44 protein-coding genes and 1 pseudogene (1 of these 45 running past the window's edge) are annotated in these 57,671 nt (G+C 57.5%); 38 read left to right on the top strand and 7 right to left on the bottom strand.

Annotated features, from left to right (window positions below):
* From B880_RS0103335 to B880_RS0103310, 6 genes are all read left to right on the top strand, one after another.
* A protein-coding gene (locus tag B880_RS0103335; RefSeq protein ID WP_237760981.1) for an MFS transporter crosses the window boundary here: on the top strand, positions 1–1,081 show its 3' portion. 149 nt of this gene lie to the left of the window's left edge; the window shows 1,081 of its 1,230 coding nt (coding positions 150–1,230); the start codon falls outside the window, past its left edge; the stop codon is at positions 1,079–1,081.
* An 85-nt stretch (positions 1,082–1,166) separates the two neighbouring features.
* The gene (locus B880_RS0103330; protein ID WP_017345952.1) at positions 1,167–2,072 is read left to right on the top strand and encodes a LysR family transcriptional regulator; all 906 of its coding nucleotides are present in this window, start codon (positions 1,167–1,169) and stop codon (positions 2,070–2,072) included.
* A 102-nt stretch (positions 2,073–2,174) separates the two neighbouring features.
* Positions 2,175–3,704, top strand: a complete 1,530-nt coding sequence (locus B880_RS0103325; RefSeq protein ID WP_017345951.1) for an amidase — start codon at positions 2,175–2,177, stop codon at positions 3,702–3,704.
* Between the two features lie 19 nt (positions 3,705–3,723).
* Positions 3,724–5,040 (top strand): D-serine ammonia-lyase, encoded by a 1,317-nt coding sequence (locus B880_RS0103320; protein ID WP_017345950.1) that lies wholly within the window; start codon positions 3,724–3,726, stop codon positions 5,038–5,040.
* Positions 5,041–5,235: 195 nt separating this feature from the next.
* Complete coding sequence (locus B880_RS0103315; protein WP_017345949.1) at positions 5,236–6,720, top strand: MFS transporter; 1,485 nt, start codon at positions 5,236–5,238, stop codon at positions 6,718–6,720.
* A gap of 20 nt (positions 6,721–6,740) precedes the next feature.
* On the top strand, positions 6,741–7,844 hold the full coding sequence (locus B880_RS0103310; RefSeq protein ID WP_017345948.1) for an oxidoreductase: 1,104 nt from the start codon (positions 6,741–6,743) through the stop codon (positions 7,842–7,844).
* Positions 7,845–7,923: 79 nt separating this feature from the next.
* Here B880_RS0103310 and B880_RS0103305 read toward each other — a convergent pair whose 3' ends face one another.
* Together B880_RS0103305 and B880_RS24630 are read right to left on the bottom strand one after the other, a co-directional pair.
* Complete coding sequence (locus tag B880_RS0103305) at positions 7,924–9,711, bottom strand: tannase/feruloyl esterase family alpha/beta hydrolase (RefSeq protein WP_017345947.1); 1,788 nt, start codon at positions 9,709–9,711, stop codon at positions 7,924–7,926.
* Between the two features lie 88 nt (positions 9,712–9,799).
* A complete protein-coding gene (locus tag B880_RS24630; protein WP_017345946.1) occupies positions 9,800–11,047 on the bottom strand; it encodes a LysR family transcriptional regulator in 1,248 nt (415 codons plus the stop codon).
* A gap of 376 nt (positions 11,048–11,423) precedes the next feature.
* On the opposite strand from B880_RS24630, the gene B880_RS0103290 reads away from it, so the two are divergent.
* From B880_RS0103290 to B880_RS0103270, 5 genes are all read left to right on the top strand, one after another.
* The gene (locus B880_RS0103290; RefSeq protein ID WP_017345944.1) at positions 11,424–12,296 is read left to right on the top strand and encodes a transporter substrate-binding domain-containing protein; all 873 of its coding nucleotides are present in this window, start codon (positions 11,424–11,426) and stop codon (positions 12,294–12,296) included.
* A 107-nt stretch (positions 12,297–12,403) separates the two neighbouring features.
* Positions 12,404–13,102 (top strand): amino acid ABC transporter permease, encoded by a 699-nt coding sequence (locus B880_RS0103285; protein WP_017345943.1) that lies wholly within the window; start codon positions 12,404–12,406, stop codon positions 13,100–13,102.
* On the top strand, positions 13,099–13,800 hold the full coding sequence (locus B880_RS0103280; protein ID WP_017345942.1) for an amino acid ABC transporter permease: 702 nt from the start codon (positions 13,099–13,101) through the stop codon (positions 13,798–13,800). Before B880_RS0103285 ends, B880_RS0103280 begins: the two co-directional genes overlap by 4 nt.
* 9 nt (positions 13,801–13,809) lie before the next feature.
* Positions 13,810–14,535, top strand: a complete 726-nt coding sequence (locus B880_RS0103275; protein ID WP_017345941.1) for an amino acid ABC transporter ATP-binding protein — start codon at positions 13,810–13,812, stop codon at positions 14,533–14,535.
* A gap of 13 nt (positions 14,536–14,548) precedes the next feature.
* On the top strand, positions 14,549–15,751 hold the full coding sequence (locus B880_RS0103270; protein ID WP_017345940.1) for a pyridoxal phosphate-dependent aminotransferase: 1,203 nt from the start codon (positions 14,549–14,551) through the stop codon (positions 15,749–15,751).
* Here B880_RS0103270 and B880_RS0103265 read toward each other — a convergent pair.
* Positions 15,738–16,763, bottom strand: a complete 1,026-nt coding sequence (locus tag B880_RS0103265) for a hemin-degrading factor (protein ID WP_017345939.1) — start codon at positions 16,761–16,763, stop codon at positions 15,738–15,740. The genes B880_RS0103270 and B880_RS0103265 overlap by 14 nt on opposite strands.
* A 522-nt stretch (positions 16,764–17,285) precedes the next feature.
* On the opposite strand from B880_RS0103265, the gene B880_RS0103260 reads away from it, so the two are divergent.
* The 20 genes from B880_RS0103260 to B880_RS0103165 all read left to right on the top strand — a co-directional run bounded on the left by B880_RS0103260 (position 17,286) and on the right by B880_RS0103165 (position 44,783).
* On the top strand, positions 17,286–17,969 hold the full coding sequence (locus B880_RS0103260; protein WP_017345938.1) for a response regulator transcription factor: 684 nt from the start codon (positions 17,286–17,288) through the stop codon (positions 17,967–17,969).
* A 3-nt stretch (positions 17,970–17,972) separates the two neighbouring features.
* Entirely contained in the window at positions 17,973–19,412 is a 1,440-nt protein-coding gene (locus B880_RS0103255; protein WP_017345937.1) for a sensor histidine kinase, read from the top strand.
* A gap of 241 nt (positions 19,413–19,653) precedes the next feature.
* Complete coding sequence (locus B880_RS0103250; protein ID WP_017345936.1) at positions 19,654–19,866, top strand: Flp family type IVb pilin; 213 nt, start codon at positions 19,654–19,656, stop codon at positions 19,864–19,866.
* Positions 19,866–20,423: an A24 family peptidase gene (locus B880_RS0103245; protein ID WP_017345935.1), complete on the top strand. Its 558-nt coding sequence runs from the start codon at positions 19,866–19,868 to the stop codon at positions 20,421–20,423. The genes B880_RS0103250 and B880_RS0103245 overlap by 1 nt, the downstream gene beginning before the upstream one ends.
* A 36-nt stretch (positions 20,424–20,459) precedes the next feature.
* Positions 20,460–21,362 (top strand): Flp pilus assembly protein CpaB, encoded by a 903-nt coding sequence (cpaB, locus tag B880_RS0103240; protein WP_026042393.1) that lies wholly within the window; start codon positions 20,460–20,462, stop codon positions 21,360–21,362.
* 65 nt (positions 21,363–21,427) lie between these two features.
* Positions 21,428–22,855 carry a type II and III secretion system protein family protein gene (locus B880_RS0103235; RefSeq protein WP_017345933.1) on the top strand — a complete coding sequence of 476 codons (1,428 nt, stop codon included), beginning with the start codon at positions 21,428–21,430 and terminating at the stop codon, positions 22,853–22,855.
* Positions 22,856–22,868: 13 nt separating this feature from the next.
* Positions 22,869–23,579 carry a CpaD family pilus assembly lipoprotein gene (locus B880_RS0103230; RefSeq protein ID WP_017345932.1) on the top strand — a complete coding sequence of 237 codons (711 nt, stop codon included), beginning with the start codon at positions 22,869–22,871 and terminating at the stop codon, positions 23,577–23,579.
* Positions 23,576–24,778: an AAA family ATPase gene (locus B880_RS0103225; RefSeq protein WP_017345931.1), complete on the top strand. Its 1,203-nt coding sequence runs from the start codon at positions 23,576–23,578 to the stop codon at positions 24,776–24,778. The genes B880_RS0103230 and B880_RS0103225 overlap by 4 nt, the downstream gene beginning before the upstream one ends.
* A gap of 11 nt (positions 24,779–24,789) precedes the next feature.
* Entirely contained in the window at positions 24,790–26,148 is a 1,359-nt protein-coding gene (locus B880_RS0103220) for a CpaF family protein (protein WP_017345930.1), read from the top strand.
* 10 nt (positions 26,149–26,158) lie between these two features.
* Entirely contained in the window at positions 26,159–27,136 is a 978-nt protein-coding gene (locus tag B880_RS0103215) for a type II secretion system F family protein (RefSeq protein ID WP_017345929.1), read from the top strand.
* 12 nt (positions 27,137–27,148) lie between these two features.
* Positions 27,149–28,111: a type II secretion system F family protein gene (locus B880_RS0103210; RefSeq protein ID WP_017345928.1), complete on the top strand. Its 963-nt coding sequence runs from the start codon at positions 27,149–27,151 to the stop codon at positions 28,109–28,111.
* A gap of 35 nt (positions 28,112–28,146) precedes the next feature.
* Entirely contained in the window at positions 28,147–28,980 is an 834-nt protein-coding gene (locus tag B880_RS0103205) for a tetratricopeptide repeat protein (RefSeq protein WP_017345927.1), read from the top strand.
* Positions 28,980–29,477 carry a hypothetical protein gene (locus tag B880_RS0103200; protein WP_017345926.1) on the top strand — a complete coding sequence of 166 codons (498 nt, stop codon included), beginning with the start codon at positions 28,980–28,982 and terminating at the stop codon, positions 29,475–29,477. The genes B880_RS0103205 and B880_RS0103200 overlap by 1 nt, the downstream gene beginning before the upstream one ends.
* Entirely contained in the window at positions 29,467–30,066 is a 600-nt protein-coding gene (locus tag B880_RS0103195; RefSeq protein ID WP_017345925.1) for a TadE/TadG family type IV pilus assembly protein, read from the top strand. Before B880_RS0103200 ends, B880_RS0103195 begins: the two co-directional genes overlap by 11 nt.
* Positions 30,047–31,624 (top strand): TadE/TadG family type IV pilus assembly protein, encoded by a 1,578-nt coding sequence (locus B880_RS0103190; RefSeq protein ID WP_017345924.1) that lies wholly within the window; start codon positions 30,047–30,049, stop codon positions 31,622–31,624. The genes B880_RS0103195 and B880_RS0103190 overlap by 20 nt, the downstream gene beginning before the upstream one ends.
* Before the next feature lie 18 nt (positions 31,625–31,642).
* Positions 31,643–38,854 (top strand): putative Ig domain-containing protein, encoded by a 7,212-nt coding sequence (locus tag B880_RS0103185; RefSeq protein ID WP_017345923.1) that lies wholly within the window; start codon positions 31,643–31,645, stop codon positions 38,852–38,854.
* A 44-nt stretch (positions 38,855–38,898) separates the two neighbouring features.
* Complete coding sequence (locus tag B880_RS0103180; protein ID WP_237760980.1) at positions 38,899–40,602, top strand: TolC family protein; 1,704 nt, start codon at positions 38,899–38,901, stop codon at positions 40,600–40,602.
* Positions 40,603–40,631: 29 nt separating this feature from the next.
* Positions 40,632–41,363, top strand: a complete 732-nt coding sequence (locus B880_RS0103175; protein WP_036645277.1) for an efflux RND transporter periplasmic adaptor subunit — start codon at positions 40,632–40,634, stop codon at positions 41,361–41,363.
* Positions 41,353–42,669, top strand: a complete 1,317-nt coding sequence (locus B880_RS0103170; protein ID WP_017345920.1) for an efflux RND transporter periplasmic adaptor subunit — start codon at positions 41,353–41,355, stop codon at positions 42,667–42,669. The genes B880_RS0103175 and B880_RS0103170 overlap by 11 nt, the downstream gene beginning before the upstream one ends.
* Positions 42,669–44,783, top strand: coding sequence for an HlyD family efflux transporter periplasmic adaptor subunit (locus tag B880_RS0103165; RefSeq protein WP_017345919.1), 2,115 nt, complete (start codon positions 42,669–42,671; stop codon positions 44,781–44,783). Before B880_RS0103170 ends, B880_RS0103165 begins: the two co-directional genes overlap by 1 nt.
* Before the next feature lie 71 nt (positions 44,784–44,854).
* On the opposite strand, the gene B880_RS0103160 is transcribed toward B880_RS0103165, so the two are convergent.
* Positions 44,855–46,375, bottom strand: coding sequence for a Fic family protein (locus B880_RS0103160; RefSeq protein ID WP_017345918.1), 1,521 nt, complete (start codon positions 46,373–46,375; stop codon positions 44,855–44,857).
* Between the two features lie 363 nt (positions 46,376–46,738).
* Here B880_RS0103160 and B880_RS0103155 point away from each other — a divergent pair, with 363 nt between their 5' ends.
* The 3 genes from B880_RS0103155 to B880_RS0103145 all read left to right on the top strand — a co-directional run bounded on the left by B880_RS0103155 (position 46,739) and on the right by B880_RS0103145 (position 50,001).
* On the top strand, positions 46,739–47,614 hold the full coding sequence (locus tag B880_RS0103155; RefSeq protein ID WP_017345917.1) for a transporter substrate-binding domain-containing protein: 876 nt from the start codon (positions 46,739–46,741) through the stop codon (positions 47,612–47,614).
* Between the two features lie 91 nt (positions 47,615–47,705).
* Positions 47,706–48,779, top strand: coding sequence for an iron-containing alcohol dehydrogenase family protein (locus B880_RS0103150; RefSeq protein WP_017345916.1), 1,074 nt, complete (start codon positions 47,706–47,708; stop codon positions 48,777–48,779).
* A gap of 22 nt (positions 48,780–48,801) precedes the next feature.
* Complete coding sequence (locus B880_RS0103145) at positions 48,802–50,001, top strand: aminotransferase class I/II-fold pyridoxal phosphate-dependent enzyme (RefSeq protein ID WP_017345915.1); 1,200 nt, start codon at positions 48,802–48,804, stop codon at positions 49,999–50,001.
* A 92-nt stretch (positions 50,002–50,093) separates the two neighbouring features.
* Here B880_RS0103145 and B880_RS24625 read toward each other — a convergent pair.
* Positions 50,094–50,509, bottom strand: a pseudogene (locus B880_RS24625) (helix-turn-helix domain-containing protein).
* On the bottom strand, positions 50,509–50,652 hold the full coding sequence (locus B880_RS25860) for a type II toxin-antitoxin system HigB family toxin (protein WP_017345913.1): 144 nt from the start codon (positions 50,650–50,652) through the stop codon (positions 50,509–50,511). The pseudogene B880_RS24625 and the gene B880_RS25860 overlap by 1 nt, the downstream one beginning before the upstream one ends.
* 263 nt (positions 50,653–50,915) lie before the next feature.
* Between B880_RS25860 and B880_RS0103130 the strand changes: the two genes are divergently transcribed.
* The 4 genes from B880_RS0103130 to B880_RS0103115 are packed head-to-tail and all read left to right on the top strand — an operon-like array spanning position 50,916 to position 57,239.
* Positions 50,916–52,052, top strand: coding sequence for an efflux RND transporter periplasmic adaptor subunit (locus B880_RS0103130; protein WP_017345912.1), 1,137 nt, complete (start codon positions 50,916–50,918; stop codon positions 52,050–52,052).
* An 11-nt stretch (positions 52,053–52,063) separates the two neighbouring features.
* Positions 52,064–55,201 (top strand): efflux RND transporter permease subunit, encoded by a 3,138-nt coding sequence (locus tag B880_RS0103125; RefSeq protein WP_017345911.1) that lies wholly within the window; start codon positions 52,064–52,066, stop codon positions 55,199–55,201.
* Complete coding sequence (locus tag B880_RS0103120; RefSeq protein WP_017345910.1) at positions 55,194–56,606, top strand: efflux transporter outer membrane subunit; 1,413 nt, start codon at positions 55,194–55,196, stop codon at positions 56,604–56,606. Before B880_RS0103125 ends, B880_RS0103120 begins: the two co-directional genes overlap by 8 nt.
* 36 nt (positions 56,607–56,642) lie before the next feature.
* Positions 56,643–57,239, top strand: coding sequence for a TetR/AcrR family transcriptional regulator (locus tag B880_RS0103115; protein ID WP_017345909.1), 597 nt, complete (start codon positions 56,643–56,645; stop codon positions 57,237–57,239).
* A gap of 85 nt (positions 57,240–57,324) precedes the next feature.
* Here the strand turns inward: B880_RS0103115 and B880_RS0103110 are convergent, their stop codons facing one another.
* Positions 57,325–57,642: a dihydrodipicolinate synthase family protein gene (locus B880_RS0103110; RefSeq protein WP_083482055.1), complete on the bottom strand. Its 318-nt coding sequence runs from the start codon at positions 57,640–57,642 to the stop codon at positions 57,325–57,327.
* Positions 57,643–57,671: the final 29 nt, after the last annotated feature.

Raw genomic sequence — 57,671 nt, 5'->3', positions numbered from 1 at the left:
GGTGGTACTCAGCGCCTTCTACCTTGGCTATGCCGCGATGCAGATCCCCGGCGGATGGCTGGCCGATCGCTTTGGCAGCAAAAAGGTTGTGGTGGTGTCCATCGGCTTATGGTCGCTGTTCACCGTACTCACGGGTATGGCGGGTTCACTCGCGTCGTTACTTCTGATCCGTTTCCTGTTTGGCATCGGTGAGGGAAGTTATCCCTCCTCGGCGGTGAAAGGCGTGGCAGAACTCTACCCACGGGAAGCACGCCCGAAAATGGCGGGGCTGATGATCTCTTCCAACTATGTTGGCAGCTTTGTGGCTCCGCTGATTGTCGCACCGTTGATTATCTGGCTGGGCTGGCGCGATGTGTTTCTCGCCATCGGCGTGGCCGGTATCGCGTTTGCTGCCGTCTACGCATTTAGCGTACCGCAAAGCAAAGTCACCCCTGACCTGCCGGTGCAGGGAAGCAAAGAGAAAGTCAGCGTGCGCGAACTGCTGCGTATGCCGCTGCTGTGGAAAATTGTTGTGGTCTGGTTCTGCCTCAGCATGGTGAATAAAGGCCTTGATGCCTGGATGCCGATGTATCTGCTGACCGCGCGCGGCCTGGATTTAAAAACCGTCGGGATGCTCGTGCCGTTACCTTTTATTGCCGCCAGTATTGCTACCGCGCTGGGGGGTTGGGTGATGACGCGCTATTTTGATGGCAAAGAGAAGTTTCTGATGATGGGAAGCTGCATCCTGACCGCGCTGTTCGTCTACGGCATGTATAAAGGGCAGACCACCACCCAGGTGATTCTGTGTCAGACCGTGGCCTACTTCTTTAAATCGTTTGTGTTTGCCGCCGCCTTTGCGCTGCCGACGAAAATTCTGGCGCAGCGTCTGGTGGGCACCGGGATCGGCATGGTGAACTTTGGCGGTCAGGCTGCCGGGTTTATCTCGCCGATGGTGATTGGTTTTCTGGTATCTTACTACCACAGTTATGACTCCGCGTTTCTGTTCCTGCTGGCAGCCGTAGCCATTTCAGCCCTGGTCAGTATGACCATCAGCGCCAGTAAAATTCGTGATGTGCAGTTAGCCAATGCCCATGAGTCCTGAGATCTCCTCGGCGCTGAATAAAGGGAATGTTCAAACAGCGGTCCGGCTAAAGGGTAGCCGGCCGCATCAGGAGAACCAGACCCCCATGAGCGCGCGTATTCTCAGTGAAACTGCGGTCCTCTATTTTTTGCAGGTGGTGAACAGCGGCTCAATCAGTGAAGCCGCTGCCCGGCTCCATGTCGTGCCTTCTGCTATCAGTCGACAGATTGCCCGACTGGAGAGCGAGCTGGACGTGTCGCTGTTTGAACGTCAGGCGCGTGGCATGACGCTAACCCCGGCAGGTGAACTGTTAGCGGGTTATGCCCGCCGCACGTTGCTGGATGCTGAGAACGTCACCAATGAAATCAAAGCACGGAAGCAGGAGTCGGCTGAGCTGATCAAAATTGCCTGCACCCAGGGATTCGCCTCCCACTGCCTGCCCGATGCTATCGCCCGGTTTATTGCCCAGGGCGTCGCGGGCAATTTTCAGCTGGTGGTGGCAGATGCCAGCGAGGTGACGCGGCTGGTGCGGGAAGCTCAGGTGGATATCGGCTTCTGTTTTAGCCTCGGCCCTGAGAAAGACATTAATGTGGTCTGGAGCCAGCCCGCGCCGCTACTGGCGTTGCTCGCCCCGAGCCATCCTCTGGCAAGTAAAGAACAGGTGGCCCTGCATGAGTTAGTGGGGTATCCCCTGGCGTTGCCCGGCCCCAATTCTACGCTGCGGCAACTGCTGGATATCTATTGCAGCCGGGAAGGGGTGACCTGCAACAGCATTCTGGCGACTGACAGCCTGGAAACGCTAGTGCAGTTTGCCGCATCGGGCAACGCTATCACCTTTACCGGAGAGCTGTTTGTGCGTCATCGGCTCGCCACCGGCGAGCTCAAAGTCCTCAACGTGCCTGAACTCGCCACCAGCAACCGTAATATCGAAATCCAGACTCTGGCTCGTCGGCAATTATCGCCGCTGATGCTGCATTTTATCGCCCATATGCAGGACGTTTTGGCCCTGTAACCCCTTCACTTTTCAGCACAGCGGCGTTCTGAATATGTTAGTTGTGCCGTCTGGCGGTCTCTTTTTATAGTGAGTTAACCGCCCTGTACGAGAACCTTGTGTATGTCTGACATCGCCAGTCTTGCTGATAAAAGTGCCGTAGCGTTAAAGAAACTGATTGATACGCGAGAGGTCTCCCCGGTGGAGGTGCTCGCGGCCTGCGTAGATCGTATCGAAACCCTGAATCCCAAAATAAACGCCTTTTGTGCCACCGCGTTTGAGCGTGCTCATGACGAGGCGCTGCGCTGTGAACAAGCCATCTTGCGCGGTGAGCCGCGTGGCATTCTCAGTGGCCTGCCCATCGGGATTAAAGATCTGGAAGAGACCGCCGGTATTCTCACCACCTATGGTTCGCCGCTGTTTCACGGCAACGTTCCGGCGCAGGATAACCGGCTGGTGGCGCGTCTGCGCTCGGCGGGCGCGATTGTGGTGGGAAAAACTAACGTGCCAGAAATGGGCGCTGGGGCTAACACCTTTAACCCCGTGTGGGGCGCAACGGGCAATCCATTTAACCCACAGCTGAATGCGGGAGGCTCATCCGGTGGCGCAGCGGCGGCGCTGGCGGCCAATATGGTGCCGTTATGCAGTGGTTCCGACACCGGCGGGTCGCTACGTATTCCAGCGGCTAAATGCGGGATCGTCGGGCTGCGGACTTCCCCAGGCCTGGTGCCCAGCGAGCGTAAATTACTCGGCTGGACACCGATTGCGGTGGTAGGGCCAATGGGCCGCGACGTGGCGGACACCTGGTTACAGCTGGCCGCCACGGCGGGTCAGTCTGCTGGCGATCCGCTCAGCTATCCCTTCACCATGGCTGCGAGCATAGACAGCCAGCCGCACACCGACCTGTCACGGTTACGCGTGGGCTACACCGAAGATTTTGGCGTCTGCGAGGTGGATGATGACATTCGCCAGGTCTTCCGCCAGAAAATCGCCCGGCTGCGCGGCCAGTTCGCCTGCTGCGAAGAACTGGATCTGGAGATGGATCAGGCGCACCGCTGTTTTGATGTGCTGCGGGCAGAAGCCTTTGTGGGTAGCTTGCAAAAAGCCTACGAAGAAAACCCGGATTCGCTGGGACCCAATCCGCGCGCCAACTATGAGATGGGCGCGCAGATGTCGCTGAAAGAGTGCGTCTGGGCCAGCGCCGAACAGACGCGCATCTTCCGTCGCTTCCAGCAGCTGTTCGATCGTTTCGACATTATCCTGTCGCCGACCACCCCGGTCTCAGCGTTTCCGTGGGAACAGCCGTACCTCACCAGTGTGAACGGTGTTGCGCTGGAGAACTACTATCGCTGGCTGGCGCTGACCTATGTGGTCACTCTCACCACCAACCCGGCACTTTCAATGCCCATGGGGCGCGATCACCTCAATATGCCGTTTGGCATGCAGGTGATTGGCAGATTCCGTGGCGACCTGGAACTCCTGCTGGCGGCACGCTCGCTGGAAACCTACTGTGAGGCCACGCCCGACCTCTGCCGACCGCGTCCGGACCTGGCGGCGCTGAGCTACAGCCAGGTTGATCTGTGGTCGCCGGTTACGCATCCACCGCTGCTGGCAGGCGGGGTGGTCAGCACTGCCGGACAACCTGCGGTATAACCTTCAACAATCAGGAGAGATGCCCGTGATCGCATCCGTTTATGGTCAAAGCCTTACCGAATGGCAGCAACGTTTTCCCCTGTTGACGCCGATCCTGGCCGGTGAAGACGTCAGCTGGTTTAACCCGAATATCGTCCCTGTGGCAGAGGCGATGCAGGACATCGCCTTAACGGCGGAAGATGTTCGTCAGGCGGCGGCACGTTTGCAGCGTTTTGCCCCTTATCTCGCCGAGGTTTTCCCGGAAGTGGCCGCCAGCGGCGGGATTATCGAATCCGAACTGGTTGCCGTGCCGAACTTTGCAGAACAACTGCGCCAGCGCTATGACGTGTCGTCTGAGGTACGCCTGCTGTTGAAGAAAGACAGCCACCTGCCGATTTCCGGATCGGTGAAGGCGCGGGGAGGCATCTATGAAGTGTTGTTCCATGCCGAGCAGTTGGCGATCAAACAGGGGCTGCTGACGCAAGCGGATGACTATCGTCGCCTGGCCCAAGCCGATTGCCGGAAGTTGTTCAGCGAACACCAGATTGCGGTAGGCAGTACCGGCAACCTGGGGATGTCGATCGGCATCGCGGCTGCCGGTCTGGGGTTCAACACCACTGTGCATATGTCTTCGGACGCGCGACAGTGGAAGAAAGATAAACTGCGCGCTCATGGCGTCACGGTGATCGAATACGCGGGCGATTATGGCGAGGCCGTGGCCGAGGGGCGGCGGCAAGCCGAGGCCGATCCGCGCTGCCACTTTGTGGATGATGAAAACTCGACCACCCTGTTTCTTGGCTATGCGGTGGCAGGGGAACGCATCAAAGCCCAGTTCCAGCAGCAAAATGTCCGCGTGGATGCCGAACATCCACTCTACGTTTATCTGCCTTGCGGCGTTGGCGGTGGGCCAGGGGGTATCGCCTTTGGACTGAAACTGGCCTTTGGCGATCATGTTCACTGCTATTTCGCCGAACCCGTGGCCTCACCCTGTATGCTGATGGGGATGTATACCGGGCTGCATGAAGATCTGGCGGTCCAGGATTTCGGGCTGAGCAACAAAACTGCGGCGGACGGTTTGGCGGTCGGCAGACCTTCCGGGTTTGTTGGACGCGCAATGCAGCGCATGATCGAAGGGATCTACACGGTGAACGACAGTGAACTTTTTGCCCTGCTGCGCATGCTGGACAGCAGCGAGCAGCTGCAGCTGGAACCGTCAGCGCTGGCTGGCGCACCGGGCTTTGCACGCGTGATTCAGGGTCAGGCCTGTCTGCCAGGCGCGACCCATCTGATCTGGGCAACGGGCGGTGGCATGGTGCCTGCCGCAGAGATGGCACAGTATCTCAATCCTCAGCGTTAATCCCTCCCTGTGCGTGATGGCAGCGTCTGTTGCGCACATTCTCCGCTTTATTGTTATGTTTTTGTTTCCTGCCGGTTTTTTTTCAGGCATTTTCTGACTGTTTTCGCTAAAAAGGTTGCGCGTGACGAGGACGTGTGGAAATCTGGCTGTCTGGACATCCAAATAGCCATATGGCAATAAGTACGACACGCAAACATGACACAACTTACTTTAGATAATGTATCAGGGCAGGGAACAGCATCGTCTTCGACGGTTCATACCATCCGCAATGCCGCTGACGTCAGTCAGCTGGTCAACAACTCCACCCACGGTCGAAGCAATGCACGAATTATCGTTGCGATTGCCTTGGGCGGGATCTTCCTCGACGCCTATGATTTAGGCGCACTGGCGTTTGGCGTTAAAGACATCACGCGGGAATTTGGCCTCGGGCCACAGGGTATTGGCCTGGTGGTGTCTGCCATCACTATGGGTGCCATTGTGGGTGCGCTGTTTGGCGGCTATCTGACCGACAAAATTGGCCGCTACCGCGTCTTTATGGCAGACATGTTTTTCTTCGTTTTTGCCGCCATTTTAGGGGCGCTTGCACCGAATGCCGAAGTGCTGGGCATTAGCCGCTTCATTATGGGGCTGGGCATTGGTATCGATCTGCCGGTGGCCATGGCCTTCCTCGCAGAGTTCTCTAAGTTGAAAGGGCGGGGGAATAAAGCTTCCAGCATTGCGATGTGGTGCCCGACCTGGTACGCCGCTATCTCGATCTCTTATGTGCTGGTTCTGGCCTTCTTTTACTGGCTGCCAGAGAGCCAGACCGCCTCACTCTGGCGCTACATTGTCGGCTTTGGTGCCGTTCCGGCACTGGTGATCCTGACAATTCGTAAACGTTACATGACCGAGTCCCCGGTGTGGGCCGCTAACCAGGGCAATCTGGAACAGGCGGCGCAGATCCTGCGCGACTCCTACAATATTTCGGCTCAGGCCGCACCGCAGGCGGAAGTGGCGAGCGCGCCCAAAAGCGCTACCCATAAAGCCAGCTGGAAGAACTACGGGTTATTGCTGCGCGGTCACTACCTGCGCCGTACCGTGCTGAGCAGCGTGATGTCGTTTGTCTCGCCGTTTGCCTATGCGGCCATCGCATTTGGACTGCCGATCATCATTTCCACGCTGTTCGAACAATCCTTGCTGACCACGATTCTGGTCTCTCTGGCGTTGAATCTGTTATTTGCTTTTACCGGCGGATTGCTGGCGGTGCGCCTGGTTCCGCGCTTCGGCGCGCGGGCGATGACTGTGGCTGGCTACGCCTGTCAGCTGGTGGCCTTGGTCGGTCTGGCGGTCACAGGCCGACCGGCAGACGAACTGCACGCGGCGCTGTGCTGTGGTTTCCTGGCGCTGTTCCTGTTGGGGCAAGGCTTTGGTCCGGGAGCACATACCATGGTTTACGCCACCCTTAGCTATCCCGCCTCAATTCGCGGCGTGGGTGTCGGGCTGAACCAGATGGTGACGCGCTTTGCCACCACCATTTCACTGTTCCTGTTCCCGATCCTGACCGCAACGCTGGATACCAATCTCTTCTGGGTGATCGCGCTGGCCCCGGTTCTGGGTCTGCTGGTGCTGTTTACCCTCGGTTGGGAACCCGCCAACTACGACATTGATGCTGAAGATTACCGCCAGCAGCCACAGCGCTAATTTGAGACCAGGAACGAAAAATGTCTTTTACTGAAATACAAGTTGTACCCGGCCCGGCCAATTACTACTGCTTCCCAGGCGCAATCCGTGAGCTGACAAACTTCTACAGCGAGTCCGATCTGCAACAGGCGATGTGGGTGTACGGTGAGCGCGCCCTTGAGGCTGCGCAGGCGCATCTTCCTGCGGTGTTTCACGCCGAGAGCGCAGGCAAAGGCTGTATTCGCGAACACTGTAATGAACCGATGATTGCCCGGTTTGCGGAGCAAGCCGGTCCACAGTGCAAAGTGATTATCGGCCTTGGCGGTGGCACGGTTATGGACAGCGCCAAGGCGCTGGCAGCACGGATGCAACTGCCGGTGGTGCTGATCCCGACCATTGCAGCCACCTGCGCGGCATGGACCCCGCTCTCGGTCTGGTATAACCCCGAAGGCGAGAATATCGGCTATGAGATCTTCAAACAGGCTAACCATCTGGTGTTGGTCGAACCCGAAATCATTCTGCAAGCGCCCGCACCCTATTTGTTAGCCGGGATCGCCGATACGCTGGCAAAGTGGTACGAGGCCAGCGTGTTAGTGGGCAACCCGGATTCGCCAGTTGTGCCTTACCTGGCGCGCACCGCCCTTAATATCGCCCAGGGTCTGAAAGATCTGTTGCTGAGCGACAGTGCCGATGTGCTGGCGGAACAGCGTCAGGGCGTATTAACGGCGAAATTCATTGCCGTCGTGGATGCGATCATTGCCGGGGGTGGCTTGATTGGTGGCCTGGGTGAGCGCTTCACGCGTGTGGCGGCGGCGCACTCGGTACACAACGGCATGACCGTGTTGCCGCAGACCCATGAGATTCTGCACGGGATTAAAGTGGCTTACGGCATTCTGGTGCAGGTGGCGTTGCAGAAGGACCAGGCGGAGTTTGAGCTGCTGCTGCGTTTCTACCGTGAGCTGCAATTGCCGACCAGCCTGCGCGATCTGAACATCGATATCGCCAACCGTGGGCAGATTGACGCGATGATTGCGCATACCCTGCGTGCCAAAGAGACCATTCACCTGATGCCGATGGAGGTCACTCCCGAGGTGCTGTTCCGCGCGATGGAAACCATCGAACAGGCCGCAGGCCATCAGGCGTAATCGCCTTTCACTAAAAAAATGCCGGCTGAAAGTCATTCAGTCGGCATCTCATCCTGGTTATCGCCTTACTTCACGTTGATCACTCGCTTTGCAGCTTGCCATTCACCACGTGATACCAACGCTGGTTATCCGGTTTAAGCATCTCACTCACCGGCTGACTCAACTTGATATTGTCATAGGCCGTTGATTTTACGGCATGGTAACTGGCTGCATCGTTGACGTCGCCTTTACCGTTGTAATGCGCAATATACGGGAAGGGATAGACCGGGCGCGTCATCGTGACCTTTTCAGGCTGTGCGGCAACCGGAATGCTCGGTTTGGCAACGCCATGGAATGCGGCCGCCGCATCCTTGGACCCGCTGGTTTGATTAGCTGGCGCAGGGGCAGGTGGGGCATCCGCCGCGACTCGCTTACCGGCAAACAGCACTTTCGGTGCCGCACCGTCTTCAGTCCAGCTCATCAGCGCGCTGAGCAAATCAATCTGATCCGGTCCTTCACCATTGCCACAGTGCCCGACGCCCGGCAGCAGGAACAGGCGCGCAAAGGCATCCACCTGTTTTGCCCCCATAAACTGTTGCACCGCGCGGAAGTACGCCACGGTACTGGCCGGGGTGATGGAGTCGTCAGCCAAACCGTGCCACAGGATGAGTTTACCGCCGGTAGCCTTATACGCATTCAGGTTGGTATTGGTGGCGTTATACAGCGGAGCAAGCTCAGCAATTCTGTCGAAGTTGGCACGGTTAAAGGCAAAATCAGAGACTTTGGTGATGGGTTGTTTGCCGCCCGGCAGCAGCACCGATTGCAGGGCAGGCAGTGCCATCTGAACAGCCATGGAGGTGCCATCAGAGGTTGCCGGGGCAGGCCAGCGTAATTCAGACCCCACAGGCAGTCCGGCAGGGACAAACTGATGGCCCTGACTGTCACGAGCACCGGTATAGAGTTTTTCTACCACATCCAGTTCTTCTGCGGTTAAGCAGTGGCTTTTATCCGCTTGTCCGGCTTTGCATTGCGGGATCCAACTGCGTGAGAAGTGACAGGCAAACGGATTCGCCAACAGGCCATCATTAACCCCGGACAGGGTAGGACAATGGGCTAACGCAGCCTGGTGGATCAACGGCAGACGGCTTTGCAGCAAGATGTAGGAGCCATCCGCGCGCTGGTTAGCGGTGACATCCCAGCCGTGATAAAACGAGTTTTGCGTCGTGAACCACGCGGCGGGCGCACCGGCAGAGATGCCGTTGAAGTCATGCGGGTAGCGCTGTGCTTCCACCAGCGCTTCACGTCCGCCATCGGAACATCCCATAAAATAAGCGAATTTCTGCTGTTGGCCGTAATAGGCTTTGATCAACGCTTTTGCGAATTCCGTCGTGACGTGGTTGGCGCGATAGGCGAAATCGATGCGCCGTTGGGGATCTTCCGCCCAGGACGCATCCATCATACTGCCGGAATGGCCCATATCGGTGGTGGCAACGGCAAATTCCCCGTTCATGGCAGGTACACAACCGCTGGCATTAGAGAGGCTCAGATTTATTTTGCCGCACAACCCGCCGCAGCCCACCTGCAACAGACGTTGTGCCCAGTTGGTTTGGGGCAGGGCCACTTCAACCCCGATACTGGGGGACAGCGTGGCGCTGACTTTACAAAACGTTCCTTGCGGGGTTTTCAGTTCGCCGGTAGCGGTGATTTTGACGTCAGCATCGATATTGTCATGGCTAAAATCCAGCGTACTGATAGCGGCACAGGACATGACCGGTTGAACCTTCGGCAGGTTCTGGGCGGCCTGTGTGGGCAATGTGATACCCAATCCGATTAATGACACCATCATCAGAGCCTGAGCACGCCATTTCCGCAGCGTAATTAACAGCATATTTTTTGTCTCCAGAGATACGAAATAAAAGTATAGGGTGGAGGCAATCGTGACATTTTGAAGATCGCGTTAAGGAAATGAAAAAAGATCAACGAGATGCCGTTAGAGGGCTGAATTTACTTAACCGTGTAGCCTCGGCGCAGAGTGTTTTTAATGTTTGGTAAAACAGCGATTGAAAAGGGGTTGGGCGAAAATCTTTACGCTGAATCAGCCAGAGGGATTGAGACTCACCAAAAGTCAGGCCTTGTAGATAGACCATCCCGGCGGGAGGAAAGTGTTGACTGTTCGCCGTGGTGCGGCAAAGCAGCAAATAATCGCTGCCCATCACCAGTTCATGTGTCCACTCGGTCGAATAGGTTTCAATGGTAAAGTCCGGCGGGGTGATATTTTCCCCGGCAAATAACGCTCTGAAGGAGGAGGCCGCGGCGGTCTCTTTAGGCGGCCCCACCCAGGGATAACGCACCAGATCGGCGAGCTGTACCTGTTTACCCACCAGCGGATGGTTGGCAGCACACAAGGCGCGAAGTTGGGTATGAACCAGCACCTCTGCGGTTAAACCGGATGAGAGTTTCGCCGGGCGAAGCACCGAACAGACATAGTCGATCCTGGCGGCTTCTAGCGCATCCAGCATTACATCGTAACTTTCACGGATCACACTGAATTTACCCTGAGGATGATGCTTGTTGAGCGTTAAGATCACCTCGGGCAGGAGCTGTGCGGCAGCGGCCCAGACGCTGCCAATGATGACACTGCCCTCACTCTTGCTGTCCATTTGGTCGATTTCTGTTTTAATCGCGCGCAGTTCAGACACTGCCAGCGCCACGAGCTGACCGACCTTTTTGCCCTTTTCTGTCAGCCTGAGGGGAATCTCATCATGCATCACCAGCGTAAAACCTAACCAGCCTTCGAGAGCAAGCAGTGTCCTGCGTAACGACGGGGGCTTCATGCCCAGTTCTGATGCGGCGGCGGTAAAGTTGCGCGCGCCTCGCAGGGCAGCCATCGCTAATAATTGGGACGTGGTAAGGCCTGCCAGTTTGTGGGTGAGAAAAGCTTCACTACTCTCTTTTCCGTAGGCGGTGGTCATGGCTTGCATAAGCAGGAGCAAAGCCCGATTGCCCCGGATCTGGACGGCTTCGGCGTAGGGTGTGGGCTGCAAGCCGCGCGGCGAACGTTCGAACAGCATCACGCCAAACATCTCCTCCAGGGTATTAATGGCCAGTGAGGCGGCAGGTTGCGTCATGTTGCAGGTCCGTGCAGCGCTGCGCAGACTTTCTCCGGCAATAATGATCAGTGCCAGTTGAATGTGGCGCACATTGGGAAAAGCGGCTTTATGCATACGCGGGGTCTCCATGTCGTGACTGGCGTTGTTCAATCAACGGAAAAAACAATGCAAATATCGGTCCACGCTGTGGTCTTACTCTCGCTTCTCAGCCTGTTTTATATCCCCAAAATGGGGCAAGTCTCCCATTTTAAGTGCATGTTTTTTAAACTATTAAATCTCCTCGTGCAAAAAACTTATCACGGTTAATTTGCGATGTAGTGTGGTGGGGCAAATAAAATAAAGCTTTATTTTCATCGTGTTAAATAGGCTTCTGCACGGTATTTCTAAAAACTGGCATCGTTGGTGCATTAAGACATTCAGCCTTCAGGCGCTATAACCGACAAGTCACTGTAATCATTCGTCATGCTGATATCACTATTGAGGAATCACTATGCCAGGACGTCAATTTGCAGCAAAAAAGGTCATACCCCACCCGGCTAAGCGGCTCATTAAAGCTTCGGTTCTGTTTATGGCGTTGGCGGGCATTGGGCAAGCACAAGCCAATGAATTGCAGGATGTGAAAGCAAAGGGAAGCCTGGTCTGCGGCACGCTGGCGACCAGTGATCCCATGGGGTTCACCGATCCAAAGACGCGAAAAGTGGTGGGTTTTGATGTGGATATCTGTGCGGCGGTGGCCAAACACCTCGGGGTGAAAATGGAACAAAAAACCCTGACGGTTGACGCTCGAATTCCCGAGTTACAGGTGGGCCGGGTGAATATTCTTTCGGCTGCACTGGGTTATACCCACGATCGCGCCAAACAGATCGACTTCACCTCATCCCATTTTCAAAACCCGATTACTGTGCTGACCTTAGCCACCAGCGCACACAGTAAAATGGACGACTTAGCGGGCAAGCGCATCGGCATGACATCCGGATCAACCGCAGAATACTGGCTGAGAAAAAAATATCCGAATATCACGATCAGCACCTTCCAGGATATGCCTTCTGCCTTTATGGCTTTTCAACAAAATAAAGTCAGTGGATTGGCAGGATCGCAAACGTCCGAGCAGCGTTATTTACAGGCCGGGAAAGGGAAGTTTGTGATTGTCGATGAGCCAATAAACTGGGAGCCACAAGCGCTCGGGATCAAAAAGGGCGAGCCGCAATTTTTGGCAGCCGTGAATAATGCACTGGCAGATATGGAAAAAGATGGCGAAACCGATGCTATCTGGAATAAATGGCTGGGTGAAGAGAGCATATATAAAATGCCACGCGTGAAAAAACTGGTTTCTATTGAGGTGGTTGATAAAAGCATGAATTAGCAGACGGTATGTCTGCCTGTGGTCACCTTTACCCAGCGCGCAGTTTAATTCTGTCTGTATAACAGAAGTGGCTTTGCTACGCCGTTAACAAGGAGCCTGCGAAATATATGACATTTCAACCTCTCACCTTACTGCAGGGCCAGTATCTTGACTGGTTACTCCGGGGGATGGAAACCACAGTAAAGTTATTTGGCTTCTGTCTAATCAGTGGCTTTATTCTGGCGCTTATATTGACTGCCTTACGGTTATCCAACAGTCGTTTCTTGCAAGCCGTGGTGGCTATTTACGTGGAGTACCATCGTAATGTGCCCGCACTGGTGCAGTTACTGTTGTGGTATTTCGGCATCTCTTCGGCTTTGCCACTGCTGATGTCTGACTGGATTAACCAGCACAGCAGTGAATTTCTTTTTGCCTATATTGCGCTGACGCTGAATGCGGCGGCATTTATGTCAGAAGACTTACGCAGTGGTGTGCGGGCGATCTCTGCCGGGCAGATGGAAGCGTGCCGTGCGATGGGCCTGACCTTCACGCAATCCATGCGTGATGTGATCTTACCCCAGGCGGTGCGCGTTTCCATCCCGCCTCTGATCAGCCAGGCACTGGCACTGTTTAAGTCTACCAGTCTGGCGATGGCCATCAGTGTGACGGAGCTGACCTATGCCGCGAAAGAGATTGATAACGAGACGTTCAGAACTTTTGAGTCTTACGCCATCGTGTCGGTGATCTACTTAATAGGGTCGGCGGTTATTGTCGGGCTGGGTATGACGTATGAGCATATAAATTCACGTCGCGGAGGTGTGCGATGAGTGAAATATATACCCTTTTTATCACCTACCGTGATCTGATCTTAGTCGGCAGTTATCCAGATGGCCCCATAGGAGGCTTGCTGTTAACCTTATTTATTGCGGCAGTAGGGCTGGTGCTGGCATTTCCATTATCGGTTCTCATCGGTATTGCACGGACCAGCAAATGGAAGATATTTTTTATCCCAGCATCCCTGTTTTCTGCGATTATTCGTGGGCTACCGGTACTTATGCTGGTCTTTTGGTCCTACTTCGCCGTGCCGCTTATTTCTGGTCACGCCATTTCAGGAACCAAAACCCTGATTGTGGCACTGGTGATTTATGAAATGGCCTTTCTCGGTGAAGTGATCCGCGCTGGCATATTATCAGTCTCAAAAGGGCAGGTGGAAGCAGCACGTACGTTGGGGCTAAGCTATCCCCGTACCCTGATGGAAATTATTCTGCCGCAGGCTATTTTTACGATGCTGCCCAGTATTCTCAATCAGTTTATTAACCTCATTAAAAATACTTCGCTTGGCTATGTTATCGGTGTAGCGGAATTAACCTTCTCCATGTATCAGATCAATACCATTGAATTAACTCGCCCGCTGCAAGTGTTTGGCCTGCTGGCCATCATCTACTTTGTCGTCTGTTTCTCGCTCACCCGGCTGGTGGGGATGCTTGAGTCCGCCCTGCACCGTAAGCGACAAATCAAGATCTAGGAGCTGCATATGTTGACGCTGGAAAGTGTTCAGAAGTGGTATGGCCCAAATAAAGTCCTTAATGATGTGAATGAGCATATCGAAAAAGGGGAGGTTGTGGTGGTTTGCGGTCCTTCGGGATCGGGCAAATCAACACTTATCCGCACGATTAATCGCCTGGAAGAGATCCAGGGAGGGCGAATTCTGGTTGATGGCCAGGACAGCCGCCATGCGCAGACTGACATCAATCAGTACCGGAGCAACATCGGCTTCGTGTTCCAGCAGTTTAACCTGTTCGCCAACCTGAATGTGCTGCAAAACGTTTCTCTGGCGCAGCGTCGTGTCAAAGGGCTAGCGCGCCAGGAAGCCGATAACATCTCAACGGCGCTGCTGGAGAAGGTGGGACTTGCGCACAAACTCAATGCCTATCCGCACCAGCTTTCTGGCGGCCAGCAGCAACGTGTTGCCATTGCGCGAGCGCTCGCCATGAAACCGCCGGTGATGTTGTTCGATGAACCCACCAGCGCCCTCGATCCTGAAATGGTTGGGGAGGTTCTGAACGTGATGAAGCAGCTAGGCAGTGAAGGGATGACGATGGTCTGCGTAACCCACGAGATGGGCTTTGCCCGCGAGGTGGCTGACCGGGTCATCTTTATGGATAAAGGCGAGATCCTTGAACGCGCCACGCCCGCAGAGTTCTTCACGATGCCACAGCATCCCCGCGCGCAAAAATTCGTCGCCGATATTCGCCATTAAGGAACCGATCATCATGGATATTTTGTCAGATGCTGTTAAACGTATTCACCCTTCCGCCAGCAATACGGCCAGCCAGCTAGCGCGGGAACTGAGAGAGCAGGGCAAAGATGTGATCGCCCTGAGTGCCGGTGAACCCGATTTTGATACCCCTGAGCATATTAAGCAGGCGGCCATCGTGGCAATGCAGCAAGGCCAGACAAAATACCCGCCGGTAGCGGGGATCCCGGCTTTGCGAGAGGCGATTAAGACCCGGCTGCTGCGTGACTATCAACTGCACTATGAGTCGAATGAGATCATTGTGTCCAACGGTGCCAAACAGGTCATCGCGAATGCATTACTGGCCTCACTGAATCCAGGGGATGAAGTGATCATTCCTGCGCCGTACTGGGTCTCCTACCCGGATATGGTTGCCATGTGCGGTGGCACGCCCGTGACGGTGCAGGGCCAGGAAAGTGACGGGTTTAAGCTGACCGCCGCCGTACTTGAGCGGGCGATCACGCCACGGACAAAATGGCTGATGTTTAATTCACCCTCGAATCCCACTGGGGCGGTGTATACCCAGGACGAGTTGCAGGCGTTGACGGCGGTCCTTCATCGGCATCCGCAGGTGTGGATCATCACCGACGATATTTATGACAACCTGATTTATGACGACGGTATCGCGGTGACACTGCCGCAGGTGGATGCTGCTCTGAAATCGCGGATCTTGCTGGTTAATGGTGTCTCTAAGTCCTATGCCATGACGGGATGGCGTGTAGGCTATGGTGCCGGGCCTGCGGTATTGATCAATGCGATGTTGAAACTTCAGGGGCAAACCACTTCGGGCGTATGCTCCATCGCACAGTGGGCCGCCGTGGCCGCGTTGAGTGGCCAGCAGGCGTTCCTCAATGACTGGCGTGAAAGCTTCCGAACGCGGCGCAACTTTGTCGCAGACCAGTTGAATGCCGCGCCGGGATTACGTTGTCTGGTGCCGCAAGGGGCATTTTATGTCTACTGCTGCTGTGAGGGGTTGATCGGGAAATCAACGCCGGACGGCCAGATGATCCGCAAAGACAAAGACTTCACCGATGCGTTATTGCACGCGGAAGGTGTGGCCGTGGTACACGGTGAAGCCTTTGGTCTGGCACCCTATTTCCGGGTCTCTTACGCGGCATCCATGGCGGAACTGGCCGAAGCCTGTGCGCGTATTCAACGTTTTTGTGTCAGCCTGTCGTAGTTAACTGCGACAGCTGTTCGCGCCAGATGGGCTGCTCCGGTTCGCCTTCCTGGCGCTGTCCGAACAGCTGGGCTATCTGCGTGCCGTCGGCGGCAAACAGTTCCAGGCTGGTCACGATGCCATCCACCGTTGGCTTGCGGGTGATCCAGCTCTCGGCGATCTCCTCAGCCTTGAGATGCAGGGTAAAGTTCGGGTTGAAAATGTTCAGCCAGCCGCGCAGTGGGCTGACTTCCTGTACCCGGCCAGTAAAAATCTGCACGCATCCGCTGTTAGCCACAAAAATCATGATCGGATTGGCCTGCTGCTGAAGCTGCTCCAGCAGGCGAGGAAGCGCCTGGTTATCGACACGCTGTGCCAGCTCATCGCTGACGTGATTAAACGCCTGCTGACGTGACAGGCGATGACGATGCAGCAGCAGATAAAACTGGTGTACATCGGTCATGGCGCGCCACTCCTGTTCCAGCCGGACAGTGTCGACTTCGTTTGCATACTGCGTAGGTGTGGCAGGAGAGAGGGCCAGCGGGGCTGTCTCCGAGGATTGAAAATCGGCCAGCAGCTGTTGCCAGACGGCCATATTGGTCTGTGCAGTGGCATAGATTTTATGTACCGCTTCGCCGTGGCGGTTAAAAAATTGCAGGCTGTGACGCGGACCGCGCGGCGTCTCTTCACACAGGGCAAAGGCACTGTGCCACTGGCTGAAGAACAGCCGCAAATCCACCCCGCCAGGATTGAGCAACAGCCCGACATGTCCGTCAAGTTGTTGCTCCAGATACGCCCCCGTCACTTCATGGACTGCCTGCGCATTGCGGGTGATGGCTTTTAGCTCCCCGGCGTCGGCCAGTGCCGCGAGGATCGCTTTGGGATTATCGGCCAGACGCACCGCATCATGGCCAACGCGTGCGGCGGTCAACCCGGCCTCACTCACACCCAACATCGTTGCCAGGTCGCGCGCATAGCTGTGTGTCTGTTGCTGTTTTTCAAGGAGGTAACGATGGTAAAGATTTAATGACATATCTGAGCCTCGAACTATTTTAACAATTTCTGCCAGACAGCAGAAATCAGGCCCGAAAAACGGGCTTATAGTGATGGTTATTATTAACACTTGCGTAAAATAAGTATGGTTCGAGTGCTGAGCAATAAACAAGGTATTTGCGTAAACCTAAAATAAACTTAATGTTTGATGCCCCGTTAATCCGCTAGATTAAGTGAATCAGCGCCGGATGACCGGGCGTCTCAGGTCCGCTTCTGCATTAAGATTTTTTAACATATCTCGGCCATAAAATGGCTGTTAATCCCCACAGGCCGCATGTGGCAAGGGTTTGCTTAATCACATTTTTTCACTCTTTTCAGGGTTGGTTTGCGAAAACGCTTGTAAAGAAATGATAATGATTGTTATTATCTTTTGACTTTAGTGGTTGGTTTCTCGCCACTTTTCACCTTCCCGATATATCCGAAGCTGTGACTGAGTAATATTTGGCGAAACCTGCATTCTACAAATAACAGTACAAAGGATGCATTTTGTTCAGGACAGAATATGCGTGTTTTAGTTGTGGATGATGATTCCACCTTGTGTCACTGGCTAGGGGATAAATTACACTCTCATGGCCACTCTTTTCGTCTGATTCATGATGGAACTGAAGCCTTACAGGCGATAGAGCAAGAGGTCTATGATGTGGTGCTGCTGGACCGCATGTTACCCGGTATGGACGGGTTCAGCGTGCTGCGTGCGCTGCACGATCGTCCGCATCCGCCGGTGATGCTGCTCTCTGCGCTGGATCGCGATGTGGATCGGGTGATGGGGCTGGAACTGGGGGCGGAAGACTATCTCGGTAAGCCCTTCAACATGAGCGAACTCTGCCTGCGGCTGGAAATTATTGTCGGGCGGGATAAGCGTCTGCACAAGCAGAGCCAGGTGCTGACCTTTGCCGATTTAACCGTCGACTGCATTCAGCGCTCGGCCTGGCGTGGCGGCAAACGCATTGAACTCACCGACAAAGAGATCAAAGTGCTGATGCTGTTAATGGAACATCCCGGCAAAATCATCAGCCGTACGCTGCTGCTGGAACGCGTCTGGGGCTATCAGTTCGATCCGCAAACCAACCTGATTGATGTGCATCTCTCTAAGCTGCGCGCCAAAATTGATAAAGGTTTTTCCCTTCCCTTAATCAAAACGCTGCGCTCGGTAGGTTACTGCCTGGGTGACGTCAAAAAGGGGTAGTCGGTGTCAGCAACAGCGGCAAACGGCCTGTGGCGTCGGCTACAGACCAAGGTCCAGCAGTGGCAGGCGGTATGCGCCAGCCGCGATCCGGATTTCTTATCGACCAGCAATTTCCGTCAGGCGATCTCCATCGTCTACTTATTTATGCTGATGATGCTCGGCTGCATCATCGGTTTTAGTGTGCTGAGCGAATCTCTGCTGCGCAGCCACGTGCACGATATCATCATGAACGATATCTACACCTATTCGGCTAAATCACGGCTAAAAGACAGCAGTACTCTGGTGGATCAGCTGCGCAATGAATATCACCAGCCAGGCGATGAGCTGCCGATAGCATTGTTTATCGGGCCTGATGGACAACTGATTTATCACAATATGCCGTATGCGCCGGGGCCGGTGCATTGCCAGATGAATGTGGATTGCCTCAAACGCAACATGGGCGCGGAGAGTGGTAGCAATGTCATTGGCCTTGCGGTGCGCCTGCGTGATGGCAGCATTTTCTTTCGTGCCTATAACGCGGTGCCGATGCTGGAGCGGGTCCGCACCATTCCGCTGGTGGCGGGGGCAGGGGTATTTATCCTGCTGATGTTCTTCTTGCTGGTAAGCCGTCACTTCAGCCTGCGCAATCTGCAAAGCGTGCGCCAAATCCGTGATGCGCTGCGCCGCTACAGTACCGGGGAAAAACACGTGCGCATGCCCGTCTCGCCGTGGGGCAACGATCTGGACGGGCTAAGTAGCGACATCAACCAAAATCTGGAGCGCATTGACCGGCTGATGGATCAGGTGCGCAGTACCGCAGGCCATGTTGCCCATGAGTTGCGCACCCCACTGACCCATTTGCAAAACCGTCTCTACAACCTGTCAGAACGGGACGATCTCAGTGACAGCGCCCGGCTGGAGATTGATAAAGCCTCCAGTGAGGTGCAGTCGGTGCTGAACCTGTTTCGCACGGTATTGCGCATTGGTGAAATTGAAAGCGGCCGCTGCGTGCACCAGTTCGCGCAATTTTCCGTACAGGAACTCCTGCACGATCTGGCGGAATATTATCAGCCACTGGCCGAAGCCCAGCAGTGCCGGTTAGTGGTGGAACTCAGCACCGGTATCCAACTGTTTGGCGATCGGGCGCTGGTGTTTCAGGCCATGGCGAATCTGATTGAAAATGCCCTGAAGTATGCCGCAGGGCAGGGGCGCATTGGCTTGGGCATCCAACTCTATCGTGGCTGGCTGTCACTGTGCGTCAAAGATGCCGGGCCGGGGATTTCGCCTGCGCTTTACGGCGCGGCCACCGAGCGTTTTGAGCGTCTCGGCCAGCAGGATGCCCAAAAAGGCTATGGTCTTGGATTATCGCTGGTCAAAGCGATTGCAGAACTGCACGGTGGAAAAATTGCATTTGCCTCGGCACAACCCGGATTAATTGTTTATTTGTGTCTTAACCGGAATTAAATAGAGGGTAAACAGGGTGAATATATTACGCTGTTTTAACCCTGCGGATTATGCAGCATAAATATAACCGTAATCTGCGCGCGGTTATTGATTTTCAAAACAGCAAAAAAACGTGAAAATTAACGGATCTTAATCTTCGGTGTATTGCTGTTCTTGATAATAAGTCTCATTATTGTCCTATCCATTATCCGGTCTGATAGCCGGTAATGACCTTGCTAACCCGACTGAGAGAGAACGGAATATGAATCAGCTTACAGCAAAATTACAGGCGTTCTGGCGTGACGAAAGCGGCGTAACGGCGATTGAATATGGCATTTTAGCGGCGGCGATGGCAGCAGCCATTGGTGCCATCTTTGGTGACAACGGCGTGTTCGTGAAGGCGCTGAATGAGAAGTTCACCGAGATCGCCAATCAGATCAGCGGTACGGGTACGACCACGACCACAGGGAAATAATGGCCGCCTCACTGTGCATTCAGTGGGCAGCTAACGTATTGTTAATTTTATGTTTGTCCTGGTGTGTGGTCAGCGATCTTCTGCTCAGGAAGATCCCCAATCGGGCGGTGCTGGCACTGTTATTCGGTTGGCTGGCGGTCGGCGGGTTGGTGACAGCCGGTGTGGTTGCCGCACCGCCGCACCTCTCGGTTGCGCTGCTTCAGGCGTTGCCCGGTACGGGCATCGTTTTCCTGTTGGGATTTTTACTGTTTCTCACCGGCAGGCTGGGGGCAGGCGACGTAAAATTAATGAGCGTACTCTGTTTATGGGTCGGTTATGGTCATCAGCTCAGTTTTATTATGATGACGGCCATTGCCGGTGGCGTGCTGGCGTTGGCGCTGCCGTTATTAAACAGCATTCCCGCTGCCGTGGCCCTGTTAATTAACCGAATAAATCATCAGCTGCGTACGCAAATTGCAACGCCGCCCGTATTATCGTCTGATTTATCGCAGGGAATTCCGTACGGTATAGCCATTGCATTCGGTGCGGCTTATACCCTTATCTGGCCATTATTCTGAAGAAATAAACAGAAACTGGCCTGGCAGAAAATAAAAATGAAAATAAACTCGACAATGCTGTTGTCCGGGGCGCTTATTGTCGCCGGCGTGGTGGCGATTATTGTCCGCAGCCAGCTCTCCGCCCCGGTTCCCGTGGTGCAGCAAGCAGTGGCTCCGGTCAAGAAAACCGAAGTGCTGGTGGCTAACCGCGATTTACTTCCAGGGGAATTTATTGAGGGTTCAGCGCTGCGTTGGCAGACGTTGAATGACAGCATGACCAGCGGTTTCTTCTACGTACGCGGTCAGGCCAGTGAAAGCCAACTGGCTGGCGCCACGCTGCGCCATAACGTCCAGGCGGGTCAGCCGTTAAGCCGTGACGAAGTGGTAAAACCCGGCGACCCGGGCTTTATCTCTGCCGTATTGCAGCCGGGGATGCTGGCGATCTCCGTACCGACCGATGCCGTCGCCAGCAATGCCGGACTGGTCGCACCGGGCGACCGCATTGATATCATTCTGAGCCTGCGCCGCGATGATCAATCCAGCGTGACGGGCAGTACCACCGGGCCTGCTGCACCCGTGGTGGCCGCCCAGACAATTGCCCGCAATTTGCGCGTACTGGCGATGGATAACGAAACCTTCGATCCGCCCGCCAGTGACGTTCAGCCGGGCGAGAAAAGCAAAACTGACGCCAACAGCGCACTGCGTCGTCGCCCTTATCGTACCGTGACGGTGGAAGTCACGCCCGCACAGGCGCAGTCACTGGCGGTCGCGAAAGAAGTGGGCATGCTACACCTCGCCCAGCGCAGCCTGACGGCAGACAGCGGGACGGAAATACCGCCGCCACAGGTCACCACCCTCAATGACACCACGCAGATTTATCGTCAACTCACCCAAACCGGGCAGCAGGTAAAGCTGTTCCGTGGTGACAAAACCGATATTCAGCAATTCCCGAACCGATAACCGCCGTATTGCCTGCCGCTGGCGGGCAACACCGGGCCTTAACACCTGACTCTAGTGAGATGAAGATGCGTTTTATTTCTGACGACGGCCGTCGTCTGGCCGTTAAACACGGGCTTTCAATGCTGCTGTGGTTGCTGATTGCCGTGACGTTACCCGCCAGGGCGGTAGAACAAGTAAACCCCAGCAGTGAAATTGACCTCAACCTGCACCAGGGCCGGATGCTGAAAATTGATGGCGAGCCGGAGAGCGTGTTAATTGCCGACCCGGATATCGCCAGCTTTGAACTGCCTTCCCCTGGCAACGTGTTTATTTTCGGTAAAGGCGTGGGTTCGACCACGCTGTACGCCATGGACAGCAACGGCAATGTGCTGACGGCGATCCGCCTGGTGGTACAGCACGATCTCGGTGCGTTGAAAGAGCGCCTGCGCCGCCAGTTCCCGTCTGCCGAGATTCAGCTTGAGGCGGCGATCCCGGATGGGGTGATTGTGCGCGGCAGCGTCGATACGCCGCAGGATGCAAAAAACGTCATCGACAGCGTGCAGGCGTGGATCAGCGGGTCGATGTCCTCGGCGCAAGGCGGTGGTGCAAGTGGCGGCGGCGGTGCCGGTGGCAATGCTCAGCCAGCCTCCAGCAGCAGTTCACCGAGCGTGGTCAATCAACTGCGCATCCGTACCCCTTCACAAATCAACATTCGGGTCCGCGTGGTGGAAGTCTCCCGCAAGCTGACCCATGAGCTGGGCTTTAACTGGGATGCATCGCTGAATCGCGGTGGCAATACCTGGGGCTTCGGCAGCGGCGCGCTGACCAGCTTCTTTAGCTCCTCCACTAACACCTTCAGCCGTGATTCCGGCGCGATGTCTCTGGGGTACAACACCAGCGGCAGCGATGGCTCACTGAGTTCGCTGCTCTCCGCGATGAATTCACAAGGTATGGCCTCGGTGCTGGCCGAACCGAACCTGACGGCAATGTCCGGTCAGACCGCCGCGTTTGCGGCCGGGGGCGAGGTGCCGGTGGTGCTGATCACCGATAACAACGTCAGCATCAACTACAAATCCTACGGCGTGATCTTGCGTATGACGCCAACGCTGCTCTCCGCGAACCGCATCAGCCTGCACATTGCGCCAGAAGTGAGTGAACTGACCGATGTGGGGTCCGTCACCCTGAGCAGTGGATCAACCATTCCGGCCCTGACCGTACGCCGTGCGGATACCACGGTCGAACTGGCCAGCGGACAGAGCTTTGCACTGGCGGGCATGCTGCGCAGTACCGCCAGCCAGACCGTTTCTGGTGTGCCTGGGCTCTCCAGCATTCCCCTGCTAGGTCGTGCTTTTGAGAAAGAGTCCACCAGTCAGGAAGACACCGAGCTGGTGATCATTGCCACCGCGTATGTGGTTGAACCGGTCAATGCCGGTGAGCTTCAGACGCCAGGCAAAGGCGCGAAGATGGTTGATGCGGTCACGCCGCAATTTGGTGCCGCTGGCTACCTCTACTGACAGGGCAAACACGATGAAAACCTATAGCCATACCCGACTTTCCTTGCTGGCGCTCTCGCTTCTGACGCTGGTGGGCTGTGACAGCACCATGAACCAGATCCGTCTGTCACGTATCGACCAGCCTTCGCTCCAGCCGGTGCAGGTGAAACCGCGCGCGCTGGCGGTGAACTTACAGCTCACGCCGGGCGGACAGGGACTGAATGACGATTCCCTGGCGCTGCTCAACAAACTGCTGTCTCAACAGGGCCGTCTGGCAAAACAGACGTTGACCATTACGCCGTGGAGCGTGCGGGGTGAACAACTCGCCCCTCGCCTGGCGAACGCGCTGGCCAATGCCGGTGCCGACAAGCGTTTGATCCGCATCCAACCGCGCATCCCTGCTGCGGGTCGCAGCGGCGATCTGCAAGTGCAGTCTCAGGCGCTGGCGGTGATCACCCCTGACTGCCAAATCAACAATCCCGATGAGCTGATGGTGAAGCCGTTTGAAGCGGTGGGCTATCTCGGTTGCGCGAACCAGAGCAATCTGGCCCGCATGGTGGCTGAGCCACGCGACCTGATTCAGGCCCGTGCGCTGGATGAAGCCGATGGCGTGTATGTGGTCAACAGCGTCGAGCGTTATCAAAACGATAAAGCCAAAGATCTGATTAATTTCAACCTCAACTCCGGCGGCGGCAGTGGCGGCGGCGGTGGTGGCAGCAGCAGCGGCGGAGGATTAGGCCAGTGAGTGATGCAACCCTCTCCGCAGCCCAGGATAACGAACAGTGGGGCGCAGGCCTGGTGGCGTTTGTTCAGCACGATGCCAACACGCTGCGTGACAACCTGACCCGTTTAAGACGTCAGGATGTGCAGGTTCACAGCGGGGGCATTCAGGCTGCCAGCCGCTGGTGCGAGCTGAATTTACCGCCGCAGGTGCTGTTGGTGGATCTGGATGACGAAGCGCTGCCGCTGCCAGAAATGGAAACGCTGTTAGCGATCTGCGGCCCGACCACGCGCGTGATTGCGCTGGGCCAGGCTCAGGACATCACGCTGTACCGTGCGCTGCTTCAGTTAGGGGTGACCGATTACCTGGTCAAGCCCTGCACGCTGGATTTGATTTCTGCCACCCTGGCCAAGTGTGAAGGCGGATTAACCGGCCCGGAGTATGCCCGTATGGGACGCACGGTGGCGGTATTAGGGGCCAGTGGCGGCGTCGGTACCAGCACGGTCGCCATGGGGCTGGCGCGCCTGATGTCCCGCGAGCGCCATCTGCCTACCGCGCTGGTGGATTTTGACCGCCGCCAGGGCGATCAGCTGCTGCTGTTAGGTATGAATGATGACGCCGGGCTCAACGCGGTGCTGAGCAGCGCCCAACTGGATGCGCGCTTGCTGCACCGCGCCATGTTGCAGGTGGATAACCGCCTGCACCTGTTAGCGCAAAAACCCGATTTACAGCCGCAGTCAGCGGTGGAGAGCGAAACCGTTCTCAACCTCGGTGGGGCGCTGTGCCGCATGTTCAACCAGGTGTGCTGGGATCTGCCCGCCTACTTCCCGGAAGGCGTGCTGGACGTGGCGCGTCATGCCGACCTGCGCATTCTGGTCACCGGCTTAACCCTACAGGATGCGCGCAATGTGAAGCGCATCATGGAGGCGATTGGTGATGAGAGCGAAGGGCAGCGCCTGCTGCTGGTGCACAACCAGAGCCGCTTCAGTGGCCCATCGCCGTTAAGCCGCAGCCAGTTCGAAGCCCTTGCCGGGCACCGCATTGATCTGGAACTCCCGCACGCGGGCCACAGCCTGACGCAAAGCCTGTCCATGGGACCGCTGGAGTTAGCGGCCAGTGCGCCTTTCCAGCAGCAGATGCGACAGTTGGTGGATCTCGCCTGTGGTAGCCGTCCGCAACCTGAAAAGAAACCGTGGTTGCGCGGTTTGCTTAAACGTGCCTGAAGGAGAGCGTTATGTTGAGGCGTAAAACCCCAGTACGAGCCCCGGAAGCCCCGCGCCGCACGGCGGAACCTGCCGTAGCCGAGCAGACCGTGGACGTTCCTCAGCCGGAACCTCGCCCGGCTGTACGACAGCCCACTGAGAGCCTGAACAGCCATCGTAAGCTGATCCGCACCCAGCTGTATGATCTGATTGATGCAGGCCGTGCGGCGGTGATGTCCCGTGAGCGCCTGCTCCAGCAGATCCAGTCGGCGATCCGCCAGCTGTGTGATGAGCAGCGCTTGCAGCTGTCGCGTCAGGAAGAAGAGGGCATCGCCAGTGAAATGCTGGATGAGATGACCGGCATCGGACCCATTCAGCCGTTGCTGTCTGACGATACGGTGAATGACATCCTGGTGAACGGGGCCGGACAAGTGTTCATCGAACGTTTCGGTAAGCTGGAACTTTCGCCCATCACCTTTATTGATGAAGAGCACGTGTTCAATACCGCCCAGCGTATTGCTGCCGCCGTCGGACGACGTATCGACGAATCCAGTCCAATGGTGGATGCCCGCCTGCCGGACGGTAGCAGGGTCAACGTGATCACCTACCCGCTGGCGATTGATGGCACCACCATTTCGATCCGTAAATTTATGCGCCGCAACCTGTCGCTGGAGATGCTGGCGGCACAGGCCTGTATGTCTCCGGCGATGGTGGAGGTGCTGCAACGGGCGATGCAGGCCCGGCTGAACGTGATTGTGTCTGGCGGAACCGGGGCCGGGAAAACCACCCTGCTGAACGCGCTGTCGCAAAATATCGACAGCCGTGAGCGCATCATCACCATTGAAGATGCCGCCGAACTGCAACTGCAGCAGACCCACGTGGTGCGGCTGGAAACCCGTCCGGTTAGCGCGGAAGGCAGCGGTAAAGTTGACCAGCGCGACCTGATGCGCAACGCCCTGCGTATGCGCCCTGACCGCATCATTCTGGGCGAGGTGCGCGGCGGTGAGTGCTTCGACATGTTGCAGGCCATGAACACCGGCCACGATGGTTCGCTCTGTACTGTTCACGCCAACACCACGCGCGATGCGATCCAACGTCTGGAGAACATGGTGATGATGGCGAATATGCAGCTGCCGCTGATGGCGATCCGCCGTCAGATTGCCAGTGCGGTACACCTGATTGTGCAGATTGAACGTATGCGTGACGGGATGCGTCGCGTGGTGGCGGTCAGCGAAGTGTGCGGCATGGAAGAGGACGTGATCCAGATGCAGGATCTGTTCAGCTTCAAAATTCAGGGCAGTGATGCCCAGGGCCGCGTCAGCGGGGAGTATGTGCAAACCATTCAGCGGCCGCAGTTCTACAGCGATCGCCAGCATCTGTTTGCGCACTGAGGCGATGGTCATGAATCCTGCAAAACTCAATTTGCTGACCGCGCTGGTGTTCTTCAGTGCGCTGTTCATTCTGCTGGCCGTGGGCTACTGGCGTCGCCAGCGACGCATTGAGCAGCAGCAGCGTGCCCGCCTGGCGCAGATTTTTGGCCTCCAGCAGGCGGTCGCGGACAGCGAAGCGGACTCGATCCTGAAAAGCCACCAGCAACTGCCGTTTGCGCGGGTGCCGCTGCTCGGCAAGCTGGTGGTGAGCGTCAGCCAACAGCTGGCGTTTATCGGCTGGCAGGCAACGCTGCGCAAACGTATTGGCATGCTGTTCGCCGTCTGTTTGATCGTGGGAATGGCCGTTGGACGCCACACTCCGCTGCCGTTGACCTGGGGAATGGTGTTTGCCTTCGCACTGACGTTGGTGGTGGGAGCTCTGCTGCTGCGCACCACGGTGCAGAAGCATCTGCGCCAACTGCGGGAAAGTCTGCCGGATGCGATTGATGCCATTACGCGTAGCTGCCGTGCCGGTGTGCCGGTGTCGAATACCTTCGGCCAGGTGGCACCGCACCTCAGTGGCCCGCTGGCGCAGGAGTTTCGCACCATTGACCACTGGCTGCGCCTTGGTATTCCGCTGCGTCAGGTGATCCAGACCAGCGCCGGACGTATTCCCATGGCCGAGTATCGCTTCTTTGCGGTGATCCTGATCATCAATCAGGAGGCCGGTGGTCGCCTCGGTGAAACGCTGGAGCGCCTGACGTTAACCCTGCGCCAGCGCCGCGAACTGGCGTTGAAAGTGCTCTCCAAAACCTCCGAAGCACGCGCCTCGGCCAAAATCGTCGCGGCGCTGTTCCCCAGCTGCCTCGGCTACATGTATCTGCGCTCGCCGCAGGATTTTGACTTCCTGTTTAACGATCCCATCGGCACCACGATCCTGATCTACGCCTTTTGCAGCGTGATGCTGGGCATGTTGATTACGCACCTGATGGTGAAACGCATTGGCTAAGGAGACCTTCGCATGTTGCACGATCCGCTGATCGTTATCGCCCTACTGCTGATTGTTGTGGGCCTGGTGCTGGCGGTAAAAAGCCGCCGTGCGGCACGGTTGCAGCAGATGCAAGAACGGATTGCCGCCCAACTCGCCTCCGCTACAGCGGAGGAAGACGGGATGTCGCCGCAAGAGAGCCTGTTGCGTAATCAGGGGCGTGAGCTGTCGCCACAGCTGGAAAAACTCATGCAATCCGTCGCGCGCTGGGGATTACAACTGGCAGGTTCCGATCGTGACAAACAAAAGCTACGCCGCCTGCTGGATTTGGCGGGGCTGCGCCGTAACGAAGCGCTGGGCTGTCTGGTGGCGGGCAAATTTGTGGTGGGCGCATTACTGGCCCTGCTGCTGGTGTTTGGTGCCCTGGCCCCGGAAGACCGCTTTGGATTAACGGGCCTCGCGGCCGCGCTGGTGGGCTTTTTCGTGGGCGGCCTGCTGCCGGAGTTTTGGCTCAGGCTGCGTGCCGCACGACGTGGTGAAAAGCTGGCCCGTGCCGTACCCGATGCGCTGGATCTGATGGTGGTGTGCGCCGAAGCCGGGCTCTCTATGGGACGCGTGTTGCAGGTGGTGGCGAAGGAGCTGGGGCTCTCCTCTCCGGAAATGGCGGATGAGTTGCGCTACACCGCCGCTGAGCTGCAAATCCTGGCGGATCGCAACGCGGCGTTGCAGCACCTGGTGGAGCGCACTCGCGTCACGGAGATCGAAAGCATGGTCGCCACGCTGGTGCAGGCCGAGCGCTACGGTACGCCGCTGTCGCAGGCGCTGCGCACCATTGCCGATGAAAGCCGCAAAACCTTACTGCTGACGCTGGAAGAGAAGGCAGGCAAGTTGCCCGCTCAACTCAGCGTTCCGCTGATGGCGCTGATCCTGCCGCCCATCATCGCCATTATGGCCTCGCCCGCGCTGTTGCGGGTGATCCGTCTGTTAACGCACTAAGCGGTCCACCGCTCTGATATCAAAAGAGAATACCGATGAACATGACATCTTCCCGCGCACTGCGCACCGTGATTTTACTGCTGGCAGGTAGCCTGTTGGCGGGCTGTGCCACAGGCGGCCTGAAAGGTAACAAGAGTGAAGGTCTGAAGCTGGCGCACCTGCTGCGTGATCAGGGGCGACTGGAAGCAGCAGCTGACGTCTACGCCCGTCTGGATGTGCGCGGCCTGTTAAACGGCCCGGAGATGCTGGAGTACGCCAGCGTTGCCGCGCCGGTGCGCCAGCCCGCTCAGGCGCTGACGCTCTACAGCCGCGCCCGCGATGCGTTGGGCGGATCGCTGGAGAACATGAGCAGCAGTGAAGCGCTGGCGATCTGCACCGGCATGGGCCGCGCGGAGCTGGCGCTGGGGCAAATGGGGCTGGCGCAGCAGTCGTTTAACTGTGCGCTGCAACGTGACAGCAAAAACGTCACGGCGCTTAACGGCGCGGGCGTCCTGCTGGATGCACAAGGGCAGCATGAACAGGCACGCCAGCGCTTCCAGCAGGCTTTGACGCAAGACCCGGGGAATATTCCGGTGATGAATAACCTCGCACTCTCGTGGCTGGCGAGCGGTCAGGCGGATCGCGCCATTCAACAGTTGAGCAATGCCGATGCGAGCAATCCGTCCGTGCGCCTCAATCTGGCGCTGGCCTGGCTGGTGAAAGGCGATGAGGACAAGGCCCGTGACGTACTGAGTCAGCTCGCGGATGCCAGTCAAGTGGACACGGTGTTGACCAGCCTCAAGGCCCGTGCGGCGCAACTCTCCAGCAGCAGTAACACGCTGTTGATGGCGAGTACTCAGCCTCTCTCCCTGAGTGAACCGAATCCATGATGCGCGGCTGGGAACATGCCTGGCGACAAAACCGTGGGGTGGTCGCCACTGAGCTGGCATTTCTTGCCCCGGTGGTGCTGGTGGGCGTGATGATGCTGTTTGAGCTGGCGCGCATTGGTCTGGTGATCGGTATCGGCAGCGTGGCGCTGGATAACGCGGTGCAGTCGTTCCGCCTCGACGACTTGCAAAACGCCGATGTCAGCCAGATGGGTGACGATCTGCGCGCGCGCATGGTCAGCGCCAGTGACGGTTTTCTGACCGCTGACGACCTGTCAGTGAGCGTGCTGCACTTCAGCAACCTCAGTGAGATGGGCGGAGTCGCCATCTCCGATGAAAATCAGAACGGCACTGACCTACAGACGTTGCCGGTGTGGTCGGTCACGGTGCAGGTAAAAAAAGCCTTTCTCTCGCCGCTGCCCGAGATCCTGTCACTGGGTAGCACCTTCCGCTACCAGTACAAACAGGTGTTTGGCACGGAGCTGTTAAATGAAGAGTAACGGGGGGCTGCGCCGTTTCCTGCGCCAGCAGCGGGGCGTAGTGGCGGTGGAAACCGTGCTGGCGTTTCCCATCCTGCTGGCGGCGGGACTCCTGATTGCCGATCTCCTCACCGTGGTGCTGGAGCGTGAGCACATGGAACAGCGGGCTGGCGCGGTGAGTTCCGTGCTGGCGATGCAAACCAACCTGACCCAGCAGGGGCTGACCGGTTTGATCAGTGCAACGCTGCCGGAAAACGGCGGCGGCAACTACCAACTGACGATCACCAACGTTAAGCAGACCGGGGAAGTTTACTGGCAGCTCAATCGTGGTACGGCCACCGGCCTGTGCGCGGACAGCGATTTGGCCCCCGGCAGCAGCTGGCCGGGCAGCGATTTGCCGGAACTCGACGCCAAAAACGGCAGTGAATCCGTCTCGTTGATTGTGGTGCAACTGTGCCGCCAGAGCAGCGATCTCAAACTGACTACCGGGCTGGGGCTGAACCCGCTCCTCACGGCCTCAGCGGTAGGGCGTGTGACCGAAGGCACCCTGACGCTGGATACCGATCTGGCAAATGAAGCCGGAGTAAAAAATGACACCACTGAAAATTAAGTCGTTACGTGCCGCACTGCGCCGCTTCTGGCAACAAGAGCGCGGCGCGGGCACACCGTTTTTTGTCTTTGGCATGATGGCGTTGCTGCTGACCGGTGCCTATGCGCTGGACACCATGCAGGCAACCGGGGATGCGGCCCAGGTCAAACGTGCGACCGATGCCGCCGCGCTGGCCGTGGGGCGTGCCGCACTGGCGAAAAACAACAGCGAGTACGACAGCAGCGATCTGCAAGCGCTCGCCTGGCAATATATCCAGAGCAACCTCGGCATGAACACCGAGCTGGTGCAGCAGCTGAGTGAAGCTGACGTGGCGGTGAGCAGCGGGCGCAGCAGTAAGGCGCGCCGCACCTACACCGTGACGCTGAATTTCACCACCCACAGCACGCTGCTGCATCTGGCGGATAAGAGCCAGAGTATTTACTCCACCGCCGAGGTGATCTATCGCCCGACTGAAGTGGCCCTGGTGTTGCCCAACACCTCAACGGAAACCAGCAGTGAGCTGGCGGTGCTGCGCACGCTGGGCAGCCAGTTTGCCGATGATTTCCTGACCGGCTACACCGACCGTCGTCTGGCGCTGGTGCCCTACAGCCAGACGGTTAATGTCTGGGATGCTTCCCGCTGGAGCACGCGTATTCGTAGCTGGCCAATGAGCAGTGCCCTGACGCCCGTCGAGCTGACCTCGCTGTTTGCCAGCGGGCAGGGGATCTCCAGCCTCGCCAGTCGGTTAATGCCCGATCTGCAAACCAAACGCGAATGCTTCTATCGCGGGTTAAACGCAGGGGAGAACTACTTCTGGGAACAAGCCCCTACGGGCACGTTCCACGTCAGCTATCGCGACGATCTGCCGGAAAACGCCACCTGGATGCCCTACATCTCCTGGACCGGGCCGAACCCCATGTTTGGTGCTGCTACCGGCGTCAATGACACGCGTTATATCGTCGGTGACAAAGGCTGCCCTGATGCGCCGTTGTTGCCGCTCACTGACGACCTGACCGCCATCGATGCCCGTCTGGCACAGATGAATTCCCAGTTTAACGTTAACTACGCCATCCCAATGGGGTGGGCCGCGATGGCGCTGGCACCGGCGTTTCGCGGCAGCAGCGGCTGGGGCGATGACACCTGGCCGCTGGATTTCAACGACAGCGGCAGTGGCAACATCAAAGCGATTGTGATGCTGGGGAACACCATCGGCGACTGGTTCGATACCGACGCTTACAACGCCTATGTTGGCCAGAACATCGATGGCGTTAGCCAGGCGGGGGGGGAATACGCCGCCGCCACCGAACGTTTCCGCTCACTGTGCACCAGCTTCCGCAATCGCAAGATGCTGTTTTACTTCATCGGCGTACGCCCCGGCGACCCCAACGATTTTGGCCGTACCTTGTTTGGGCAGGTGGCGGTGCCGGGATTGCAGGCCTGTATCACCAACAACGGTGGCAGCATTCAGTTTGCGGATGCCGACAGCTTCGCCAGTGGCTCAGGGCAAATCAGCAGCGATCTTGATGACATTCTTGACGATATCAACCGACAGAGCAGTTCTGTACGCCTGATCGAATAACCGGCTTTAGGTGAAAATATGAAAAAAACTTCGACCCGACCCGCCTGGAGCCAGGCGCTGGCGCTGGAACCGCGCATGATGTTTGATGCCGCTGCCGTCGCCACTGCGGCCACGGTAGCCGATGCCACGGCCAGCACCACTGCGCCCCACGCCACGGCCACAGCGGCAACAGACGCGGTGTATTCTATTGATAAATCCGGCACCCTGGGCGCGGACACCGCGCTGTTCAGCGGGGCCAGCGTTACGGCTGACAGCAGCGGTAATGAAATCACCAAACTGGTGGTAAGCGTCAGCACCAGCGGCAGCGATCAGGCACTGGTGGTGGATGGCACCGCCATTACGCTGACCACCAGCAGCGGTGAAACCGCCAGCCATTACTACAGCTATAACGTCGCCGTGGCCGATGGCAAAGCCACTATCACCTTATTCCTTAATACGGCGGATACCGTCACGCCCGCTGCGGTGGAAAACCTGATTGATGGCATTAGCTACCGCGCCTTAAGCAGCGATGTGGGTAACGGCAGCGTGGATGTGACGCTGACCAGCATCAGCGATGCGGATGACAGCAGTGATATTGACGTCAGCGCCCATCTGACCATCGACAACAGTAAAAACCTCGCACCGACCCTGAGTGACACTGACGGCTTAAGTCTGACCGATGACCTGACGGTCTCCGATCTGAACAACAGCGCAAAGTCGGTGGCTTATTCGCCGCAGGGTGATTATGCCTATGTCGCCAGCAGTGATGGCACGCTACTGGTGTACAGCGTGGCGGAAAATGGCGGCCTGACCAAAGTGCAGACCCTGAGCGGGCTGGACGATCTCAGCAGCGTGACCGGCATGGTGGCGGGGGAGTCCGCCGTGTATGTGCTGAACGGCGGTGAGGTGATCACCCTGGCGCGCGCCAGCGATGGCACCCTGAGTGAAAGCAGCAGCACCAGCGTTGGCGATACGGCGGTCAACGAAGCGCTCAGCACCGATGGCAAACAGTTATACATCAGCACCCAGTGGAATGGGGTGTATGTGTTTGACGTTGGCACCGACGGCACCCTGAGCTATGCCTCGGTCTTTACTGATAACGTGAGTCGGTCAGCGGGATTGACCACCGCAGGCGATTATCTGTTTGTGGTGGATATGGAGACCGGGCAGACGCTGAGCATCTTTAAAACCACCCAGGTTGACGGGGTTTCCACCTTAACGCTGGTGGCCAGCGCAACCACGGGAGAGACTGATTACAGCGCATTGTACCAGGTGGCGGCGACTGCCGATGGCAAGACCCTGTACAGCCTGAATACGGTAGACGGCACCCTGACCACTTGGCAGTTCAACGGGACCACCGCCACAGTGCTGGAGAGCCAGACCCTCAGTGGTGCCAATGCGCTAACGGTCAGTGGCGACGGGAGTCAACTGTATGTCAGTGACAGCAGCGGCAATCTTCAACGTTTTGCCATTGCCAGCAGCGGTGCCTTAACGCACCTCGATACCCAGAGTACCGGCGGCAGCAGTGCGCTGGCGGCGAGTGGCAGTGCTTTGCTGGTGGTGGGTGGCGACAGTGTTGAGCGCTACAGCACCCAGCTAACCTACACCCTCGGCAGCAGTGGGGTGGCGCTGGCCGACACCTTGACCCTTGCCGACAGTAATTCGGATGTGCTCAACGGCGGTGCCGGAAATTATCAGGACGGCTCGATAACCATCACCGCACCCGACGGCAGCAACAGCCAGTACGGATTATCCAGCGCCAACGGGCTGAGCCTGAATGGCGAACAGCTGTTGCTCAACGGCGAGCAGATCGGGACATTCGTCGCCAGCGGCGACACCCTGAAAGTCATGTTTACCAGCGCGGTCACCACCGCTGAAGCCAATCAGGTGCTGCATCAGCTGCTCTGGTCCAGCACCTCGGTCAGCAGTGCGCTGGTTGTGCTCTCGGTGGTGGCGAATGACGGCGAACTGAACAGCACCGCGCAAAACATCACCGTTCGGGTGAATCATGCCCCGACGGTGGACAGCACCGTGGCGGATAATTACACCCTGCCGGGCGCGACATCAGAAACGGAGTACAGCGTTACCCTGCCGGATCTGTTTACCGATGCCGACCAGGATAACCTCACCTGGAGCGTCAGCGGCCTGCCGGATGGCCTGACGTTTAACGCAGAAACGCACACCATCAGCGGCAGTACCACCAGCACCGGCAGCTTTACCCTGACGGTCACCGCCACCGACACCGCCGGGGCCAGCACTGAAACCACCCTGACGCTGGCGGTGGAGCAAATCGCTAACCGTGCACCGGAAGCGAACGCAGATGCCACGACCACGCTGACCTCGGCGGTGGAAAACCAGGCGTATAGCCTGCAACTCGACAGCACGCTGTTCAGCGATGCCGACAGTATTTATCACGATACCCTGAGTTGGCAGGTCAGTGGATTACCGGAAGGGATAAGCTTTGATGCCGCGACCCACACCCTCAGCGGCACGGCCACCAGCCTCAGTGATAACACCTTAACCGTCACCGTCACTGACAGCAGCGGTGCCACCGCCTCAATGCAGCTGACGCTGCGCGTCATCAGCACCGATGAAGCGGCTAACCATGCGCCAACGCTGGATCAGACCACCAGTTCCCTGAGCTACAGCAGTGACGGCAACCTGACCGGCTACAGCTATTACGTTGACAACATCTCCCTTTCTGCCGATGGCGAAACCCTGGCCGTGGTGGGGGCGACGGGCGCTAATTATTCCGGCACCATCTACGTCAGCCTCTATCACCGCGACAGTGATGGCGCACTGACGCTGCTTAAAACCTACACCCAAGGCACCGATGCCGATCAGGTCGACGGCCTGCAAGGCACCACCGCCGTGGCGTTTTCCGCCGACGGTAAAACGCTGTATATCTCTGGCACCAGTGCCAGCGGCAGCAGCGTGGTGCAGGGGTTTAGCGTTGGCAGCGACGGGACACTGACGCTGATCAACAGCCAGACCCTCTCTGATACCGTGCTCAAAGTGGCACTCTCCAGCGATGGCAACAGCCTGTACGCCATGACCGGCAGTGGTTTAACCCGTTACAGCCTGGATGCCTCGGGTAAGCTGACCGCCGAGGAGAGTTTCACCACAGAGGGAACGCTGGGCCTTGCGGTGGAAGGGGACAATGTTTACGCCCTGAACAGCAGCGGCACGCTGTATGTCTATTCGGCCAACAGCAGCGGGGTACTGCACGTTGACGGTCAGTTAACCCATGATGGCACCGCGCTGACCTGGACCGACAGCGACGGCAACAGCAGCGATGCGGGCACACTGGGCACCTCGAGTGCGATGGCCGGTAACTGGGTTTCCCTCACGGCGGTGAATGGGCATATCTACATTGTTTCCGGGACCAACAGTTATCTGGTGGCGTTGAATTATGATGCCAGCAGCAACAGCATGAGCCTGATCTCCTCGGCCAGCGTTTACAACACGGTGAGTGGTTATCCCTTTGCGGTGGCCGCCTCCGCCGATGGCGATGCGCTGTATGTCGGCGGTAACACCGGCAAAATGGCGATCTACCAGATCGCCGCCGACGGTAGCCTGACGCTGGTTTCAACCACCAGCGGCAGCGGGGCGCTGGTGGTGATGGCGATCTCGCCCGATGGACAGTCCGTTTACGGCGGTTCACGGCTTTACAGCGGTGGGTTACGCACCTTCAGCGGCAGCGATGCCAATGCCTCCGTTGCCTGGACCGAAGGCAGTGAAGCCACGGCGATTGGCGGGGACCTCGTGCTGGCCGACAGCGACTATGACGCCCTCAACAACGGCCAGGGCGACTACCAGGGCGCAACCCTCAGCGTCTCCCGTAGCGCAGGCGCGGACAGCAGCGACAGCTACGGTTTAGTGGCAGCGAATGGCCTGGCGCTCGCCAACGGCGTGATCACCCTTAACGGTGAGGCGATTGCGACATTTACTCAGCAAGAGGGTGCGTTAACCCTCACCTTTACCGCCACCTCCACCACGGCAGTGGCAAATCAGGTGTTGCAGCAGATCAGCTGGAGCACCAGCAGTAAAGCGCCAGGGGCAACCATCACGCTGACGGTCACCGTCAGCGACCGCTATGTGTCTGCCAGTAAAAGTGTGGTGGTGAATGTCACCGAGGTCAACGATCCCCCTACGCTAACGGCCACTGCGGCCAACCCGACCTACAGCGATGCCAACAGCAGCGTGGCGCTGTTTACCGATACCACCATCGACACCATCGAAAGCGGTCAGTTGATTCAGGGGATAACCCTCACGGTGAGCGGGCTGGTCAGCGGTGAAAATGAGTATCTGGTGATTGATGGCAGTAAAGTCAGCCTCAGTGATGGCGTGCGCATCAGCACCAACAGCAGCCTGACGGTGAGCGTGACCGTGACCGACGGCGTGGCCACTGTCAGCATTAGCAGCACTGATGGCATCACCAGCGATGCTGCCCAGACGCTGGTGAATGGCGTCGCCTATGGCAATGCGGACGGCCTGAGTGGCAGCCGCGATGTCACCCTGACGCTGATTAAAGACAACGGCGGCACGGAGAATGGCGGCAGCGACAGCGCCGCGCTGGACATCCACTCCACCGTAACGTTGCAGGTGAAAGAGAGTGCGGCGGTGATCGGCGACAGCGACAGCGCACAGCTGGATTACGCCGACAGCCTGAGCGCGGTCAGCGGGCTGGGCACCCTGACGCTGAGCCAGCTTTCCAGCGACGGTTCAACCCTGTTCGTGACCGACGGCAGCGGCACGGTGGCGGTCTTCAGCCGCGATAGCGCGGGCAAACTCAGCTGGCTCGGCAACAGCGATACCGGGCTCTCTGCCATTACTGCCATGGCCGTGACGGCAGATGGCTCCACGCTGCTGGTAGCCAGCGACAGCGGCAGTACGCTGGCGGTGTTCAGCCGCAGCAGTGACGGTAAGTTGACGGAGGTGCAGTCGGTCACGGCGTGGAATACCACCGCGATTGCCCTCTCCGGGGATGGCACCAGTGTCTATGTCACCGATAGCTACAATGCACTCACGGTGTACAGCCTCAACAGCAGTGGCCTGACGGCGGTGCAAACGCTGAGCTACGATGCCTGGAGTGAGCCGGTGCTGTTTACGCCGACGGCTATCTACGCCAGCGGCGACTGGCTGTATGTGGTGACTGACCCGGTATCGAGCCAGTTCGCCAACTCGCTGATTGTTTATCATCGCGGTAGCGACGGTCAGCTGACCCTGACCGGCGTGTTGCATGACGGTAGCAGTGACGTAAGCGGGACCACGGTGAGCATTGCCGCCCCGACCCATGTCACCAGCAGCAGCGATGGCTCGCTGATTTATGTCGCCAGCGGTAGCGACCTGCTGATTTACAGCCTGAACCAAACCACCGGCAAACTGGTGCAGGTAGCGGATATGCAGAATATCGGCACCATCACCGCCATGGCGATGACCAGCGATGACAGCACCCTCTACCTGACGCTGGACGACGGCAGCCTGCACAGCTACCAAATCAGCGCCAGCGGCAACCTGACGGCCCTCACCACCCTGACCAGCAGCGACTACGCGGGCCTGTCGGGTGCCTCTTATCTGTTTACCAGCAGCGATGGCGGTGTGGTGGCTGGCGGTGCACAACTGGTCAGTTTCAGTCTGGAACAGACACAACCGATCTATACGCCAGGGACTGACGGCAGCTATGCCTTTAGCAGCAGCGTCACGGTGAGCGACAAAACCCTCGACAGCCTCAACGCAGGCGCGGGGGATTACGGCAACGCGACCTTAACCGTCAGCGACAGCAGCGGTAAAGGCAGCTTTGGTTTCAGCACCGAGAGTGGCATCACGCTGGCAAGTGGCGGTGAGCTTCGCCTGGGGGAGGCGACGATTGGCAGCTGGAGTGAGCAAAACGGCGTGCTTTCCATCACCTTCAGCGCTGGCGTAACCACGGCAACCGCCAGTCAGGTATTGGCAAACCTCACCTGGCAGGACAGCGATACCAGCACGCCAGCGCAGGTGACGCTGTCGATTAGCCTGAGCAGCAATGGGTTGGTCAGCAACAGCTGGCAACAGGCCATCACCATTAACCATGCGCCAGAGGCGGAAGCGGATAACGCGCAGACCGTCACGGTCACCAGCGGACAGGCGGTGAGCATCACGCTGCCCGATAACCTGTTTAGCGATGCCGATGGCGATAGCCTGAGCTGGACGCTAAGCGGATTGCCGGATGGGCTGAGCTTTGATGCGGCCACCCACACCATCAGCGGCACGACAACGGTGACCGGTGACTACGCGCTGGCTATCGTGGCACGTGATGCGCTGAGCGCCAGCGCAACCCTCACGCTGACGCTCAGCGTCACCGCAGCAACGGGCGATTCCGGTGGTTCGGGCGATTCAGGCAACTCGGGCGATGGCGACAATACCGGCGGCTCGGGTGATTCAGGCAATTCGGGGAATTCCGGTGATACTGGTGGCTCAGGTGATTCGGGCAACCCGGGGAATTCCGGTGATACCGGTGGCTCAGGTGATTCCGGTAATTCTGGCGGCAGCCAGCCGGGCAACAGCGTGAATCCGGTGATTCTCCCGGCCACGCCTGCTTTTACTGCGCCGGTTAACAGCACCTTTATGGCGATGGTCGCGGCTGCGCCTGACTCCATGACGCCTTCCCTCAATACCCTAACCGGGGGGGCGGCTACGGCTAACACCCCGCTGGATTACAGCCAGTCACCGTGGCAGTTGGACCCGATCATGCCGGGATTACTGCCCACGCTGGAAGTGGTGCACTTCCGCGACCATCAGCAACTGGCGGAGCAGACCCGCTGGCAGGGGAGCTGGCAACACAATGCGCAGGGCGAGCGCGTCTTCCAACTGCCTGCGGGCCTACAGGGCCGCAGCGGCTTTACCGGCGCGGTATTGGCCAATGGCCGTCCACTGCCCAGCTGGCTCCGCTTCGATGCGCGCCACGGCGAAGTGCGTATCACCCATGAACAGCACGTCCCCCACGGACAGATCCAACTGCGCTTACAGCGTGCCGATGGTACGACGCTGCTGCTCACCTTACGCGAAGGCAAAACCGTGGCTTCCGTAACGCCCGGCCAGCCTGACACCGCGCGCATCATGCCGCCGGTTGAGCCAGTCCAGACGCAACACACTGAAGCGGCCATGCAGCACGTGGGCGTGTCGCAGGCGCTACAAGCCCAGCGTGGCGATGGCAATGATCTTTTACAGGCGCTCAATGCTCTGGCAGCGGCGCAGCCTCTTTCATCATGAAGATAATGACAAAAATGGGACTTTTTTCTGTGCACGACTCTCAAATGCTTACTGTGACCTCGGGATCTCCACTGCGTATGCCGCGCCGTTTACCACTGGCGGTGATCATCGCCTGTACCTTGCTGGCCGGATGCGGCGTGCACCCTCAGGCGATGACCACGCAAGAACAGGTGGCGCAGGCGATGGATGACCGCACCCAGATGTTTGCCAATCAGGAGCCGGTTCACGGTGCGGTCACGCTGGATGAAGCGATCGCCCGGGCGCTGAAGTACAACCTCGCGCAGCGTGTGGCGTTGCAGGAACAGGCGATGCAAGACGATATGCGTGATGTGGCCGAGCTGGATATGCTGCCACGCCTCGCCGCCCGTGCCGGGGTGCAGACCAGGGATAACGTCGCAGCCTCCAGCAGCCAGTCCGTCACCACCGGTCAGCAGTCGCTGGAATCCTCCACCAGCCAGGATCAGACCTCGCGCACCGGTGACCTGACGCTGAGCTGGAACCTGCTGGATCTGGGCATCAGCTATGTCAATGCGCGCATGCAGGCAAACAAGTCGCTGGAAGCCGAAGAGCGTCGCCGAAAAGTGGTGGCCGATATCACCCGCCAGGTGCGTACCGCCTACTGGGAAGCCGCAACCGCTCAGCGACTGCGCCCGCAGGTGATTGAGGCGCTGGGACAGGCGCGCCAGACTCTGGCGTATGCGCACCGTACCGAGCAGGAACGTTTGTTGCCGCCACTGGAATCTCTGCGCTTCCAGAAAAACATGCTGGAGATGGTGCGCCAGTTAGAGGTGGTCGACAGCGACCTGGCCCTGGCGAAAACCCGCCTCGCGGCGCTGATGAATCTGCCACCTGCCAGCGATTTTACGCTGGTGGTGCCGAGCGAAAGCAGTATGAGTGTGCCGAAACTGCGCTACTCTCTTGGCGATCTGGAGAACCTCTCCATGATGCAGCGTCCGGAGATTCGTGAGCAGAGCTATCAGGCCCGTAATGCGGTGCTGGAGACACGCCGTTCCCTGCTGCGTCTGTTACCGGGGGCAAATCTGTTTGCCGGCCTCAACGGCGACAGCAACAGCTATCTGGTTAATCACGGCTGGGCGAGTGCCGGGGTACAGGTCAGCGGCAACTTGCTGAACGTACTGGCCTGGTCGCCGGTGAAACGTGCCGGTGAATCCGCCGAAAAGCTGGCTGAATTGCAGCGCCAGGCGATGCGGATGGCGGTGCTCGCTCAGGTTAACGTCTCCTGGCAGGAGTACCAGAGCAGCGCGCAGATGTTTGGCCGCTATCAGGAGCTGGCGCGTTTGCAGCAGGGCATTCAGCAGCAGACCGATGACAGCTACCGCAGCCAGGCCGCGACCCAGATGGAGCAGGTGCGCGTCAGCACGGAAACCATTTTGACCCTGCGCGCCCGGGATCGCAGCTATGCGGCGATGCAGAATGCCCTCGGCAGCGTTTACCAGTCCGCCGGGTTAGATAGCCTGCCCGATCGCGTCAGCGGCACCAGCCTTGCCGCACTCAGCAACAGCGTAGCGCAGCAGAATCAGCGCATTGAAAACGGTACCATCGCCGTACCCACGCTGAACCTCCGCCCGCAGAGTACGCCTGCGCCGCAGCCTGTAAAACCTGTCATACAGCCGGTTTCTGTTGTGCCACCTCCGCGTCCGGTGACACCCCCGCAGCAGCAGGTATACGCCGTCTCTTCCGACAATCTGTGGAGTAATCTCAACTCCCTTTCCGGAGGCGCACAGTGACCGGGCAGCGCTTCCTCTGGTGCTTATTAATGCTGACGTTTGCCGATCGGGCGCTGGCGGCGGAACCCGCCGTCGATCCGATCCGCGTGCAGCTCAGCGCGGTGCAGCAAACGACACTCGCCAGCGGCATCGCTGCCCGCATCAATCAACTGATGGTGAAAGAGGGCGATCGCGTGACGAAGGGGCAAGTGCTGCTGAGTTTTGACTGTAGCGTGCTCCAGCAAAAGCTGAACTATGCTAACGCCAGCGAACAGGCGGCGCGGAAAAAACTCACCGTGGCCAGCCGTCTCGACAAGCTGAATGCCATCAGCGTGGCGGAGGTCGATCAGGCGCGGGCCGCCGTGGGGATGGCTCAGGCGGAAAGCGCGGTGAACCGCGCCATGCTGGAGCGTTGCACGGTGAAAGCGCCGTTCTCCGGGCGGGTGGCGGAAACCAAAGTCCACAGCTGGGAAAGCGTGCCGGAGGGCAAACCGCTGATTGCGTTGTATGACGACAGTGCGCTGGAGCTGGAAATGATCGTGCCTTCCCACTGGTTGCGCTGGCTGCGCGTCGGTACGCCGTTTGATGTGCTGCTGGATGAAACCGGGCAGCACTATACCGCGCAGATTTCGCGCCTGGCTGCGACGGTCGATGCGGTCAGTCAATCGGTGAAAGTCTTTGGTCAGATCAAAGGCGTTGACGGCCCGCTGCTGCCGGGGATGAGCGGGGTGGCGCAGTTTGCGCTCCCGGCCGCGAACGGGAAAGACGATCATGCAGGCTGAGCCGATCGATCCGCGCCTGGTGATGTTGAGTGAACTGGTACAGCTGCAAAGCCGTGCCAGGGCACTGGGCAGTCTGAACGAGCTGGCGTTTTTTATGGTGAACGAGACCCATCGCCTGTTGCCCTATCGCCAGGCGTTGTTGTGGGAGACCGGCAGTACCCGGCTACGGGCGGCTTCGGGCATTCAGGCACCGGATCACCATGCGCCGTTTTGCCAGGAAATGGTGCGGCTGTGCCAGCGCTGGCAGCAAAACCATGGGCAGCCGCAGCGGCTGGAGAGCCGCGATCTCGAGGCCACTGACCGCGCTTTCTGGCAGGAGTATCTGCCTGAGCACGGCTTGTGGCTGCCGCTCAACGCGAACGTCACCTTGCTGCTGTGGCGTGAAACGCCGTGGCGTGATGAGGAGTTACGCCTGTTGCAGGAGCTGGCAGGGGCCTATGGTCACTGTTGGCAAAGCCTGCAACCGCAACACCGCCTGCGCCCGCCGCGTCTGACGCGCAAACGGAGCCTGGTGCTGGCGGCGGCGCTGATTGCCGTGCTGTTTATACCGGTACGTCAGTCGGTGATCGCTCCAGCGTTTGTGGCGGCCCGTCATCCGGCGTTACTTCGCGCTCCGCTAAGCGGCGTGATTGATCAGGTGGTGGTACAACCCAATCAGGCGGTCAAAAAGGGCGAGGTGCTGGTTCGTCTCGACGCGCGTGAACTGCAAAATCAGCTGGAACGGGCCAGGCAGCAGTTTGCCAGCAGTGATGCGGAATTCCGCCAGGCACAGCAACAGGCGCTGAGTGATGACGATGCCAAAGCGCAGTTAGCGGTGCTCTCCAGCCGCCGTGAATCAAGCCGGGCGGATGTGAGTTATTTACAGGCGCAGCTGGCGCGTAGCGAGCTTACCGCCCCACGCGACGGCATTGCGCTGTTTGATGATGTCAGCGACCTGGTCGGGAAGACGGTGTCCCCCGGTGAGCGCATTATGCAACTGGCCGATCCCCACGAAACGGAACTGGATATTGAACTGCCTGCCGCCGATGCGATTGCCCTGCAACCGGGCGCGCAGGTGCGCCTGTTCCTCAATGTGGCACCGGACAGCAGCCATGCCGCTACGCTGGAGCAGATCGGCTGGCGTGCGGCGTTAACGCCTGACAACATCATGGCGTATCACCTACGTGCGCGCTTCGATAAGCCCGATGCGCTGCAACAGATCGGCCTGAAAGGCAGTGCGAAAATTTACGGTGAGCGCACGTTGTTAGGGGCCTGGCTGTTGCGTAAGCCGTGGGCCGCCCTGCGCGTCTGGTTGGGGGTGTGGTAATGCCCGCAAACCTGCCGCCACTGCGAGAAGAGCTGGTGCTGCACCAAGGCCCGGCTAACTGGGATGGATCGCCCGCCTGGACGCTGGAAGATCCGCTGCGCGGGCGCTTTTTCCGTCTCGGCTGGCTGGAAATGGCGCTGCTCTCTCGCTGGTCACTGGGCGATCGCCAGAGGTTGATTGCTGAGGTGAATCAACGCCAGCCGCAGCAGATAGATGAACAGGACGTTGAAAACTTTTGTGGTTTTCTCCAGCAGCACGCGCTGTTACGCAGCAGCGGTGAGGAGAGCGTGCGCCAGTTTGCACGCCAGACACAGCAGGGAAAAGCGGTATGGTGGCGCTGGTTATTGCACAACTATCTGTTCTTTCGTATCCCGCTGTTTCATCCCCATCGCCGCTTGCAGCGGATATTGCCGTGGGTGGAGACGTTTTATCGTCGTCCTTTCTGGCTGGCGACGCTGGTCGCCGGGCTAACCGGCCTGCTGTTTGCCGGACAGCAGTGGCAAACGTTTCTGCACACCTTTCTGCACTTTTTTACCCTGCAAGGCGCGTTGCTGGCGGGGGCGACGCTGGTGCTAACCAAATGTCTGCATGAGTTAGGCCATGCCTTTACCTGTACCCGCTTTGGCGCGCGCGTCTCGACGTTGGGGGTGGCGTTTCTGGTGCTGATGCCGGTGCTGTACACCGACACCTCCGCCAGCTGGAAGTTGCCGCAGCGGCGACAACGGCTGGCGATTGGGATGGCCGGGATGCTGGTCGAGCTGGCGCTGGCGGCCTGGGCGACGCTGGCCTGGAGTTTTTTGCCGGACGGCATGTGGCGCAGCGCGGCGTTTATGCTGGCCACCACCACCTGGATCATGACGTTGCTGGTTAACCTCAGCCCGCTGATGCGCTTCGACGGTTATTTCCTGCTCTCAGACACCCTCGGCGTGCCCAACCTGCAACCTCGCGCCTTTGCACTGGCGCGCTGGAAACTGCGTGAAACGCTGTTTGGCCTGGGTGATGAACCCCCTGAAAGCTGGCCGCGCCATCTGCAACGCCTGCTGCTGAGTTACGCCTTTGCGACCTGGGTTTACCGGCTGTTTCTGTTTACCGGTATTGCGTTACTGGTGTATCACAAGGCGTTCAAGCTGCTGGGTATTTTGCTGTTTGTGGTGGAGATTGGTTGGTTTGTCCTGCTGCCGGTGGTGACTGAATTGCGCGTCTGGCTCTCACGCCGTAAGGATTATCGAATGAATATACGCAGCGGCTGCACCTTAGCCGTGGGCAGCCTGCTGCTGCTCGCTCTGCTGCTGCCTTGGCAGCGCAGCGTTTATGCTCCCGCGCTACTGCGGGCGGCGCAACAGCAGCTGATCTATATGCCGGTGGATGGGCAGCTCGCGACCCTGGCGGTGCAACCCGGCGAGGCGGTCACACGCGGCCAGTTACTCTACCGCCTGAGCGATCTGGACGAAGCACACCAGCGCGATCAGGTCAGTCGTCAGTTGCACACCCTGAACTGGCAGCAGTCATGGCAGCTCTTCAACGCCCGCAGTGCCACCGATCACCAACGTATCCGTCAGGAAAAGCAGGCGGCCAGCCAGCGTCTGGCGGTGTTGCGTCAACAGCAACAGACGTTAGAGATTCGGGCAGCGTTTAGCGGCAAAGTGGCCGATCAGGATGCTGATATCCACCCCGGCGACTGGCTGGGGCAGGGAAGCTGGATCGGTACGGTGGTGAGCCAACAGGGCGGCACGGTGGAAGCTCTGGTGGCGGAGCGTGACTGGCAGCGGTTGCACAAGGGTGACAGCGGGATGTTCTGGCCCGAGGATGGATTACGCCGTGGCGTGCCGGTGAAAGTGCTGGAAGTGGGGCGCAGTGCCATCACGGATATGCAGCCGTTGGCAGAACTAGCGTCCCTCTACGGCGGGCCGGTTGCCACCCTGAATGACAGCCAGAAACGGCAGTTACCGCCGGAGCAGGCGCTGTATCGCGTGGTGCTACAACTCCCGCCCGATCAAGCCAGTGGTGATCAGGTAGTGCCCGGCACCGTGGTATTGCGCGGTGACGCGCAAAGTCTGCTGCTACGCGCCTGGAAGCAGGTGCAGTCGGTGCTGATCCGCGAGCTGAGTTTTTAACTTGACGAGCAGCGACGACCCGTTGGTTGTCGCTAACCCAACAGCCGGGGCCGCCAAACCTGGAAGCCCCTTTATTCTTCAAATGCCGATTTTATCGCCTCGATGATACGTTCGGCCCGCTCCTGGTCTGCCAACTGTGGGTACGCTTTTTTTAGCTTACCGGAGACCGCCCAGCCATTTTCCTTTACCGAACGAATGATGCGGTTGGCATCGGTGTTGGGCATCTCCAGCACCTCTTTTAACCGCTCTTGCGCACGCTGGAACAGCACCAGCACGCGCGCCTCTTCCGCCATCTCGGTACGCACGGTGTGCTCAATCACGCCTGCCGTATAGAGAACGTGCTCGGTTAAATCCGGATAACGCCAGGCGAAAGCCGCATCGGCATAATCTGCAAAATAAAAATTGCTCGGCGTGCCGTCCGCGTAGGTGTGCATGGCACCAAAGCGCCACGAGGTGGCGTAACGTCGCATCAACTGGCGGGAAAAGACTTCCAACGTGCGGTCATACCCGGCGCGAAAACGGGTCGAACTGGTGATGGTGGCAGAAACCGGCAGGATCACGCCTTCGGGTATCGCACCGTCACGGAGCAGCACATCATTAATCAGAAAACGGTGAATACGACCATTACCGTCGCGCATCGGGTGAATATAGACAAAACCAAAGGCAATGATTGCCGCGCGCACGAGTGACTCAGCGCCACGTGTGGCTTCCTCTGCCTGTTGCAGACCCTGCATCAAGGCGGGGATATCCTCAAACTGTGGCGCGACATAGTGCACGATATCTTCACGCAGCGTGGCCTGGCCGACAAACACCGGCGATCGCCGCAAACCCAGCCCAATGGCATCATGGCCCAGAATGCCCTCTTGCAGCAGGTGCAGGCTCTTTTCGCTCAGCGGATGGTCAATCTGTCCGCAATACTGTGCAATAACATGGGCGAAGCGCTGAATACGATCGGCCTGATCCGCCTCCTTCTCAATCACAAAGCTGGCGCGGGACTCTTTAAACGTGAGCCAACTGGCGGTGCGCATCAGAATGTCAGCGCCAAAAGTATTATCCAGATCCTGTAATGCCCCCGCGAGATCAAAGGCCAGCGCCTGGGCGATCGCCGGGGTGCGCCGCACCAATGGGCAGAAATTAACGGAGCCTGGCAGGTTATCATTCACCCGCCAGCGCTTATTTCGCTTCGTATCGGTGCGTGTCAGGTAGTGTTGTGGTGAAAGGACATCCACATAACTGCCGTTGGTGACATCCGGGACATCCAGAACCTGCCCGGTCAGCCACTCATAAAAAAATCCCGTCCGGCGGGCGTATTGCCCAAACGGCTCGCGGCGGCACCACGCTGCGATCGGCTCTGGACCCGTGGCGGCAAACAGGCGGGCGAAGAACTCGAGATGTATCTCTTCGTATTTCAGACCAAAGCTGAAATGACCGGCAAAGTTATCTGCGGGCATATACCCCACGGGATAGCGATTCTCAATGCGATCGTGGCTCTCACGTTGCGACCTCGACGTACTGATCATCGAGTCAACGCGCAGCGGCTGTACCAGACGTAGATCGTAGTGCTCAGCCAGCGTTTGAAACCCTATGCGCATAGTGCGAATCCTTTAACAAACCGTCGAAAACGATAATTAATCGCCAATTTAGCGCGAAAACGTTAATGAAGCGAGCGCGAAAACAGTAATGAGCATGCGAATTCATTAATAAAATGGACTTTTCATGCGGAAATGATAATGCAGGGCGCGAAACAGGGGGGATAGTGTTGATAGCTTAAATCTGGCAATGCTAAGAGGATTTACGCATTTGTGGTTTGTGTCTGCTGGCAGAGAATGTGGCTGCCAATGGCGGAGAAGTGATGCTGCTCCAGCCCACATTGGGTATCAAGAAAACAGCACACCCGTCAGGGGAAACCTATTTATCACCAGGAGACATCGGCAGTGAAACGAATCAGAAGCCTTATGCTACTCGCGCTCGCGCTTAGCACACACGGTGCGTTAGCGGCGGAACAGGCTGTGCCAACGGATAGCTCACTGCACGTGCAAGCCGACGCCGCATTGACCAAACTGCTGCCCGCCGATATTGCCAAACGGGGTTTTATTGTGGCAGGCACCAACCCGAATACGCCGCCAACCACCTTTTATAAAGAAGACAACAAAACCCTGGCTGGCCGTGAAATCGACATCATGAATGCGGTGGGTGAACGTCTTGGTATTCAGGTGCAGTGGCGCGATACCGGCGGGTTCGACAACATCATCCCCGGCCTGAAATCAGGACGCTACGATGTGGCGCTCTCTAACGTGAATGCGACGCCAGCCCGCGCGAAAATCATCGACTTCGTCAGCTATTATGACGCCAGCCGTCTCGGGATCATCTCACTGAAATCTGCCAACGTGACGCCGTTCACCAGCTTTGATGCCGTTTGTGGTAAAGAGGTGGGCGCAGGCTCCGGCACGACTCAGGTTACCCGACTGGAAGAGGCCAGCAAAGCCTGCGTCAGCGCAGGTAAGCCGCCGATCAAAGTCTCGGTGTTCCCGGATCGTCCAGCAGGCGTTCAGGCCGTGGTGAGTGGCCGTGTGCCGATGTTCTTTGGTCCGTATGAAGGCCTGCTGTGGCAGGTAAAAGTCATTAAACCGCTGGCGCTGAGCGGTGAGATTTCCGTGAATGATGCGCCGGTGTCGGTGGCTTTCCCGAAAGACTCTGCGCTGGAACCGGCCGTACAGGCCGCGTTGAATTCGCTGATCAAGGATGGCAGCTACCAGAAGATCCTCGACCATTGGGGCATTGGGTTCGGCGCAGTAAAAACCGCAAAACGGAACCAGGAAATCTTCCAGTAAACCTGATGGACGGCGAGTTTCGCCTGTACCGCTACCTCTCTTTCAGCCGCGAGCCTGGTGGGTTCGCTGCTGCCACTTTCAGGATCGAAACGTGTTAGCGATTAAATCTCCCCGTGCTTACGCACATGAAACTGGGTTACGCGCCCGTGTCGGTGAATTTATTCACCCTTATGCCACGCACATTCACATCATCACCTCACCGCGAGCATGGCAAGCGGTCAACCCGGAGTTAAGTGCCAGCCTGGAGGCCAGCGGCATCCGCTGGACGGTGGATTATCTCCAGGGTGAGTGTACTGACAGTGCAATTGCCACACTCAAAGCAGCCGTCGAACAGCAAAAGGCCGGGTTGATTCTCGCGGTTGGGGGCGGGCGGGTGTTGGATACCGCGAAGGCCGTCGCCGCGCAACTGCCAGAAGTAAAACTGGTTAACTTTGCGACGGTAGCGGCTACTTGTGCGGCCTGGTCTCCGGTCGCCATTATTTATACCCCGCAGGGCGGGCATCAACGGAGCCAGCCGCTGGCGAAATTGCCCGATCTGGTGCTGGTTGACAGTGAAGTGATTGCACGCAGCGATGTGCGTTATCTGAAAGCCGGTATTGTCGATGCGCTGGCGAAATATTATGAGTTTATTCCCTACCTGCGACACAGTCCTGATGACCTCGCTCTGAGTCTGAAAGTGATGTCGGCGCAGCGAGCGCTAGAGGTGTATCGCACTCAGGGGGCGGCCGCCGTGGCCGCCAATGAGCATCAACAGGTCACTCCGGCACTGGTCAATATTATTGATGCCAATATCGTGCTGGCAGGTCTGGCTAACAGTGTCCGGGATGAACTTCCCACGCCGGGATTCGCGCATGCGATTCATAACCGGCTGACCTATCAACCGGAGCTGCACCACTGGTTACATGGTGAAAAAGTCGGTTTCAGCCTACTGGTTCAGTCGCTGATTGAGCATGATGGCGTGCCGGATGCCGAGCTGCTGGCACTGCTGCATCAGTACGATATGCCGCTGAAGCTGACGGCGCTTGTCGGCGAGCGTGCTGACGTAATTCGCAGTATTGCTGAGCAAATTAAATTCCCGGCGACCAGCGCTCAGCGCTTGCCGTTCTCTGTCTCGCCTGAATCTCTCGAACAGGCGCTGCTGGCGACAGAAACCACACATTTTTAACCGCAGTCCGATGGAGCGCAATATGATCACCTTTTCGCAACGTGTGCAGTCCGTGTCCCTTTCTGCCAATGCCGCCGCGCGCCAGTTGACCCGGCAGTTAAAAGAGCAGGGTGTGGATATTCTGGATCTCACCACCGGCGAGCCAGATTTTGATACCCCGCCGCACATTCGGGCTGCGGCGGTCGCGGCGATGGAAGCGGGTGAAACCCGTTATACGCCCACTCAGGGAACAACACCGCTGCGTAAGGCGGTGCAGGCCAAGCTGGCGCGAGAAAACCAACTGAACTACGGGCTGGAGCAAATTTGTATCGCCAATGGCGCTAAGCAAATTATCTTTAACGCGTTTGCCGCGACGCTAAATGAGGGGGATGAGGTAATTGTGCCCGTACCCTATTGGCCGACGTTTCCGGACAGTGTGCGCTTCAACGGCGGCGAAGCGGTGTTGCTGACGTGCCCACTCGAGCAAGGATATAAGTTACAGCCTCAGCAGCTCCAACAGGCCATCACCCCCGCGACCCGCTGGCTGGTACTGAATAATCCGGGTAACCCGTCCGGCGCAGTCTACAACGCTGAGGAACTGACAGCGCTGGCGGCGGTTTTACGTGAATACCCGGATGTGTTGATCATGCTGGATGAACTGTATGAGCACATTCTGTTTGATGACCGCCAGCATGTAAGCCTGCTCCAGGTAGCACCCGATTTGGCTGAGCGTGTGTTGCTGGTCGGCGGCGTGTCGAAAACCTATGCCATGACCGGCTGGCGCATCGGCTTTGGGGCCGGTCCGCAAGCGCTGATTGAGGCGATGGTGGTAGTGCAATCGCAAAATAGCTCGGGTGCCAGCGCGGTGAGCCAGGCCGCGGCAGTGGCGGCGTTTAACGGCGGGCTGGATTTCCTGGCACCGCAGCGCAGCGCTTATCAGGCGCGACGCGATGCGATCATGGAACCCCTACGCCGCCTTGAGGGGATTGAGGTGCTGAATCCTGAAGGGGCATTCTTTATCTTCTGCCGCTGCGCCGGTTTATTGGGTAAAACCCGGCCTGACGGGCAGCGTATCGAGAGCGAACAGGATGTGCTGAACTACCTGCTGGAGAGCGGCGTTTCTGGCGTGGCAGGCAGTGCCTATGGGCTCTCACCCTATTTCCGCTTGTCGATTGCGACGGATATTGAAAGTGTCCAGGAAGCCGGACGCAGAATTGCCACAGCTTGCCAGGCGCTGAAGTAAACGGGCAGGGCAGAGGAGCTTGATCGCTCCTCTGCGGGAAAGACCCGCTTTGATGCGTGAACTCCAGTTATCGCAGAAGAGTGTTGCTGAGGCTATGTCTTGCAATAGCATGCTACCGCGTGTTCTTCTTCAAGACGCGGTTTCGGCTCAGCAACCAGTGAAGCTAAAGGGATGTGGAACATAGAATGAAGTTTGCGGATCATTGGCAATGTTAATTGGCGTTTATAATTAAGCACTTCATATACACGATTGGTTCTTCCAATGGCTGGCACCAAATCAGCAGGTTTGAGTCCTTGCTGATCCATACGGAATTTTATCGCTTCAAGGGGTCTGGGGCTTCGATTGGATAATGCTCTTGCTCATATTTTTCTATCAGCAGAATCATGACTTCCAGGAAGTTACCCGCTTCAGATCCAATCTCTGGTTCGTTGTCAAAGAGAGGGGAAACCGCAGCCAGTGCGGCTTTGTAATCGTCTTCATTTCTGATCGGTTTGATTTCATATTTCATCATAATTCCACCGTACTTGCGTCTATCTTGTCGTATTCAGCATGCGTTCCGACAAACTTTACGTACACCGCCTGGAATCGGTACGCGACTGTAACTATCAGCCTCATACTATCCCTCTTGCAATTATCAACTGGAGTAATCATATAAGTCCCATTTTGGGACTTCAAGGTTGTTGTTCGGCATACGTGTTCTGTCAAAAATACGTATTTCCCCGATGCCAGCACTGACCACCTAACCCACTCTTTCCCGTTTCTTCACTGCTCCCAAACTGGCCTCTTCGGCCAAGTGCTCACACGCCTGTTGCCCCGAAACGTAAATTTTTCATTAAAGCGTTGATCTTTTCGCCGCAATAACGAGATTACAAATTCTCAAAAAATGAGAATAAATGATCTCAAAAAGGCGTTCCATGAAAACCCAGATATCTCTGTTATGCGCATGCTTATTGCTTGCTGCCTGTGATGGCAAACCGGATCAGGCGAACACTCAACAACCGCCCACCAGGGTTGACGTTGTCACGTTAAAATCTCAGCCGATTACCCTGTCAATGAATTTGCCGGGACGCACCACGGCTATTCGTACTGCGGAAGTCCGCCCGCAGGTGAGTGGGATCATTGAGAAACGGCTGTTTACTGAAGGATCGGAAGTCCATGCGGGCCAGCAGCTCTACCAGATTGATGCTTCAACCTATGAAGCCAGCTGGGAGAAGGCGCATGCACAGCGGGTTAACGCGGAATTTGTGCTCAATCGCTATAAGACCTTGCTGCAATCGAACGCCGTCAGCAAACAAACCTATGACGCGGCAGTGTCCGATTTTGCACAAGCCAAAGCTGACGAAAAAACCGCCCAGGTCAATCTCGACTACACCAAAGTCAAGGCACCCATCAGCGGGCGTATTGGACGCTCATCGGTGACCGAAGGGGCGTTGGTGACAGACGGGCAGAGCACGTCGCTGGCGACTATCACGCAAATGAACCCGATTTATGTCGATGTCAGCCAGTCCTCCAGCGACTTACTCAAACTGCGTCGGGCGGTAGAGAGCGGGCAGGTTAAGGCGGTGAACTCACATCAGGCTGCGGTGAAACTGACGCTTGAAGATGGAACGACCTATGCGCAGGAAGGCCGCCTTGAGTTTGCTGAAGTGCAGGTAGATGAAGGCACGGGCAGCGTGACGCTGCGTGCCCAGTTCCCCAATGACCAGGGCGTACTGTTGCCGGGCATGTTTGTTCACAGCAGCATTGAACAAGGCGTGCAAGAGAACGGCCTGATGGTGCCACAGGCGGCGGTCATGCATAACAGCCAGGGCAATCCCTACGTGTATGTCGTAGGGGCGGATAACAAAATCCAGGAAGCCGATATTCAGACCGGTCAGATGCAGCACGGATTGTGGCAGGTGAATGCCGGGCTGAGCGAGAACCAGCGCGTGGTGGTGTCCGGATTGCCGTTTGTGCATAACGACCAGCAGGTTGAGCCGGTGGAACAGCACAACAGCCCGCCTGCAACTACCCGCGCCAAACTCTCGATGACTGACGCGTCAGCGCAATAACAGGAGCCGCTATGTCTGAGTTTTTTATTAAGCGCCCTGTGTTTGCCTGGGTGATCGCGATCCTGATTATGGTGGCCGGTATCATGGCCATCTCTGGGTTATCCATTAACCAGTATCCCAACATTGCGCCACCGGCGATCTCCGTCACCATCACCTATCCGGGTGCCAGTGCAGAAACCGTACAGGAAACCGCCGTTCAGGTGGTGGAACAGCAGCTGACGGGGATTGATAACCTGCGGTATCTGGAATCGAACAGCAACAGTGACGGCAGTGCCACCATTATTGCCACCTTTGAGCAGGGTACCGATCCCGATATCGCGCAGGTTCAGGTACAGAATAAAGTCTCGGTAGCCGAGACCTCGCTGCCGGACGAAGTCACCCAGCAAGGGATCACCGTCGCGAAATACCAGTCCAACTTTATGATGGTCTTAGGTCTGGTGTCGAAAAATGGCAAGCTGTCTGATGCTGACCTTGGCGATATTCTGGTCTCAAAACTGGAAGATCCGGTAGCCCGCACCAAAGGGGTGGGTGACTTTATGGTGATGGGCTCTGAGTACGCGATGCGTATCTGGATGGACCCGGCCAAACTGTTTAAGTACGGCCTGATGCCGAGTGATATCAGCACCGCAATCACCAACCAAAACACCCAAGTCTCTTCCGGTAAAGTGGGCGGCTTACCCGCAGCGCCCGGCACCCAAATCAGTGCTTCGGTGGTGGGAAAAACCCGTTTTACCAATGCCGAACAGTTCCGCAACGTCTTGTTGAAGGTGAATCAGGACGGCTCACAGGTGCGTCTGAAAGATGTTGCTACCGTGGCCCTTGGCCCGGAGGATTACAGCATCTCCTCCACCTTCAACAATAAAGCTTCAACCGGGATTGCACTGCGCCTGGCAACCGGTGCCAACATTCTTGAGACGGTGCAAGCCGTTCGCGCCACGGTCGATCGCCTGAAAGGTTCACTGCCCGCCGATGTAGAAGTGATCCTCCCTTACGACACCTCGCCGGTGGTCAGTGCGTCTATTCATGAGGTGGTGAAAACGCTGGTTGAAGCCATTGCCCTGGTATTCCTGGTGATGTTGCTGTTCCTGCAAAACCTGCGCGCTACACTGATCACCACCATGGTGGTTCCGGTCGTGCTGCTGGGCACCTTTGGCGTGCTGTATGCCTGCGGTTACACCATCAACACCCTGACGATGTTCGGTATGGTACTCGCCATCGGCTTGCTGGTGGATGATGCCATCGTGGTGGTGGAGAACGTGGAAAGGGTGATGGAAGAGGAGGGGCTGTCACCGAAAGAAGCCACCATTAAGTCGATGCGGCAGGTACAAAGCGCGCTGTTTGGTATCGCGATGGTGCTGTCTGCGGTGCTCTTGCCGATGGCCTTCTTCAGTGGTTCCACCGGCATTATTTACCGCCAGTTCTCAGTCACCATTGTTTCGGCGATGGCGTTGTCGGTGCTGGTGGCGCTGATCTTCACCCCGGCACTCTGTGCCACCTTCTTAAAACCCGTGGATCACGAAAAGAAACAGCGCGGTTTCGCTGGCTGGTTCAACCGTAATTTCGATCGCGGTGCCACCCGTTATACCGCCAGCGTCGGCCATATTATCCGCAAACGCACGCTGTTCGTGGTGCTGTATCTCGGCATTGTCGCGGCAACCGGTTACCTGTTTGTCAAACTGCCCAGTACTTTCCTGCCCGATGAAGATCAGGCGGTGATGATGGTGCAGGCTACGCTGCCACAAAATGCGTCTGCGGAAAGAACCCAGCAGGTGATCCAGTCGATCACCAACTACTTTCTGCAAGATGAAAAAACCGTGGTGGATTCCGTTTTTGCCGCCAATGGCTTTAGCTTTGCCGGACGCGGGCAAAACAGCGCCATCGCTTTTGTACGTTTAAAAGACTGGGCGCAGCGTCCGAATGCGGACCAGAAAGTACAGGCGCTGGCTAACCGGACCATGGCGCACTTCTCACAGCTTAAAGATGCCAGCGTCATTGCCATGGTGCCGCCTGCGGTCATGGAGTTGGGTAACAGCAGCGGCTTTGATATGTACCTGGAAGATGAAAATAACCAGGGACATGCGGCCTTGATGCAGGCGATGGATAAGTTCCTTGCCCTGGCGGCGCAGGACAAACGGCTGTCGATGGTACGTCACAACGGTATGGCCGATGAGGCGGAATATCATCTCAATATTGATGAAGAGAAAGCGAATGCGCTGGGTGTGAGCAGTGCGGATATCAATACCACCTTGTCTGACGCGTGGGGATCGAGCTACATCAACCAGTTCCTCTACAACGGGCGAGTCAAAGATGTTTACCTGCAAGGCAAAGCCACTGCCCGCAATACGCCGCAGGATCTGAGCCAGTGGTATGTCAAAAACAACCTGAACGAGATGGTGCCGTTCTCCGCCTTTGGCAGCGGGGAGTGGTCTTATGGTTCACCGCGCTATGAACGTTTTAACGGCGTGGCAGCGGTAAACATTCAGGGTTCACCGGGCAACGGTTACAGCAGCGGTGATGCGGTAAAAGCCGTAGAAGAGATCGCGAAACAGTTGCCATCCGGCTACAAAATCGCGTGGCACGGGCTGTCGTATGAAGAACAGACCTCGGGTTCACAGACCACCATGCTGTATGGCCTCTCTGTTCTCGTGGTGTTCCTGTGCCTGGCGGCCTTGTATGAGAGTTGGTCGGTGCCGTTTGCCGTGATGCTGGTGGTGCCGCTGGGTGTGCTGGGAACGGTGAGCGCGGTGATGTTACGCGGGTTGCAGAATGATGTGTTCTTCCAGGTCGGCTTGCTGACCACGGTGGGACTGGCAGCGAAAAACGCCATCCTGATTGTTGAGTTTGCGAAGGAGATCCATGAGCGTGACGGCAAAAATGTGGTGGATGCGGCGATTGAAGCGGCAAAACTGCGTATCCGCCCGATCATTATGACGTCGATGGCGTTCATTCTCGGGGTCTTCCCGCTGACCATCTCCAGTGGCGCAGGTGCAGGTAGCCAGCACTCTATTGGTACGGCGGTGATTGGCGGCATGATCTCAGCCACCTTCCTCGCCATTTTCTTTGTTCCTCTGTTTTATGTTCTGGTGATGAAAATCGCCCAGCGTTTAAGCAATAAGAAGGCGGTTAAAGAGGTGAAATCCCATGGTTAATCTACAACAACTCAAACATGGCCTGTTACCGGCGTTGATCGCCATGACCCTCAGCGGCTGTAACTTGCAGCCGCATTACACCCGGCCGGCGTTGCCGGTGGCAAACCAATGGAACGATACGGCAGCGCCTGGCCAGTTAACGGCGGCAGACACGCCGTGGGGCGATTTCTTTACCGACCCGACGTTGAAACAGCTGATTGCCAGCGCCCTGAAAAATAACCGCGATCTCAAGGTCGCGGCATTAAATGTTGAAGCAGCCCAGGCGCAGTTGGGGATCACCAAAGCGGCCTTGATGCCCTCGGTGGATGCCAGCCTGAGTAAAACCGCTACGCATCTGCCGGGTAACCTCTACTCCACAGCCACCTCAGGCCCGGTGACCTACCAGCAATATGAGGGCAACCTGGCGGTGAGCTCCTGGGAGCTGGACTTTTTTGGCCGGTTACGTAGCCTGCGTGACCAGGCGCTGGAAAGCTATCTGGCTGATCAGTCGACCCAACAGGCGACGCAACTGTCGCTGGTGGCTGAAGTGGCACAGGCCTATATCACACTGTGCGCGGACAGCGACCTGCAAAAACTGGCGGTGGCCACGGCCGCCAGCCAGAACCAGTCTCTGTTGCTGACGCAAGCGAAACTGGCCGCCGGTACTGTGACCGAACAGGATGTCCTGCAGGCAAAAACCACGGTGAAAAGTGCGGAGGCAGATGTGGCTAAATATGCCCGTGAACGCCAACAGGCAGTGAATGCGTTGCAGCTGCTGCTCGGTGCGCCAGTGCCCGCCGGGGTGGCTGAACAGGCTTCGCTGCACAAGACGTGGGTCTTCCCGGCGCTAAAAGCCGATCTGCCTTCACAGGTTCTGACCCGCCGTCCCGATATTATGGCGGCGGAGCATACACTCAAAGCCGCCAATGCTAACATCGGCGCGGCACGGGCGGCGTTCTTCCCCAGCATCAGTTTGACGGCGTCTGGCGGGAGTGCGTCAGCGGGGCTAAACAATCTGTTTGATGCCGGAACCGCGGCCTGGAGTTTTGCGCCCAGCATCAGCTTGCCCATTTTTGACGGTGGGAAAAACCGGGCCAGCTTAAATGCGGCAAAAGTGTCGCAGCGCATTGAAGTCGCTGACTATGAAAAAGCGATCCAGCAGGCCTTCAAGGAGGTGTCGGATGCGCTGACCGGGGTCAATACTTACCAACAGGAGGTGCTGGCCCGGCAGGAAGAGCAAGACACCAGTGATAAATACTACCAGCTGGCGAAAGTACGCTACGATAGCGGTGCCGATGACTATTTAAATTTACTGACCGCACAGCGGTCACGCTATTCGGCACAGCAGGAGTATATCAGCACGCTCTCAGACTCTCTGGCGCAAAAAGTGACCCTATATAAGGTGCTCGGCGGAGGCTGGAAGTAACATCCAAACTGGGGCGTGTCAGCATTAGGAGCAAGAGTGAAACCTGGAAAAGTTGAGCAAAAAAGACTGGCGCGCCGCAGTGAAATCATCCTGGCGGCGAGAGCCTGTTTTGAAGAGAAAGGCCTGCACGGCACCACCATGGCCTTTGTGGCGGAGCGTGCAGGCCTGAGCGTGGGGCAGCTCTATCGCATCTTCGAGAGCAAGGAAGAGATCATTGAGGTGATTGTGGCAGAAATCATCAGCGCGCGGGTTGAAATCATGATCGCCTATAATAACGATCTTAACGAGGATCTTAACCTCAAGGCCAGGCTGCTGGCCGGTGCGCAGAGCAGACCGGACGGTGATAAACGTGATGATTATCTGCTGATGGAGGTGACGGCAGAATCAACGCGCAACCCTCGGTTACTGGAGATTTTAAAACGCGCCGATGAACGTCTGAAAGTTGAAGGCAGCAAAATCATCCGCGATAACCATCCAGAATTCGATGAAGCACAGGTCAACGTGATCTCTGAGTTTGTGGCAACCCTGACGGAAGGCACGCTCTATCGGCAGGGCATACAACGTGACTTCGCATATAAAGAAGAGATGAGCTCGTTTTATAAGAAGATTTTCGAGTTCATCTTTGTGAAATAATCATCAGGCCCTTCATTTTATCCCGAAAATATTCATGTTCACCTTACCGCCTGGCAATGGCTGCCAGGTGGGTTCTGCTGGTGAATCAACGCTTTTCGTAAGCCTGCAACGGCTCAAGCGCGGTTTGCAGGACTGCCAGCTTATGCTGCGGGAGACGTGCGAGGGGTTTGCGCGGCTGACCGGCTCCGTAGCCGAGGATTTCTGCCGCCGCATATACGTTCTGCACATAGTCTCCTTGCCAGATCAGTGACATGGCGGGGGCAATGAACTGCCAGATTTCCTGCACGGCAGACCAGTTGCCTGCCTGCGCCTGACGAGCGATTTCTACTGCGGCGCGAGGAGCGAAATTCGCACCTCCCCAAATCAGACCACTGGCACCGGCAAACAGAGCATAAGGCACCAGCGCATCCGCGCCATCTTTTCTTCAAAGGG

Source organism: Pantoea sp. A4 (genome assembly GCF_000295955.2).
Taxonomy (GTDB): Bacteria; Pseudomonadota; Gammaproteobacteria; order Enterobacterales; family Enterobacteriaceae; genus Pantoea; species Pantoea multigeneris.
This window is presented reverse-complemented; position numbering and strand designations above follow the sequence as displayed.

Bases quoted from the DNA above. Each gene is read 5' to 3' on its own strand.
- B880_RS0103330 (WP_017345952.1), top strand. From the start codon at position 1,167: ATGAGCGCGCGTATTCTCAGTGAAACTGCGGTCCTCTATTTTTTGCAG.
- B880_RS0103325 (WP_017345951.1), top strand. From the start codon at position 2,175: ATGTCTGACATCGCCAGTCTTGCTGATAAAAGTGCCGTAGCGTTAAAG.
- B880_RS0103320 (WP_017345950.1), top strand. From the start codon at position 3,724: ATGCCCGTGATCGCATCCGTTTATGGTCAAAGCCTTACCGAATGGCAG.
- B880_RS0103315 (WP_017345949.1), top strand. From the start codon at position 5,236: ATGACACAACTTACTTTAGATAATGTATCAGGGCAGGGAACAGCATCG.
- B880_RS0103310 (WP_017345948.1), top strand. From the start codon at position 6,741: ATGTCTTTTACTGAAATACAAGTTGTACCCGGCCCGGCCAATTACTAC.
- B880_RS0103305 (WP_017345947.1), bottom strand. From the start codon at position 9,711: ATGCTGTTAATTACGCTGCGGAAATGGCGTGCTCAGGCTCTGATGATG.
- B880_RS24630 (WP_017345946.1), bottom strand. From the start codon at position 11,047: ATGCATAAAGCCGCTTTTCCCAATGTGCGCCACATTCAACTGGCACTG.
- B880_RS0103290 (WP_017345944.1), top strand. From the start codon at position 11,424: ATGCCAGGACGTCAATTTGCAGCAAAAAAGGTCATACCCCACCCGGCT.
- B880_RS0103285 (WP_017345943.1), top strand. From the start codon at position 12,404: ATGACATTTCAACCTCTCACCTTACTGCAGGGCCAGTATCTTGACTGG.
- B880_RS0103280 (WP_017345942.1), top strand. From the start codon at position 13,099: ATGAGTGAAATATATACCCTTTTTATCACCTACCGTGATCTGATCTTA.
- B880_RS0103275 (WP_017345941.1), top strand. From the start codon at position 13,810: ATGTTGACGCTGGAAAGTGTTCAGAAGTGGTATGGCCCAAATAAAGTC.
- B880_RS0103270 (WP_017345940.1), top strand. From the start codon at position 14,549: ATGGATATTTTGTCAGATGCTGTTAAACGTATTCACCCTTCCGCCAGC.
- B880_RS0103265 (WP_017345939.1), bottom strand. From the start codon at position 16,763: ATGTCATTAAATCTTTACCATCGTTACCTCCTTGAAAAACAGCAACAG.
- B880_RS0103260 (WP_017345938.1), top strand. From the start codon at position 17,286: ATGCGTGTTTTAGTTGTGGATGATGATTCCACCTTGTGTCACTGGCTA.
- B880_RS0103250 (WP_017345936.1), top strand. From the start codon at position 19,654: ATGAATCAGCTTACAGCAAAATTACAGGCGTTCTGGCGTGACGAAAGC.
- B880_RS0103245 (WP_017345935.1), top strand. From the start codon at position 19,866: ATGGCCGCCTCACTGTGCATTCAGTGGGCAGCTAACGTATTGTTAATT.
- cpaB (WP_026042393.1), top strand. From the start codon at position 20,460: ATGAAAATAAACTCGACAATGCTGTTGTCCGGGGCGCTTATTGTCGCC.
- B880_RS0103235 (WP_017345933.1), top strand. From the start codon at position 21,428: ATGCGTTTTATTTCTGACGACGGCCGTCGTCTGGCCGTTAAACACGGG.
- B880_RS0103230 (WP_017345932.1), top strand. From the start codon at position 22,869: ATGAAAACCTATAGCCATACCCGACTTTCCTTGCTGGCGCTCTCGCTT.
- B880_RS0103220 (WP_017345930.1), top strand. From the start codon at position 24,790: ATGTTGAGGCGTAAAACCCCAGTACGAGCCCCGGAAGCCCCGCGCCGC.
- B880_RS0103215 (WP_017345929.1), top strand. From the start codon at position 26,159: ATGAATCCTGCAAAACTCAATTTGCTGACCGCGCTGGTGTTCTTCAGT.
- B880_RS0103210 (WP_017345928.1), top strand. From the start codon at position 27,149: ATGTTGCACGATCCGCTGATCGTTATCGCCCTACTGCTGATTGTTGTG.
- B880_RS0103205 (WP_017345927.1), top strand. From the start codon at position 28,147: ATGAACATGACATCTTCCCGCGCACTGCGCACCGTGATTTTACTGCTG.
- B880_RS0103200 (WP_017345926.1), top strand. From the start codon at position 28,980: ATGCGCGGCTGGGAACATGCCTGGCGACAAAACCGTGGGGTGGTCGCC.
- B880_RS0103195 (WP_017345925.1), top strand. From the start codon at position 29,467: ATGAAGAGTAACGGGGGGCTGCGCCGTTTCCTGCGCCAGCAGCGGGGC.
- B880_RS0103190 (WP_017345924.1), top strand. From the start codon at position 30,047: ATGACACCACTGAAAATTAAGTCGTTACGTGCCGCACTGCGCCGCTTC.
- B880_RS0103185 (WP_017345923.1), top strand. From the start codon at position 31,643: ATGAAAAAAACTTCGACCCGACCCGCCTGGAGCCAGGCGCTGGCGCTG.
- B880_RS0103180 (WP_237760980.1), top strand. From the start codon at position 38,899: ATGCTTACTGTGACCTCGGGATCTCCACTGCGTATGCCGCGCCGTTTA.
- B880_RS0103175 (WP_036645277.1), top strand. From the start codon at position 40,632: ATGCTGACGTTTGCCGATCGGGCGCTGGCGGCGGAACCCGCCGTCGAT.
- B880_RS0103170 (WP_017345920.1), top strand. From the start codon at position 41,353: ATGCAGGCTGAGCCGATCGATCCGCGCCTGGTGATGTTGAGTGAACTG.
- B880_RS0103165 (WP_017345919.1), top strand. From the start codon at position 42,669: ATGCCCGCAAACCTGCCGCCACTGCGAGAAGAGCTGGTGCTGCACCAA.
- B880_RS0103160 (WP_017345918.1), bottom strand. From the start codon at position 46,375: ATGCGCATAGGGTTTCAAACGCTGGCTGAGCACTACGATCTACGTCTG.
- B880_RS0103155 (WP_017345917.1), top strand. From the start codon at position 46,739: ATGCTACTCGCGCTCGCGCTTAGCACACACGGTGCGTTAGCGGCGGAA.
- B880_RS0103145 (WP_017345915.1), top strand. From the start codon at position 48,802: ATGATCACCTTTTCGCAACGTGTGCAGTCCGTGTCCCTTTCTGCCAAT.
- B880_RS25860 (WP_017345913.1), bottom strand. From the start codon at position 50,652: ATGATTACTCCAGTTGATAATTGCAAGAGGGATAGTATGAGGCTGATA.
- B880_RS0103130 (WP_017345912.1), top strand. From the start codon at position 50,916: ATGAAAACCCAGATATCTCTGTTATGCGCATGCTTATTGCTTGCTGCC.
- B880_RS0103125 (WP_017345911.1), top strand. From the start codon at position 52,064: ATGTCTGAGTTTTTTATTAAGCGCCCTGTGTTTGCCTGGGTGATCGCG.
- B880_RS0103120 (WP_017345910.1), top strand. From the start codon at position 55,194: ATGGTTAATCTACAACAACTCAAACATGGCCTGTTACCGGCGTTGATC.